The sequence below is a fragment of the Domibacillus indicus genome (assembly GCF_000970685.1).
Taxonomy (GTDB): domain Bacteria; phylum Bacillota; class Bacilli; order Bacillales; family Domibacillaceae; genus Domibacillus; species Domibacillus indicus.
This window is the reverse complement of sequence record NZ_LAJB01000024.1, coordinates 1-55,162: the sequence shown is the minus strand read 5'-3', so window position 1 is coordinate 55,162 and position 55,162 is coordinate 1. Positions and strand designations below refer to the sequence as shown.

Sequence of the window (55,162 nt, the reverse complement as noted above, 5' to 3'; positions counted from 1 at the left end):
TTTGAAATACGGGGTGTATTTCAAATAGAAGTAAAAATTAAAACGTTGACGTTTTTATTGATTTTGTTCAGTTTTCAATGTTCAATGTTCAATGTTCAATTTATTGCTCTTCAGTAACTTTTATATAATACCATTCGTTCTCTTTAAGTGTCAATACTTTTTTAAAAGACATTTTATCACTCGAATTGACTCGTAACGGCAAGACTTAATTTAACATGCATTAGAATAAAAGGTCAATACTTTTTCTTCTTTTTTTGTTTTTTTTTCATATAATCTTTCATACCACTTTAAAACGGGGGCTGAAGCTGTGATGCCTTGGTTATTTATTCGAATAAAACAATTAAAATGGGCCATGCTTTTTCTTTTCTCCGCCACCTTTTTCCTGATGACGATCCCTCCACCTTCAGAACAGCCGGCAGTTTCCTTTGTTGATGAGCCTGCAGCTGTTTACAAAGGGGACAAGCATGTAGCATTAACTGTAAATATGAAAGGCTCTGAGAAGAATACCGCCAGGCTGATAAACTTCTTCATTAAGCACAAGGTAAATGCTTCTTTTTTTGTAACGTCTGCCTGGCTGAAAAAACATCCTAAAACAGCAAAGCTTCTTGCAGACCGTGCTTTTGACATTGGTGTTCTGTTAACAGATATATCAGATGAGAAAGCGATTGAGAAGGAAATTGTTTCTGTTCAAAATATCCTGGCATCTCATCGTAAGGATAAAATACTTTATGTGCGAGCAGAGGAAGACACTGAAGAGGTGCCAAAAATCAGCGCTTCGCATGGTTACTTAACCGTTCAGTGGAGTGTTGATCTAGCAAAGAGCCCCCCTTCTGAATTTGTGCGGCACGTTGAAAAAGGCGATATTGTGCTGCTGAACCCTAAAGAAGATTTACGTATTACTGAAAAATGGCTGTCTCTTTTATTGAAGAAGGAGAAGGTAGTCAGTTTGTCCGAAATGACGGGCGGGGAAACAGAAATTGAATATGTTCCATAAAAAACCTCGAAAGCAGAAATTCACGCTGCTTTCGAGGTCTTTTGATTGTATTTGGGAAGCATAAGCAGCTGAAACGCATTGCATGGCAGGATTGTGAACAGCATTAAATACAGCCAGCTTTTTTCATTCGCCTGCAAAACAGGGAGCCATTCCAGAGTGGTGACAACAACCATAAAGAAAAGAGCCGCAATAAATACATTTTTGCTTTTTCCTTTTGCTTTTATGTATGCTGTGATTAACCCAAAGATAAGTAAAATTGCAGCTAATACCAGGTAAGAGCCAAGCGTTTCCCCTTTGCTGAATGCCTCAAAGCGAAAATAAACAAGGTCAAATAATACAACAACGATTAAAGCAATTTGGATAAAATTCCAATAAGAGCGGAATAAGCCAAGACCAAACTGGTGAATTGTTAAATACGCGAAAAAGCCCATCTGGCTGATAACACTAAATGTAAATCCGACCCCAATGAGCCAGGTTAAAACAGACAGTATTTCTTTCCACTCCCCTCCTGTAAATAACGGGGAAAATTCATTCCAGCGGATAATAAAACCTAATATACCGGTTACTGCTCCGCCGATCAGCAGTGTATGTGTGAAAAAGCGGATCCAATTTCGTATACCCACGTACAATCCTCCTGTATGTTCTTCTATTTCGATTGTACCAATATGCGCTTTCATGTGCCATGAACATTTTTTGTCCGTTCATGAAAACTTATATGCGCGCCAATGTCTCCAGCTTCACTTTCAAAAACCTGCCGCGCTTGTGCGGCCGTCAGCAGCGATAGCAAGACAGCACAAAAAAAGCTTCCGGGCGGCTTGCCCGGAAGTTTTTCATTTCAAGAAAGCTTCTTGTCCAGCTTTTCAGCGATATCTTGATAAATGACGCCCAGCCGATGGTCTTCAGCATAAACGGAAGGAGCAAAGTCTTCTTCATTCCATTCCGGCTGCTCAAGCGGCAGTCGGCCAAGTAAATCTGTACGCAGTTCATCAGCCAGCTTGTCACCGCCGCCGCGTCCAAAAATATATTCTTTTTCGCCTGTTGTTTTGCTTTCAAAGTACGCCATGTTTTCAATTACACCAACAATTTCGTGATCTGTCTGCAGGGCCATCGCTCCGGCACGGGCTGCAACAAAGGCCGCAGTCGGGTGCGGTGTTGATACAATAACTTCTTTACAATGAGGCAGGATTGTATGCACATCAAGCGCCACATCTCCTGTGCCTGGAGGCAGATCAAGAAGCAAATAGTCGAGATCTCCCCATTCTACTTCCTTGAAGAAGTTATTCAGCATTTTGCCAAGCATCGGCCCCCGCCAAATAACCGGTGCATTGTCATCAACAAAAAAGCCCATTGAAATGACTTTAACGCCGAAACGGTCGACAGGAAAAATCTTTTCACCGCGCACAACCGGCCGTGTTGTAATTCCCATCATATCCGGCACGCTGAATCCGTAAATATCTGCATCCACAAGACCGACCTTCTTGCCGAGACGCGCAAGCGCTACAGCAAGATTGACAGATACGGTTGATTTACCGACGCCGCCTTTTCCGCTGGCAATCGCCAAAAAGGTTGTTTCGCTGTTTGGCGACAAAAGGTCTTCATCTTTCCCTTGAGCATCTGCGCCGCGAAATTTCGCAATGGTTTCCTCAGGCAATTCTTTAAAGCGGATACCTACTGTTTCCACACCCGCTTCTTTCAGCGTATTAACAATGCGCATTTGAAGCTGGAGCTGTTCTGGCGTACCCGTTTGCGCAATAGCTACCTTTACGCTGACATGGTTTTTTTCTTCTTTTATTGATACTTCTTCAACGCCGCCTGTTTCCGCAAGTTTTTTATGTAAAAATGGGTCTTCAAGGGCATTCACGATTTCACGTACTTGCGCTTCTGTAATCATGCGAGCACCATCCTTTAGCTATATATTGTTCTCGCCCATTAGTATAGCATAATCTTTTAAAAAGGATGGGAAACGGTTACTGCTGTGTTAAATAGCGCAAAATCCCGCGGGAAATAGAAGCCGCCGTTTTTTCCTGATAATCAGGGCTTTCCAACAGGCGCCGCTCGGCTGGATTGGATAAAAATCCGATTTCTACAAGCGCCCCTGGAACATCCGCTTCTTTTAAAATATAGACGTGTCCAATTTCAGCAGGCTGGCGGTCTGTATTGCCGAGATTCCCTTTAAGTTCTTTTTGAATGGCTGACGCTATTTCCTTATTTTCTGTTATATGCGGAGAGTAAAAGGTCTGGGCACCCCGCCACTGTTCAGCTGGAATCGCGTTTAAATGAATGCTGATAAACAAATCCGCCTTTGATTCATTAATCAGCTTCTTTCTTTTCTTCAAATCTTCCGTTTTGCGGGTCCGGATGCTTTTCGTTTCTTCACGGGCCAGGTCGGTATCCTCTTCTCGCGTCATTAGGACAACTGCGCCTTGTCCGTTTAAAAATTCCCGGAGCTTTTCTGATACAGAAAGCGCAATATCTTTTTCAAGAGCCGGTTCACTTCCTGCGCCTCCATCCAGGCCGCCATGCCCCGGATCAATCATAACTGTTATGCCATTGAGCGGCGGGCGCCATGTATTAAAAACTGGCTTTACATCGTTATATACAACAGCAGCAGCTACTGCGATCAGAAAAACAAAAAAAAGTTTTTTCATCAGCTCTCCCCCCGTCCATTCCACTATATGAGGGAAATGCTTTCCGCATGAAAAAATCCTTCCTCCGAAAGGGAAAGGGTTGAGACTGTCAGCGTCGAGGCTTCTTTTCATGCTTTTTTACAAAGGAATAGACGTATGTTGTGTTTGTCTTATGGCTTCTTTCTGTTCTTTATCATTAAGATATATGCTTATCTTAAAAGAAAAAACGACTAATAAAAAAGCGATAATAATTCCACCGATTATGTATATAAATTTTTTAAACCATTTTTTCAAAAGAAGATCCCTTCCTCTGTTTCATAATAGCCTTTGAAACACTAAAAAGCACCTTATAATAAGCAGCGGGATTACGGCCAAAAAACTAAAACCCTTTGATGAGCTTTTGGTAATAAGCCAGCCCTGCCTCTCCAAAAAATAATTTTGGGATGCTGATTCCCCTTACTTTATTTGTATTCTTTTTAATACTTTCCATAAAAATTCCAACATGATTATCCAGTATTAATGCGGTCGAACACAGTTTTTCAGCATAAAAAAAAGACCCTTTCCACAGAAGTGAAAAGAGCCTTTGAAACGTAGATATATTAACGTTTTGAGAACTGAGGTGCGCGACGAGCGCCTTTAAGACCGTATTTTTTACGTTCTTTCGCACGTGCATCACGAGTTAGGTAGCCAGCACGTTTTAGTGTTGGACGGAATTCTGGATCAGCTTGCAGAAGAGCGCGGGCGATACCGTGGCGGATTGCTCCAGCCTGGCCAGTATAGCCGCCTCCGTTTACGTTTACGTGTACATCGTAGCTGTTTACTGTTTCAGTCGCAACAAGCGGCTGGTTGATCACAGTACGAAGAGCTTCAAATGGAATATAATCTTCGGCAGTACGGCCGTTGATGATGATTTTACCTTCGCCTGGTACAAGGCGTACGCGGGCTACTGAGCTTTTACGGCGTCCTGTGCCTAAGTATTGAACTTGTGACAATGTCATTTCCTCCTTTTAATTAATTAAATTATCCGCGAAGTTCGTAAACTTCTGGTTTTTGTGCTTCGTGTTTGTGTTCCGCTCCAGCGTAAACGTGAAGCTTTTTGAACATTTGACGTCCTAAAGAACCTTTTGGAAGCATGCCTTTGATTGCAAGCTCAAGCATTCTTTCAGGATTTTTGTCGCGCATTTGGCCAGCAGTCGTTGATTTCAAACCACCTGGATACATGCTGTGACGGTAGTAGATTTTCCCTTGAAGTTTGTTGCCTGTTAATTCGATTTTAGATGCATTAATGATAATGACGTTATCGCCAGTGTCAACATTCGGTGTGAAAGTTGGTTTATGTTTGCCGCGCAAAATAGATGCTACTTCGCTTGAAAGACGGCCCAATGTTTTGCCTTCAGCATCGATTACGAACCATTTACGATCGATTTCGCCTGCTTTAGCCATATAAGTCGTACGCATTATTTACCCTCCTGATTTGTTTATGTTTTACGGTTCCATGTATTTATATCACGAATAAGTTTCCGGGGCTTATCGTGGGGTCAAATAACATACCATATGCTATAATATACCGCTTAAGGTGCATTGTCAAGATAAAATGCAACACTTGGTGAAGTTGTTATGAAAAAGAATTTGAAACAAGCGTTTTCGGCGCACTTTTAAACAATAAAATATTGATTTAATAATGAACCTGCCAGAGGTACAATCCTTCCCCAGGAGCGGTCTGGGCGGCGCAGCCGCGGTCACGCGCCGCCAGGATTCGAACCATCTCATCCGGCTCCAGGCGCCCGTTTCCGACTTTCACAAGCGTTCCCACCATGATCCGAACCATGTTATATAAAAAGCCGCTGCCGGCAAACCGGATTTCCAGATCGGTTCCCTGCTCAAAAAATGAAATGTCTGTGACGGTGCGCACTTTATTTTCCTTATCGCTTTTCGTTGAACAAAAAGATGTAAAGTCGTGCTCACCAAGTAAATAAGCTGAGGCTTCTTTCATGCGCTTTACATCCAGCGGATACGGATAATGATACGCGTGTACGATACGGAAGGGGTCACGGTAAGGCGTCCGGTAAAGACGGTACCGGTACTCCTTGCCGGTTACCGAGTAGCGGGCATGAAACGTATCCGGCACCTCTTCTGTTCGTTTCACCGATATATCGCCTGGCAGCTCTCCGTTCAGTGCGCGGGCCCAACGTTCCGCCGGCATTAAGATAGGTGTATCAAAATGAATAACCTGCCCCATCGCGTGCACCCCGGCATCTGTCCGGCCGGAAGCATGCGTTTTAATCGGAACTTTTTTATGAATCTTCCATAACGCCTTCTCGAGCTCCTGCTGTACGGTCCGGCCTTTCGGCTGAGACTGGTACCCGGAGAAGCGCGATCCGTCGTACATAAGCTCACATTTAATTCGCTTCATATTAACCTCCATTTAACCTCCATCAGCTTCTCAGTGCGAACAAAGCGGCTGCCAGCCCGATTAAAAACAAAAGAGCCAGCGTATCACGCATATGCCATGCCAGCAGGCGGTATTTCGTCCGCCCTTCACCGCCTTTATAGCCGCGCGCTTCCATTGCCACTGCCAGCTCCTCCGCACGCTTGAAGGCACTCACGAACAGCGGAACCAAAAGAGGAATAACGGCTTTTACACGATTTGAAAGCGAACCGCTTGTAAAATCAGCTCCACGGGCCATTTGTGCTTTCATAATTTTATCCGTTTCATCCAGAAGAGTCGGGATAAAGCGAAGGGATATGGACATCATCAACGCAAGCTCATGAACAGGCACTTTGACTTTTTTCAATGGACCGAATAAAGACTCTATGCCATCGGTTACCGAAATCGGCGGCGTGGTCAGCGTTAAAAGAGATGTAACAAGGATTAGCAGAAAAAAACGCAGAGCGATAAAAATCCCTTTTATAACGCCGCCTTTATAAATGCTTAAAAAGCCGATTTGTGCGAGAATGTCTCCTTCTTTTGTAAAAAAGACATGAAGAAAAAAGGTAAATAAAATAATAATAATGACCGGCTTTAAACCTGCAATCAAAAATTGGATCTTCACGCGCGCCAACAAGATCACAATGAGTGTAAAAACGCCAAGCAGTGCATATGTGAAAAAGTTGTTTGCTAAAAAAACAATTAGCACAAAGCCGAAGATAAATAGCAGCTTTGCCCGTGGATCCATTCGATGGACAACTGAATCAGCCGGCAAGTAGCGTCCCAGAATCATTTTTTCCATCATCAGCTTTCACCGCGCAGCCGGCTGATTTCTCTGGCAAGCTCTTCAGGGGTTAAACAAAGATGGCCAAGCGGGCGGCCTAGCTTTTCTTCAAATAAGCGCTGAAAGCGAACAGTTTCCGGTACATCAAGCCCAATTGCCGTTAAGTCTGGACCATCGCTGAAAATTTCACAAGGAGTCCCTGTTTTATAAACACGGCCTTTATGCATCATAACAATTCGATCTGCATAGCGTGCTGCATCTTCCATACTGTGTGTAACAAGAACGCATGTCATGCCTTTTTCTTTCTGCAATGAAGCAAACATCTCCATCATATCATGCCGGCCGCGTGGATCGAGCCCTGCAGTCGGCTCATCTAATACAAGAACCTCGGGCTGCATCGCCAGCACTCCAGCGACCGCAACACGGCGCATCTGGCCGCCTGAGAGATCAAAAGGCGAGCGTTCCAGCACATGTTCCGGCAGTCCAACTAAAGCAAGTGCCTCGCGCGCACGCTCCTTCGCTTCTCCCTCTGATACACCAAAGTTTACCGGGCCAAAACAGATATCTTTTTCTACGGTTTCTTCAAAAAGCTGATGCTCTGGAAATTGAAAAACAATCCCGACACGGCGCCGGATTTCCTTTAAGTTCTTTTCCTTCCGGCCCGCCGCAATCGTTCGGCTGCCAATCTGAATTTCCCCTTTTAACGGCTTTAACAGAACATTTAAATGTTGAAGGACCGTCGATTTTCCAGAGCCTGTGTGTCCGATAATCGCTGTGTACCCGCCGGATGGAATATCAAAAGACACTTCTGTAATAGCCAGCCTTTCAAAAGGTGTTCCGGCTGCATAACGGTATTCTACTTCGCGAAGTTTAATGTCCATATCTCTCTCACCAGCTCTTCTTCGTTAAAATGACGCTGCGTCAGCAGCAGTCCTTCATCTGCCAGCAGCTGGCTCAGCTGGACCGAAAACGGCACCCCGAGACCAAGTTTGAGCAAGTCCTTGTCCATTTGAAAAATCTCCCTGGGTGTCCCTTCTGTATAAAGATTGCCTTCGTTTAATACGATTACTCTGTCCGCTTTTGCCGCTTCCTCAAGATCATGCGTGATAGAAATAACCGTGAGTCCTTCTTTTTCTTTTAATTCCCGAATGGTTTCCATCACTTCTTCACGCCCTGATGGATCGAGCATAGAAGTAGCTTCATCCAGCAAAATGATATCCGGCCGAAGGGCAATGACGCTGGCGATGGCTACCCGCTGCTTTTGGCCGCCAGAAAGATGGTGTGGCTCTTGATTCAGAAAAGCAGCCATGCCGACTTTTTCAAGTGCCGACAGCACGCGTTCTTTCATCTCTGCCTGTTCAACACCGGCGTTTTCCAACCCAAAAGCCACATCATCCTGTACAGTTGTACCGACAAATTGATTATCAGGGTTTTGAAAAACCATCCCGAGTTTCTCTCTTATCAGCCAAACATTCTCTTCTGAAAGGATTAAACCGCCAATCGTCACATTTCCTGTTTGAGGATAGTGCAGCCCGTTTAACATTTTTGCAAGCGTTGACTTTCCTGAACCGTTATGGCCGACAATGGCCAGCCACTCGCCTTTTTCTACATGTAATGAAATGTTCTGAAGGGCGAAGGAAGTTTGATTCGGGTATTGAAAGGATACTTTTTCAATTGCAATCACTGTTTCCACCAGCGGACCCTCCTCTTTTTCGGCAAATAAAAAAAGCCCGCACCCCAAACCGAAGAATCACTCTCTTCTTGCTGCTTTCTTGCAGCGTGGCAGGGGTGCATGAGCTAGACGGGACGCACATAAAGCGCCGGGGTACGCCCATCGTAACGCTCTAAGCTTGTTGTAACGAAAAGGGCGGGCATTTGATAATTAAGCCTTGGGATGTAACGCCTTGTTGAATAAGACGAGCAGCCGTCAAAGCCGAGTATTACCAAATTTCACACTTTTCTAAGTTATAAAAAAAGGGCAAAACAAAGCAACGTTCGTTTTGTTCTGCCCATTTCGCGGTCTTAAGGAGCTTATACTAGCTCAATAATCACCATTGGTGCGCCATCGCCGCGGCGTGGACCAACTTTCATAATACGAGTGTAGCCGCCTTGACGCTCATTATAGCGTGGTGCCACATCATCAAACAATTTTTGAAGTGCGTAAACTGGCTGTTCTTTTGTTTTGCCGTTTTTCTCTACTTCATTTGTAGAAGCGACTTCGTGACGAAGGAATGCAGCAGCCTGACGGCGGGCATGCAAATCACCACGTTTACCGAGTGTAATCATTTTTTCCACAACTGAGCGCAATTCTTTTGCACGTGCTTCAGTCGTTTCAATGCGTTCGCTGATGATAAGATCTGTTGTCAAATCGCGAAGCATCGCTTTGCGCTGAGCGCTTGTACGTCCTAGCTTTCTGTAAGCCATGAAGATACCCTCCTTTATTGATGTCGTTTAGTTATCAGTCTTCTTTTCGTAAGCCGAGGCCAAGCTCATCCAGTTTCGCTTTTACTTCTTCAAGTGATTTACGGCCAAGGTTGCGGACTTTCATCATATCGTCTTCGCTCTTGTTCGCAAGTTCTTGAACAGTATTAATACCAGCGCGCTTCAAGCAGTTATAAGAACGGACAGACAAGTCAAGTTCTTCGATCGTCATCTCAAGCACTTTTTCTTTCTGATCCTCTTCTTTTTCCACCATGATTTCCGCATGCTGTGCTTCATCTGTTAACCCTACGAAAATGTTAAGATGTTCAGTTAAAATCTTCGCACCTAGAGAAATCGCTTCTTTTGGTCCGATGCTGCCATCTGTCCAAACGTCCAGTGACAATTTATCAAAGTTTGAAAGCTGCCCGACACGCGTATTTTCCACCTGGAAGTTTACACGTGATACAGGTGTATAGATGGAGTCGATCGCAATGACGCCGATTGGATGATCTTCTTTTTTGTTGTGATCAGCCCGGTTGTACCCTCTGCCGCGTTGTGCCGTCAAACGCATACGGAAATTGGCATTTTCACCCAATGTCGCAATATGCAGATCCGGATTTAAAATTTCCACATCGCTGTCATGAGTAATGTCGGCAGCCGTTACAGTTCCAGGACCTTGAACATCGATTTCAAGCGTTTTTTCCTCATCAGAGTAAATTTTCAACGCAAGCTTCTTAATGTTCAAAATGATCGACGTAACATCTTCTACGACGCCTTCGATTGTTGAGAATTCGTGCAGTACACCATCAATTTGAATGGCTGTTACTGCGGCACCCGGAAGTGAAGATAATAAAATACGACGCAAGGAGTTTCCTAGTGTTGTACCATATCCGCGTTCAAGTGGTTCCACGACGAACTTTCCAAACGTAGCATCATCGCTGATCTCAACCGTTTCAATTTTTGGCTTTTCAATTTCGATCATTCCATATTCCCTCCTCGAATACGTCGAAATTCCGGTTACCCGAAATTCCCCATGTTTACCATTCCCGATTTTACAAAACAAGTGGTCAATTCCTGAACAAAACAGTCAATTTTCCATTATAACCGGAATAGTTCTCCTTTATGCAGGAAGATTAAACACGACGACGTTTTGGAGGACGGCAGCCATTGTGAGGTACTGGAGTTACGTCTTTGATTGCAGTAACTTCCAAACCAGCTGCTTGAAGCGCACGAATTGCTGCTTCACGGCCTGAACCAGGACCTTTTACTGTTACTTCAAGAGTTTTCATACCGTGCTCGATTGATGCTTTTGCAGCTGTTTCAGCAGCCATTTGAGCAGCAAACGGAGTAGATTTACGTGATCCTCTGAAACCAAGAGCACCTGCACTTGACCAAGATAGAGCGTTACCGTGAACGTCTGTAATAGTGACGATTGTGTTATTGAACGTTGAGCGAATGTGAGCAATACCAGATTCGATATTTTTTTTCACACGACGCTTGCGAGTTTGTTGTTTACGAGCCATGTTCTAATTCTGCCTCCTTTACCAATTATTTTTTCTTGTTTGCTACAGTTTTACGCGGGCCTTTACGAGTACGCGCGTTGTTTTTTGTGTTCTGTCCACGTACTGGAAGACCACGGCGATGACGGATACCACGGAATGAACCGATTTCCATCAAGCGTTTGATATTAAGAGATACTTCACGACGAAGGTCACCCTCTACTTTTAAGCGGTCAACGATATCACGGATTTTGTTTAGTTCATCTTCCGTTAAATCGCGTACACGAGTGTCTTGAGAAACACCTGCTTCTTCAAGAATTTGTTCAGCAGTTGGTCTGCCAATACCGAAAATATAAGTTAATGAGATAACTACACGCTTATCGCGTGGAATATCAACACCTGCTACACGTGCCATAAAATGTGCACCTCCCTTTAATATTAGCCTTGTTTTTGTTTATGCTTAGGGTTTTCACAAATAACCATAACTTTGCCGCGTCTGCGAATAACTTTGCATTTCTCACAGATTGGCTTAACTGATGGTCTTACTTTCATTTCTCCAACCTCCTTCATAGTCCGGAGCGCCATATATGTTATTTGTAACGGTACGTGATCCGTCCGCGTGTTAAATCATACGGTGAAAGTTCTACAGTTACTTTATCACCAGGCAAGATACGGATAAAATGCATACGGATTTTGCCTGAAACGTGCGCTAAAATAGTATGCCCATTTTCCAATTCTACCTTAAACATGGCGTTTGGCAAAGTTTCAGTGACTGTACCTTCAATTTCAATTACATCGTCTTTCGCCATTTGCTTCATCTCCCTTCACTTTTCATCCGTGTGGCGGATGCCTAGGCTTTCGTTAAAATCTCGAAGCCTGTTTCGGTTATCGCAATTGTATGTTCAAAATGAGCACACATTTTTCCATCCTGGGTAACGACAGTCCAATTATCCTCAAGTGTTTTTACGTAACGACGACCCGCATTAACCATCGGTTCGATCGCGAGCACCATACCGGGTTTTAGTACGGGCCCCTTCCCTGGCGGACCATAATGAGGAATTTGCGGAGCCTCATGGAGGTTCTGCCCGACACCGTGCCCTACATACTCACGAACGATTGAAAAGCCATTCGATTCTACGTACGTTTGAATCGCATGGGAGATGGTAGAAAGACGTTCACCCGGTTTCGCTTTATCAAGTCCAATGTAAAGCGATTCCTCTGTTACGTCGAGAAGCTTCTCCGTCTCAGGTGCAATCCGGCCGACTGCGTATGTCCAGGCCGAGTCGCCATGATACCCCTTATAATAAGCGCCGATATCAATGCTGATAATATCGCCTTCTTTTAATGTGCGGCTGCCGGGAATCCCATGCACGAGCTCTTCATTAACTGAAGTGCAGATGCTGCCTGGAAATCCATTATACCCTTTAAAAGAAGGTGCTGCATCCATGCTTCGAATGAAGCTTTCCGCTAAAGTATCCAGCTCCATCGTACTTATTCCGGGAGAAATATGGTTTTGCAGTTCCTGATGTGTAAGCGCAACAATACGCCCCGCTTCTTTCATAATCTCCAGTTCACGAGGGGTCTTACAAATGATCATTAGTTACGAAGACCTTTAAGGAGCTCGTCAATGTCTTCAAAAACAACATTGATGTCCTGCTGGCCATTAATATTTTTCAAATATCCTTTTTCGCTGTAAAAAGCAAGCAATGGTGCAGTTTGCTTTACATTTACATCGAGGCGGTTCTGAACCGTTTCCGCATTGTCATCTGCACGCTGATACAGTTCACCGCCGCAGCGATCACATGTATCTTCCTGAGATGGCGGGTTAAATACGAGATGATATGTCGCTCCGCAGCTTTTGCAAATACGGCGGCCTGTTAAGCGTCCCATCAAAATGTCCTGGTCGACCTCGACATTAATGACGTAATCAATTTTACGGCCAAGGCCGGCAAGAATGTTCTCGAGCGCTTCTGCCTGCGCTACCGTGCGAGGAAAGCCATCTAGTAAAAAGCCTTCTCCACAATCCGCTTTAGCAAGACGTTCGTTCACAATGCCGATCGTCACTTCATCCGGTACGAGGGCGCCTTTGTCCATAAATGATTTCGCTTTTAAGCCAAGCTCCGTTTCATCCTTCATTGCGGCACGGAACATGTCGCCTGTTGAAATGTGCGGAACACCATACTTTTCAACAATTTTCTCTGCCTGAGTACCTTTACCTGCACCAGGCAATCCCATTAACACGAGATTCATCGATATATCCCCCAGTCTGGCTTACTTCATAAAGCCCTTATAATGACGCTTTACAAGTTGTGCTTCAAGCTGCTTCATTGTTTCAAGTGCCACACCTACGACGATCAAAAGACTAGTACCGCCGATTTGCGCCGCTGGTGGTAGACCCGCGAATTGAATGAAGAAAACAGGCAGCACAGCAACGGCTGAAAGGAAAATTGCCCCGACAAAGGTCAAGCGGTAAAGCACGTTTGTCAAATAATCCTGTGTGTTCTTCCCAGGACGAATACCTGGAATATATCCACCCTGTTTTTTCAAGTTATCTGCAACTTGTTCAGGGTTTACTTGAATAAAAGCATAGAAATACGTAAACGCAACAATCAAAGCAACATAGATCGCCATGCCGATCGGTTTCGTATAGTCAAAGATGTTCTGAATGGTAGACGTCACATCGTTTGATCCAAAAAACGAACTAATCGTCTGAGGCGTGATCAAAAAGGAGATTGCAAAGATAACTGGTATTACACCTGCTGCATTTACTTTGAGTGGAAGATGAGTCGACTGGCCGCCAACCGGCGTCATGCCGCCGCCTGCCCCAACCCGTTTCGCATATTGAATCGGAATTTTCCGCAGTGCCTGCTGAAAGAAAATAACTCCAACAACAATTGCCAGTACCGCAAGCAAGATTAAAAGAAGGACAACAATCCGCAGGAAGAGCTGATCGCCCGCTCCTTCAATTTGTTGTGCATAAATTTGATTTACTGCCCCTGGAATAGCCGCCACGATTCCGGCGAAAATGATAATTGAAATTCCATTGCCGACGCCTTTTGCTGTGATTTGTTCCCCAAGCCACATCAAAAAAGCTGTACCTGCAGTCAACACTAATGCAATAAGCATATAGCCGCCAACACTGCTGTTTTCGACAAGCAATCCGCCATATAAACGGTTAAATCCATATGACATTCCAAAACCTTGAATGAGGCCGAGCACGATTGTAAAGTAACGGGTAAATTGTGTTAATTTTCTCCGGCCTACATCGCCCTGCTTCGACCATTCAGTAAATTTAGGCACAACATCCATCTGCAAAAGCTGTACGATAATGGATGCGGTAATGTAAGGCATAATTCCCATTGCAAGAATTGAGAAGTTTTGAAGCGCTCCTCCGCCGAACGTATTAAGGAATCCAATTAGTCCAGCCTGCTCCTGCATGCGGAGTACATCCGCATTAACATAAGGAACAGGAATGAATGTGCCGATTCGGAACACAATTAACATAAGGAGGGTGAATATAATTTTGTTTCTTATATCACCCACACGCATAAAATTGGAGATTGTGCGAAACATTAGATCACCTCAATCGTACCGCCAGCCGCTTCAATTGCTTCTTTCGCAGCAGCAGAGAATTTGTGAGCTTTAACTGTAAGCTTTTTCTCTACGTTGCCGTTCGCAAGAACTTTGATTCCTGCTTTTTCGCTTTTTACGATGCCGCTTTCGATAAGAAGTTCAGGAGTTACCTCTGTTCCTTCTTCGAAACGATTCAATGTATCGATGTTCACAACTGCGTATTCTTTACGGTTTACATTGGTAAATCCGCGTTTTGGAAGACGACGGAATAAAGGAGTCTGTCCACCCTCAAATCCAAGACGGACACCCCCGCCTGAACGTGCGTTTTGACCTTTATGACCTTTACCTGCCGTTTTACCGTTACCAGAACCTGTACCGCGTCCAACACGGTTGCGCTCTTTACGTGAACCAGCAGCTGGTTTCAATTCATGAAGATTCATGCTCTCTTGCACCTCCTTAGTCTATAAGATGAAATTATTTTTCTGTAACAGTCACAAGATGAGACACTTTGTTGATCATGCCGCGAATTGCCTGGTTATCATTTTGTTCAACCGTTTGATGCATTTTGCGAAGACCAAGTGCCTTAACAGTTTCGCGCTGATCCTTTGAACGTCCGATCAGGCTGCGAGTGAGGGTAATTTGTAATTTTTCAGCCATTATGATTCCCTCCTTATCCTAACAGTTCTTCTACAGACTTGCCGCGAAGTTTTGCTACTTCTTCAGCAGTTTTCAAATCTTTAAGTCCAGCAATTGTAGCACGAACCATGTTGATTGGCGTGTTTGAACCAAGTGATTTGGAGAGGATGTCACCAACACCAGCAAGTTCAAGTACCGCACGGACAGGTCCTCCAGCGATTACTCCAGTACCTTCAGAAGCAGGTTTTAATAATACTTCACCCGCACCAAATTGACCGATTACCTGGTGTGGCAATGTTGTGCCAACCATCGGTACGTGTACAAGATTTTTCTTCGCATCTTCAATTGCTTTACGGATTGCATCTGGAACTTCTTGTGCTTTACCAGTTCCAAAACCGACATTACCATTTTTATCGCCAACGACAACTAGTGCTGTGAAGCGGAAACGACGTCCACCTTTTACAACTTTCGCAACACGGTTGACCGTTACTACGCGTTCTTCAAGTTCGAGTTTGTTTGGATCAATGCGACGCATTAAATGTGTCCCTCCTTTTATTAGAATTGTAGGCCATTTTCACGTGCAGCGTCAGCCAAAGCTTTCACGCGGCCGTGGTAAAGGTAGCCCCCACGGTCGAATACAACAGCAGCGACACCTTTTTCAGTTGCGCGTTTAGCAAGCAATTCGCCGACTTTCGCAGCAGCTTCCTGGTTGCCTGTTGATTCAATACCGAAATCTTTTTCAATAGTTGAAGCACTTGCAAGTGTAACACCATTTGCATCATCAATCAATTGAGCGTAAAGATGCTTATTTGAACGGAATACGTTCAAGCGTGGACGCGCAGCTGTACCAGTGATTTTCGCACGTACACGGGCATGGCGTCTTTTACGCGTTTTATTTTTATCAGCTTTTGTGATCATCCCGAGGTCACTCCTTTCTGATGCCTATGCGGCATTATTTACCTGTTTTACCTTCTTTGCGGCGAACTTGCTCGCCTTCATAACGGATACCTTTGCCTTTATACGGCTCAGGAGGACGAACTTGGCGGATGTTAGCAGCAATTGCGCCAACGCGCTCCTTGTCGATCCCTTTAATGCTGATTTTTGTATTCGCAGGAACATCGATATCAATGCCGTTTTCAGCTTCGAATTCTACCGGGTGAGAGTAACCAACATTCAAAACAAGTTTTGTTCCTTGTTTTTGAGCACGGTAACCGACACCAACCAACTCAAGGTTACGTTCGAATCCTTTTGATACGCCTTCTACCATGTTGGCAAGAAGAGCACGAGTCGTTCCGTGGATTGTACGGTGTTCTTTAGTTTCTGAAGGACGAACAACAGTTACGTTGTTTCCGTCTACTTCGATTGTCAAGTCTTTGTTGAACTGACGAGTCAATTCTCCTTTAGGACCTTTGACAGTCACTTCATTGTTGTTGTTTGTAATCGTTACGCCTTCTGGAAGCTCGATTACTTTTTTACCTACGCGTGACATAGTCGCACCTCCATTCTTTAAAAGATTATTACCAAACGTACGCTAGTACTTCGCCGCCTACTTGTTTAGCACGGGCTTCTTTATCAGTAACTACACCAGTAGATGTAGAAAGGATTGCAATACCAAGGCCGTTAAGTACGCGTGGTACTTCATCAGCTTTCGCATAAACGCGAAGACCTGGTTTAGAAATACGCTTCAAGCCTGTGATTACACGCTCGTTGCCGCTGTATTTCAAGAAAATACGGATAACCCCTTGTTTGTCATCTTCGATAAACTCAACGTCACGCACGAAACCTTCACGTTTTAAGATTTCAGCGATTTCCCGTTTAATATTGGAAGCAGGTACTTCCAGTTTTTCGTGACGAACCATGTTCGCATTACGGATGCGAGTCAGCAAGTCAGCAATCGGATCTGTCATAACCATTTATAATTTACCTCCTTCCGGAATCAGTGTATTACCAGCTGGCTTTTTTAACGCCAGGAATTTGACCTTTATAAGCTAGTTCACGGAAACAAATACGGCAAAGTTTAAATTTGCGGTATACAGAGTGTGGACGCCCGCAGCGTTCGCAGCGTGTGTACTCTTGCACTTTAAACTTTTGTGTGCGTTTTTGTTTCGCAATCATTGATTTTTTAGCCACGTTTTCGCCTCCCTTATATAGCGATTACTTTTGGAACGGCATTCCAATTTGTGTTAACAATTCACGAGCTTCTTCGTCCGTGTTGGCAGTAGTAACAATAACGATGTCCATGCCGCGTACTTTTGATACTTTATCGTAATCAATCTCAGGGAAGATTAACTGTTCTTTTACACCAAGTGTGTAGTTGCCACGACCGTCGAACGCTTTTTTAGAAACGCCGCGGAAGTCACGTACACGTGGAAGTGAAACAGAAACAAGTTTATCAAGGAATTCGTACATGCGCTCGCCGCGAAGAGTAACTTTCGCACCGATTGGCATGCCTTCACGAAGACGGAATCCTGCGATTGAGTTTTTCGCGCGTGTTACCATTGGCTTCTGGCCAGTGATTTGAGTAAGTTCTTCCACAGCTGTATCCAACACTTTCGCGTTTTGAACTGCTTCACCAACACCCATGTTCACGACGATTTTTTCAATTTTAGGTACTTGCATAACTGAAGTATAGTTAAACTTGCTCATAAGAGCAGGAGTAATTTCTTTTTGGAATTTTTCTTTAAGGCGGTTCACTTAGAATACCTCCCTTCTTGAACTTTTTATTTATCTAAAGTTTCACCGGATTTTTTTGCTACGCGGACTTTTTTGCCGTCCACTACTTTGTAACCTACACGAGTAGGTTCATTTGTTTTCGGATCCAACAGCATAACGTTGGATACGTGAATAGCTGCCTCCTGGCTTAGGATGCCGCCCTGCGGATTTAGTTGTGAAGGTTTCGCGTGTTTTTTCACGATGTTGATTCCTTCAACAAGTACACGGTCTTTTTTAGGGAAAGCTGCAAGAACAACGCCTGTTTTGCCTTTATCTTTGCCTGTGATAACCATGACTTTATCGCCTTTTTTCACGTGCATGTTGCGCACCTCCTTGATGGGCCTTTTATTTATTCAGTTCAATTAGATTACTTCCGGAGCTAGGGAAACAATCTTCATGAAATTGCTGTCGCGAAGTTCGCGGGCAACCGGGCCGAAAATACGTGTGCCGCGCGGGCTCTTGTCGTCACGAATGATAACGCACGCGTTTTCGTCGAAGCGGATGTATGAACCGTCATTACGGCGAACGCCGCGTTTCGTACGAACGATAACCGCTTTTACCACTTCACCTTTTTTGACAACGCCACCTGGTGTTGCTTGTTTTACTGTACACACGATTACATCACCGACGTTAGCTGTTTTGCGGCCTGAACCACCGAGGACTTTAATCGTTAATACTTCACGCGCACCAGAGTTGTCAGCTACTTTTAAACGTGATTCTTGCTGGATCATTTAGGTTACCTCCTTTCGGACTTTAACATCTATCCGAACATTAATTAGATGATGACTGCTTTTTCCACCACTTCTACAAGGCGGAAACGTTTTGTTGCAGAAAGCGGGCGAGTTTCCATAATGCGTACTACATCGCCGATTTTTGCTTCGTTATTCTCATCATGAGCTTTAAATTTCTTTGAATACTTTACACGTTTCCCGTAAAGTTTGTGTGTTTTATATGTTTCAACAAGAACCGTTACTGTTTTGTCCATTTTGTCAGAAACAACACGGCCTGTGTAAACTTTGCGCTGATTGCGTTCGCTCATCGTGCAAACCTCCTTTCAATTATCGATTATCAATTTCCCGTTGACGAATCACGGTTTTCATGCGGGCAATTGCTTTACGTACTTCACGAATACGAGCTGTATTCTCAAGCTGTCCCGTCGCCAATTGAAAGCGAAGGTTGAAAAGTTCTTCTTTGAGCGACTTTACTTGTTGTTCAATTTCAGCAGTGGTAAGTTCACGGATTTCATTAGCTTTCATTTGATTCACCACCAATTTCTTCGCGTTTTACGATTTTGCATTTCACTGGCAGCTTGTGTGATGCCAAGCGAAGTGCTTCACGTGCTACTTCATCAGAAACGCCGGCAATTTCAAACATAATCTTGCCTGGTTTTACAACCGCTACCCAGCCTTCAGGAGCACCTTTACCGGAACCCATCCGTACTTCAAGAGGTTTTTTCGTATATGGTTTGTGAGGGAAAATTTTAATCCAAACTTTACCGCCACGTTTCATGTAACGAGTCATCGCAATACGGGCAGATTCGATTTGGCGGTTTGTGATCCAAGAAGCTTCTGTTGCTTGAAGACCGTATTCACCAAATGCTACCTCTGTTCCGCCTTTTGCTTGACCGCGCATTTTGCCGCGGTGTACACGACGATATTTAACGCGTTTTGGCAATAACATATTAGTTGCCTCCTCCCTGAGTTTTCTTCTTCGCAGGAAGAACCTCTCCACGGTAGATCCATACTTTTACGCCTAGTTTGCCGTAAGTTGTGTCTGCTTCAACATGTGCATAGTCGATGTCAGCACGAAGAGTATGAAGTGGAACTGTTCCTTCACTGTAATGTTCAGCACGGGCAATATCTGCACCGCCAAGACGACCTGAAACTTGTGTTTTAATTCCTTTTGCACCTGAACGGATTGTCCGTTGGATAGCCTGCTTTTGAGCACGGCGGAAAGATACACGGTTTTCAAGCTGGCGAGCAATGTTTTCCGCTACTAATTTTGCATCAAGGTCAGCACGTTTCACTTCAACAATGTTAATGTGAACACGTTTGCCTGTTAGTTCGTTTAGAGCTTTACGAAGCGCTTCTACTTCAGAACCACCTTTACCGATAACCATACCAGGTTTAGCAGTGTGCACTGTAATATTCACGCGGTTTGCAGCACGTTCGATTTCAACGCGGGATAGTGAAGCATCTTTAAGACGTTCTTCAATGTAGCTGCGCACTTTCAAATCTTCATGCAGAAGATCAGCGTAGTCTTTTTCAGCGTACCATTTAGAATCCCAGTCGCGAATGATCCCGACGCGCAATCCATGAGGATGTACTTTTTGACCCACGAATTATCCCTCCTTCTTTTCTGCCACAACGATTGTAATGTGGCTTGTGCGTTTGTTAATTGCGCTTGCACGTCCCATTGCACGAGGACGGAAACGTTTCAAAGTCGGTCCTTCATTTACATATGCCTGTGTAACAACAAGGTTGTTTACATCAAGATCATAGTTGTGTTCTGCATTAGCAATGGCAGAATTTAAAAGTTTTTCAATTACTGGAGATGAAGTTTTTGGCGTATGCTTTAAGATCGCCACTGCTTCTCCAACTTGCTTGCCTCGAATCAAGTCAATTACTAGACGTGCTTTACGAGGAGCAATGCGAACTGTTCTTAAGACAGCTTTAGCTTCCATTGTAATATCCTCCTCTCAATTAGCGTCTTGTTTTCTTATCGTCTGCAACGTGTCCTTTATACGTACGCGTTGGAGCGAATTCACCAAGTTTGTGTCCAACCATATCTTCAGTTACATACACAGGTACGTGTTTGCGACCATCGTATACTGCGATAGTGTGTCCGATGAATTGCGGGAAAATTGTAGAACGGCGAGACCAAGTTTTAATAACTTGCTTTTTCTCAGTTTCGTTCAATGCTTCAACTTTCTTGAATAAATGATCATCAACAAAAGGTCCTTTTTTCAAGCTGCGGCCCATTTGTGTACCTCCCTTCGTGATTGATCTACGGTTCGCGCTTGGAACCGTAGGACAATTACGTTATTTTTTACGACGACGAACAATAAACTTGTCGGATTTGTTAACTTTTTTACGTGTTTTGTAACCAAGAGCTGGTTTGCCCCATGGTGTAACAGGACCTTTACGACCGATTGGCGCACGTCCTTCACCACCACCGTGTGGGTGGTCGTTAGGGTTCATTACAGAACCGCGAACTGTAGGTTTTTTACCTAACCAGCGAGAACGGCCTGCTTTACCGATGTTTACAAGTTCATGCTGCTCGTTACCAACCTGGCCGATTGTTGCACGGCATGTTGCAAGGATCATGCGTACTTCGCCAGAGTTTAAGCGTACAAGAACATATTTACCTTCTTTACCAAGTACTTGAGCTGAAGTTCCGGCAGAACGAACCAATTGGCCGCCTTTACCTGGCTTCAATTCAATGTTGTGGATAACTGTACCCACAGGGATATTTACAAGCGGAAGAGCGTTTCCTACTTTAATATCCGCTTCTGGACCAGCCATAATTTCAGTTCCAACTTGGATGTTTTTTGGAGCTAAGATGTAGCGCTTTTCTCCATCAGCATAGTGCACGAGTGCGATGTTAGCCGAACGGTTTGGATCGTATTCGATTGTAGCAACGCGGCCTGGAATGCCATCTTTATCGCGCTTAAAATCGATGATACGGTATTGGCGTTTATGACCGCCGCCTTTATGACGAACAGTGATTTTACCCTGGTTGTTACGGCCGCCTTTCTTTTTCAAAGGCTCAAGCAATGATTTCTCTGGCGTGCTTGTTGTAATTTCAGCAAAGTCAAGAGTAGTCATGTTACGACGACCATTCGTGGTCGGTTTATACTTTTTAATCGCCATTTCGTGTCCCTCCTCTTCTATTTTATGTGTTTATTAAGCTTCGAAAAGTTCGATTTCTTTGCTATCTTGCGTCAAGGTTACGATTGCTTTGCGGCGTTTGTTTGTGTAGCCGGCATGGCGTCCCATACGCTTGAATTTACCTTTGTAGTTCATGACGTTTACGTTTTTTACTTTAACGCCGAAGATTTCTTCAACAGCTGTCTTCACCTGCGTTTTGTTTGCGCGTACGTCGACTTCAAAAGTGTATTTTTTATCAGCCATTACAGCCATAGATTGTTCAGTAATAACGGGGCGCTTAATCACATCGCGTGCATCCATTATGCAAGCACCTCCTCTACTTTTTCAACCGCTGCTTTTGTCATAATAAGCTTATCATGTCCAAGCAGGTCAAGGATGTTGATGCCAGATGCCTCAACCACTGTTACTCCAGGGATGTTGCGTGCTGACAATGCAACGAATTCATTTACTGTATCTGTTACGATCAATGCTTTTGAGTCAACAGACAGGTTTTTAAGTACTGATGCAAATTCTTTTGTTTTTGGTGCTTCGAACGATAAAGCATCCAACACAAGAATGTTTTGTTCTTGTACTTTTGATGATAAAGCTGATTTCAATGCAAGACGGCGGACTTTCTTCGGCAGCTTGTAGCTGTAGCTGCGTGGAGCTGGACCGAATACTGTACCACCACCGCGCCATTGAGGCGAACGAATGGAACCTTGACGTGCACGTCCAGTTCCTTTTTGGCGCCATGGTTTACGGCCGCCACCGCGTACTTCAGAACGCGTTTTTACTTTATGGTTGCCCTGACGCAAAGATGCGCGCTGCATAACCACTGCTTCAAATACAACATGTTCATTTGGTTCGATTCCGAATACAGCATCGTTTAGTTCGATATCGCCGACTTCAGAACCTGTTTGGTTTAACACTTTCACTTTAGCCATTCCTGTTTCCTCCTTTCCTATAAAAGTTGATTACTTTGCTTTAACCGCAGTTTTAACTTGGATCAAGGCTTTTTTGGATCCTGGAACGTTACCTTTAATAAGAAGAACGTTGCGCTCAGCGTCCACTTTAACGACTTGAAGATTTTGTACTGTTACTTGCTCTCCACCCATACGGCCAGGGAGAAGTTTGTTTTTAAATACGCGGTTTGGCGCTACAGGTCCCATTGAACCTGGACGACGATGGTAGCGGGAACCGTGGGACATTGGTCCGCGGCTTTGGCCGTGACGCTTGATAGCACCCTGGAACCCTTTCCCTTTAGAAATTCCTGTTACGTCGACGATGTCGCCTTCTGCAAAAATATCAACTTTGACTTCTTGACCAATTTCAAGATCGCTGTCGATGTTACGGAACTCACGAATGAAGCGCTTAGGTGCGATGCCTTCGCCAGCTTTTTTCACGTGTCCAAGTGCAGGTTTGTTTGCAAGCTTTTCACGCTTATCTTCAAAACCTAACTGAACGCTTGAGTAGCCGTCGTTTTCGACTGTTTTCTTTTGAAGTACAACGTTTGGCGCTGCTTCAATTACGGTTACCGGGATAAGGTCGCCGTTTTCAGCAAACACTTGAGTCATACCGATTTTTCTTCCTAAGATTCCTTTGGTCATGAGTCACACCTCCTGATTAATTGTTAATTTATTTATTTATTAAAGTTTAATTTCAATGTCAACGCCTGACGGCAAGTCTAAACGCATCAATGAATCAACTGTTTTCGGTGTTGGGTTCACGATGTCGATTAAACGTTTATGTGTACGCATTTCAAACTGCTCACGAGAATCTTTGTACTTATGAACCGCACGAAGAATTGTGTAAACAGATTTTTCAGTTGGAAGCGGGATCGGACCGGATACATTTGCACCAGAACGTTTAGCTGTCTCAACGATTTTCTCAGCTGATTGATCAAGAATACGATGATCATATGCTTTCAAACGAATACGAATTTTTTGTTTTGCCATTATTTTCCCTCCTTTATCGCCTATTTAGCTAATAGACATACTCCGCGAAAATTTTTCCCTGACATCACCGCCATGGCAAAGCGGCCGGGTGTGTCAGCAACCTTCCGCATCAACGCTGTCAAAAACCAACATTGATTATTATACATGCTTTCTCTATCGAGTGCAACACTTAATAGAAACTTTTTTACAAACAAAAAACAGCCCGGCCGAAACCGGGCTGTTTTCGGTAAAAAGATTATTATTTTTGGATTGATGCTACAACGCCAGCGCCTACTGTACGGCCGCCTTCACGGATTGAGAATTTAGTACCTTCTTCAATCGCGATTGGAGCGATCAATTCTACAGACATTTCTACGTTGTCACCAGGCATAACCATTTCTACGCCTTCAGGAAGGTTGCAGATACCAGTTACGTCAGTTGTACGGAAGTAGAACTGAGGGCGGTAGTTTGTGAAGAATGGAGTGTGACGTCCACCCTCTTCTTTTGAAAGAACGTAAACTTCCGCTTTGAAAGTTGTGTGTGGTGTGATTGAACCTGGTTTAGCCAATACTTGACCACGTTGGATTTCTTCACGAGCTACACCGCGAAGAAGTGCACCGATGTTGTCGCCAGCTTCAGCATAATCAAGAAGCTTACGGAACATTTCAACACCTGTTACAGTTGTTGATTTTGGCTCTTCAGCAAGACCGATGATTTCTACAACGTCACCGACTTTGATTTGTCCACGCTCAACGCGTCCAGTTGCTACTGTACCACGGCCAGTGATTGAGAAAACATCCTCAACAGGCATCATGAAATCTTTTTCAGTGTCACGTGTTGGAGTTGGGATGTACTCATCAACTGCGTTCATAAGCTCATGGATTTTTTCTTCCCATGCAGCATCGCCTTCAAGGGCTTTAAGAGCAGAACCTTTGATAACAGGAATGTCATCGCCAGGGAACTCATATTCAGAAAGAAGATCGCGAACTTCCATTTCAACTAGTTCAAGAAGCTCTTCGTCGTCTACCATATCGCATTTGTTCATGAATACAACCAGGTAAGGTACACCTACTTGACGAGAAAGAAGGATGTGCTCACGAGTTTGTGGCATCGGGCCGTCAGCAGCAGATACTACCAGGATACCGCCGTCCATTTGAGCTGCACCAGTGATCATGTTTTTAACATAGTCAGCGTGTCCTGGGCAGTCAACGTGTGCATAGTGACGGCTTTCAGTTTCGTACTCAACGTGTGCAGTTGAGATTGTGATACCGCGCTCGCGCTCTTCTGGAGCACCATCGATTTGATCGTACGCACGTGCTTCTGCGCCGCCTGATTTTGCAAGAACAGTTGTGATTGCAGCTGTTAGAGTTGTTTTACCATGGTCAACGTGGCCAATTGTACCAATGTTAACGTGTGGTTTTGAACGGTCGAATTTTGCTTTTGCCATTAGGAAGTTCCTCCTCAAATTATAGAAATTAGTAGTAGTTTATATTGGTCTTCTTGCGAAAAATATCTATTTCCCGCAAGAAGAGAAAGCTTACAATAGTATTTATACTTGATTAGAGAGTATAAATCAATTATTCGCCTTTATTTTTTTTGATGATTGTTTCCATTACACTCTTAGGAACTTCTTCGTAATGATCGAAGTGCATTGAGTAGTTACCGCGTCCTTGCGTGTTAGAACGAAGTGACGTTGCGTAACCGAACATCTCAGAAAGTGGAACGAACGCTTTAACAACTTGAGCGTTACCGCGCGCTTCCATACCTTCTACGCGTCCACGGCGTGATGTAACATCACCCATGATATCGCCAAGATACTCGTCTGGAATAACAACTTCAACTTTCATAAGCGGCTCAAGAAGTACCGGGTTACATTTAGAAACAGCATTTTTCAACGCCATTGATGCAGCGATTTTAAATGCCATCTCAGATGAATCGACGTCATGGTAAGAACCATCGAAAAGACGGGCTTTTACATCGATTAACGGGTAGCCGGCAAGAACACCGTTTTGCATAGCGTCTTCAAGACCTGCTTGAACAGCTGGAATGTATTCACGTGGTACAGAACCACCAACGATACCGTTTTCGAATTCGAAGCCTTTTCCTTCTTCGTTAGGAGAAAACTCGATCCAAACGTGACCGAATTGTCCGCGTCCACCTGATTGACGGGCAAATTTCCCCTCAACCTGTGCACTTGCGCGGAACGTTTCGCGGTATGCTACCTGTGGTGCACCAACGTTTGCTTCTACCTTGAACTCGCGACGCATACGGTCAACAAGGATATCCAGGTGAAGTTCACCCATACCCGAGATAACAACCTCACCAGTTTCCTGGTCAGTACGCGCATGGAATGTCGGATCTTCTTCTTGAAGTTTTTGAAGTGCTGTCGTCATCTTATCTTGGTCAGCTTTTGTTTTCGGCTCAACTGACAAGTGGATAACCGGCTCAGGGAACTCCATAGACTCAAGAATTACAAGGTTTTTCTCATCGCAAAGTGTATCGCCAGTTGTTGTATCTTTCAATCCAACTGCAGCGGCAATGTCACCCGCGTATACTTCCGAAATCTCTTCGCGGGAGTTAGCATGCATTTGCAGGATACGACCTACACGCTCGCGCTTCCCTTTAGTTGAGTTTTGAACGTATGAACCAGATGACAGAACACCTGAGTATACGCGGAAGAATGTTAGTTTACCGACATATGGATCCGTCATAACTTTAAATGCAAGAGCCGAGAACGGCGCTTCATCACTAGATTCACGTTCCACTTCTTCATCGCTGTCCGGAAGTATACCTTTGATTGCCGGTACATCAACTGGTGCTGGAAGATAGTCGATAACAGCATCCAGCATAAGCTGAACACCTTTGTTTTTAAATGCAGATCCAACCATTACCGGGAAGAATTCTACGTTGATAACACCTTTGCGGATCGCAGCTTTGATTTCATCATTCGTCAACTCTTCGCCGCCAAGATATTTCTCCATCAATTCTTCATCAAGTTCAGCTACCGCTTCAATTAGCTTTTCACGGTATTCGTCAGCTTGATCCTGGTAGTCTGCCGGAATGTCAACAACCTCAATTTCAGTACCAAGGTCATTGCCATACATTGTTGCTTTCATTTCAATTAAGTCAATGATGCCTGAAAACTCATCTTCAGCACCGATCGGCAATTGAATTGGATGTGCGTTCGCCATTAGACGGTCATGGATTGTGCTGACAGAGTAAAGGAAGTCCGCACCCAATTTGTCCATTTTGTTAACGAATACAACACGTGGAACACCGTAAGTTGTCGCTTGACGCCATACTGTTTCCGTTTGCGGCTCTACACCTGATTGTGCATCAAGAACAGTTACCGCACCATCAAGTACACGAAGTGAACGTTCAACTTCTACTGTGAAGTCTACGTGTCCTGGTGTATCGATGATGTTAACACGGTGGCCTTTCCATTGAGCTGTTGTCGCAGCAGACGTGATTGTAATCCCGCGCTCCTGCTCCTGCTCCATCCAGTCCATCTGTGATGCCCCTTCGTGCGTTTCACCAATTTTATGGATGCGGCCTGTGTAATAAAGGATACGCTCAGTCGTTGTTGTTTTACCAGCATCGATGTGAGCCATGATTCCGATGTTACGAGTGTTTTTTAAGGAGAACTCTCTTGCCATCTACTATCTTTCTCCTTCCTGAATTAGGGTAGGTTTAAGTTTTGATTTAGAAATTACCAGCGGTAGTGAGCGAATGCTTTGTTCGCTTCTGCCATTTTGTGTGTATCTTCGCGTTTTTTCACAGAAGCGCCTGTGTTGTTTGCTGCATCAAGAATTTCTGCTGCAAGGCGTTCTTCCATTGTTTTTTCACCGCGAAGACGCGCGTAGTTTACCAACCAGCGAAGACCAAGCGTTGTGCGGCGCTCTGGACGCACCTCAACTGGCACCTGGTAGTTTGCACCGCCGACACGGCGTGCTTTTACCTCAAGTACAGGCATGATGTTTTTCATCGCCTGATCAAATACTTCCATTGGATCATTTCCCGTGCGTTCACGGATTGTATCAAAAGCTGCGTAAAGGATGGCCTGGGATTTTCCGCGCTTCCCGTCAACCATCATTTTGTTAATAAGACGTGTAACTAATTTTGAGTTGTAAAGCGGATCAGGCAATACGTCTCTTTTTGCTACAGGACCTTTACGTGGCATATGTTTTCCTCCTTTCGGAAATTCAAGTTATGTGTTTTTTTATTATGCTTTTGGTGCTTTAGGGCGTTTTGTACCGTATTTAGAACGGCCTTGACGGCGAGATTCAACACCGGCAGTATCAAGCGCACCACGAACGATGTGGTAACGTACACCCGGTAAGTCTTTAACACGTCCGCCGCGGATCAAAACGACACTGTGCTCTTGAAGGTTATGGCCAATACCAGGGATATAAGCTGTTACTTCAATACCGTTGCTCAAGCGTACACGCGCATATTTACGAAGCGCTGAGTTCGGTTTTTTCGGCGTCATTGTACCAACACGTGTGCAAACACCGCGTTTTTGCGGAGAAAGTACATCTGTTTGGGATTTCTTGAAGCTGTTGAATCCTTTATTAAGCGCCGGAGACTTCGATTTAGTGATCTTTGATTTACGAGGCTTACGTACTAACTGATTAATAGTAGGCATGTAAAGATCCTCCCTTCCTTTTTTTCTAAGCCCACACTTCCAGGTGGCTCATTTTTGGGCAAAAACAAAGTTCTTGCAGTAAACCTGCAAAAACGTTCTTTGCGAATAGTAACAAATAAATGATTTTTGGTCCTATCTCCATACATAAAGATATGTCGTACAGGAACACCTTGATCATAGTATCATTTTCATTTTCCAGTGTCAACTATTCTTTTCAAAAAAATTTACCGGCGCTTGTTTTGTCCCAAGCGCCGATAAAAATTATTCTACTGTAACAGATTCTTCTTCTCTTAAATTCGCTTCAGACTGACGATAACGCTGCATACCGGTACCTGCTGGAACAAGTTTTCCGATAATGACGTTCTCTTTCAAGCCAAGCAATTCGTCGCGTTTTCCTTTGATTGCCGCATCTGTGAGGACACGAGTCGTTTCCTGGAATGACGCAGCTGAAAGGAAGGAATCCGTTTCGAGCGATGCTTTGGTAATACCAAGAAGTACCGGGCGTCCGGTTGCCGGTATACCGCCTTCAAGAAGGGCTTTTTCGTTTGCATCACGGAACTGATGAATTTCAAGCAGGCTTCCCGGAAGAACATCGGTATCTCCCGCTTCAAGCACACGTACTTTACGAAGCATCTGGCGAACCATTACCTCGACGTGCTTATCACCAATTTCTACCCCCTGCATACGGTATACTTTTTGAACTTCACGCAATAAGTATTCCTGTACAGAGGTAACATCTTTGATTTTCAAATATTCTTTCGGATCAATTGAACCTTCCGTTAGAACCTGGCCGCGTTCAATTTGATCATTTACTGCCACCTTCAAGCGGGCTGTATAAGGAGCTGTGTACGTGCGTGTTTCCACTTCTCCCTGGATCGTGATTTCCTGCTGGCGGTCGCGGCCTTCGGTAATAGATGTAATGGTTCCATTAATTTCCGAAATAATCGCCTGGCCTTTCGGATTACGCGCTTCGAAAATCTCCTGGATACGCGGAAGACCCTGTGTGATATCATCTCCAGCTACACCGCCGGTATGGAACGTACGCATTGTAAGCTGTGTACCTGGCTCCCCAATTGACTGGGCTGCAATGATACCAACCGCTTCACCGACTTCCACTTCCTGGCCGGTTGCCAGGTTGCGTCCATAACATTTTTTACATACGCCGTGACGCGTATTACATGTAAAGGCAGAACGGATCCATACTTTTTCTACGCCTGCTTCCACAACTACTTTTGCCAGGTCTTCATCGATCTGTTCGTTTTCACGAACAAGCACTTCATCCGTTTCTGGATGCTTAATCGTTTTGCGTGAATAACGGCCCACCAGACGTTCTTCAAGCGCTTCGATAATTTCTGTACCATCTTTGATCGAGCTGATTTCCAGGCCGCGGTCTGTTCCGCAGTCATCTTCACGTACAATAACATCCTGCGCTACGTCAACGAGACGGCGTGTCAAGTAACCGGAATCGGCTGTTTTCAGGGCCGTATCGGCAAGACCTTTACGCGCACCGTGTGTAGAGATAAAGTATTCGAGTACTGTCAGACCTTCACGGAACGAAGATTTGATCGGGAGCTCGATAATCCGGCCGGCCGGGTTGGCCATCAATCCGCGCATACCAGCAAGCTGCGTAAAGTTCGAGGCGTTACCACGGGCTCCGGAATCACTCATCATGAAGATCGGGTTACGCTTATCAAGAGATTCCATCAATTTGCCCTGGATAACATCTTTTGCCGCACTCCATACAGAGATAACACGATCATAGCGCTCTTCCTCCGTAATTAAACCACGGCGGAACTGCTTCATAACATTATCCACTTTGGCCTGTGCTTCTTTTAGAATTTCCTCTTTTTCACCTAAAACAACGATATCCGCTACCCCTACAGTGATACCCGCTTTTGTCGAGTGTCTGAAGCCGAGGTCTTTCATACGGTCAAGCATTTTAGACGTTTCGGTAATTTTGAAGCGTTTAAACACCTCTGCGATGATGTTACCAAGTATTTTCTTTTTGAACGGAGAAACAATTTCCTGTTTAGCGATATGCTCAGGAACATTTACACCCGCATCCACAAAGTACTTCTCCGGTGTTTTCTCTTCAAGATTACTGCTTGTTGGCTCGTTAATGTACGGGAACGTGTCAGGCAAAATTTCGTTAAAGATCAATTTACCTACCGTCGTAACAAGAAGCTTTTTGTTTTGCTCTTCGGTAAAGGTCTGGTTTTCCAGTGAAGAAGCGGCCACTGCTACACGTGTATGCAAGTGAACGTATCCATTTTGATAGGCCAAAATCGCTTCGTTTGTATCCTTGAAAATAGAACCTTCCCCTACTGCTCCTTCACGTTCAAGCGTAAGGTAATAGTTACCGAGAACCATATCCTGTGAAGGTGTAACAACTGGTTTTCCGTCTTTTGGATTCAGAATGTTTTGCGCAGCAAGCATCAGCATACGGGCTTCTGCCTGCGCTTCAGCTGAGAGCGGTACGTGAACGGCCATCTGGTCGCCATCAAAGTCGGCATTGTATGCAGTACATACAAGCGGATGCAGGCGAATAGCGCGCCCTTCTACAAGCGTCGGCTCGAATGCCTGGATTCCAAGACGGTGAAGAGTTGGGGCACGGTTCAACAGAACTGGATGCTCACGGATAACTTCTTCGAGTACATCCCATACATCAGATTGAACACGCTCGATTTTGCGCTTTGCACTTTTAATATTGTGTGCAAGTCCACGCTCAACTAATTCTTTCATAACAAACGGCTTGAAAAGCTCAAGTGCCATTTCTTTTGGAAGGCCGCATTGATACATTTTCAAGTTCGGACCAACAACGATTACGGAACGGCCAGAATAGTCAACCCGTTTACCCAAAAGGTTTTGACGGAAACGGCCCTGTTTCCCTTTTAGCATATGAGAAAGAGATTTTAATGGGCGGTTACCTGGTCCTGTTACCGGGCGCCCGCGGCGTCCGTTATCAATAAGCGCATCTACTGCTTCTTGAAGCATGCGTTTTTCGTTTTGAACGATAATGCTTGGTGCCCCAAGATCTAATAAGCGTTTAAGACGGTTGTTCCGGTTGATAACACGCCGGTACAAATCATTCAGGTCAGACGTTGCGAAGCGGCCACCGTCAAGCTGTACCATTGGGCGAAGCTCTGGCGGGATAACCGGCAGTACATCTAAAATCATCCAGTCCGGGCGGTTGCCTGAATGACGGAATGCTTCAATGACTTCAAGGCGTTTAATTGCACGTGTACGGCGCTGCCCTTGTGCTGATTTCAATTCTTCTTTTAACTGTTCTGTTTCTTTATCAAGGTCAATGTCCTGAAGAAGCTTTTTGATTGCTTCTGCACCCATAGATGCCTGAAACTTGTTGCCATATTTATCACGGTATGTGCGGAATTCTTTTTCAGAAAGAAGCTGTTTCTTTTCAAGGGCTGTGTCACCTGATTCGGTAACCACGTATGAAGCGAAATAAATAACCTCTTCCAAAGCACGCGGAGACATGTCTAAGACAAGGCCCATCCGGCTTGGGATTCCTTTAAAATACCAAATATGCGAAACAGGCGCAGCCAGTTCAATGTGCCCCATACGCTCACGGCGCACTTTCGCCTTTGTTACTTCAACGCCACAGCGGTCACAAACTACTCCTTTATAACGGACACGTTTGTATTTGCCGCAATGGCACTCCCAGTCTTTCGTAGGACCAAAGATTCGTTCGCAGAACAAGCCGTCTTTTTCAGGCTTCAATGTACGGTAATTAATTGTTTCCGGTTTTTTCACTTCTCCGTAAGACCATGAACGAATCTTATCAGGTGAAGCAAGACCAATTTTCATATACTCAAAATTATTGACATCCAGCAAGGGGCCTACCTCCCTTTTCTTTTTACCGATTTCCTTGAAAGCGCCCAAAAAGCGCCAGGAGCGCTTTTTGGACGAAATGCTATTTAATGGTTTAGTCCGTTGATACGATTGATTCAATTCCAGCGGCTTCAGGAGCGATATTTAACGTATCGGCCTGCTGCACATCATCTTCATCTTCAAGGTCGCGCATTTCAATTTCCTGATCGTCGCCTGACATAATTTTCACATCCAGGCCTAGACTTTGAAGTTCTTTAATCAATACTTTAAATGATTCAGGAACACCTGGTTCTGGAACATTTTCACCTTTGACAATCGCTTCATATGTTTTTACACGTCCAACGATATCATCGGATTTAACCGTTAAGATTTCTTGCAGTGTATAAGCGGCACCATATGCCTCGAGTGCCCACACTTCCATCTCGCCAAAACGCTGTCCGCCGAATTGGGCTTTACCGCCAAGAGGCTGCTGCGTAACAAGTGAGTATGGTCCTGTAGAACGCGCATGGAGCTTATCGTCAACCATATGCGCAAGCTTGATCATATACATGATCCCAACAGATACACGGTTATCAAACGGCTCACCGCTGCGGCCATCGTACAAGACGGTTTTCGCATCACGGCTCATGCCGGCTTCTTCGATTGTCTCCCACACATCATCCTCAGTTGCACCGTCAAATACTGGAGATGCAACATGGATACCCAGGTAGCGTGCAGCCATACCTAGGTGAAGCTCAAGGACCTGGCCAATGTTCATACGGGATGGTACGCCAAGCGGGTTAAGCATGATATCAACTGGAGTTCCATCCGGCAGGAATGGCATATCCTCTTCAGGAAGGATACGGGAAATTACCCCTTTGTTACCGTGACGGCCGGCCATTTTATCCCCTTCAGAAATCTTCCGTTTCTGAACGATATACACGCGCACAAGCTGATTTACACCCGGCGGCAGCTCATCTCCGTCTTCACGGTTAAAGACTTTTACATCAAGAACAATACCGCCTCCGCCGTGAGGAACACGAAGCGATGTATCACGTACTTCACGTGCTTTTTCACCAAAGATAGCATGAAGCAGTCTTTCTTCTGCTGTCAATTCTGTTACACCTTTAGGCGTTACTTTACCAACCAGCAAATCATTATCTTTTACTTCTGCACCAACACGGATAATTCCGCGGTCATCAAGGTTGCGCAATGCATCTTCGCCAACATTCGGAATATCGCGTGTAATTTCCTCAGGTCCAAGCTTTGTATCACGTGATTCCGACTCGTATTCTTCAATGTGAATAGAGGTATATACATCGTCTTTCACAAGACGCTCACTCATGATAATCGCATCTTCATAGTTATAGCCGTCCCATGTCATGAACGCAACGAGAACATTACGGCCAAGAGCCAGTTCACCGAGCTCCATTGACGGGCCATCTGCTAAAATCTCGCCTTTTTTCACACGGTCGCCGACAGTAACGATCGGACGCTGGTTATAGCACGTTCCCTGGTTGGAACGGATAAATTTTTGCAGCTTGTATTTATCAAGATCGCCTTTTACTTCCTGGCCGTCTACTTCTTGAACACGGCGGACAAGAATTTGACGCGCTTCCACGCGTTCAACGATCCCTTCATATTTACAAATAACAGCAGCGCCGGAGTCTTTTGCAGATACATATTCCATGCCTGTTCCGACAATCGGTGCTTCCGGCTGCATCAACGGCACAGCTTGACGCTGCATGTTTGCTCCCATAAGAGCACGGTTGGAGTCATCGTTTTCCAGGAATGGAATACACGCTGTCGCAGCCGATACAACCTGCTTCGGCGAAACGTCCATGTAGTCCACGCGCTCACGTTTTACTACGGTATTTTCACCACGGAAACGGGCAACAACCTCTTCTTCTGCAAATGAGCCATCTTCATTCAATGGTACATTCGCCTGGGCAACAACATAGTTGTCTTCTTCATCGGCTGTCAAATAGTCAATATGCTCCGTTACACAGCCCGTATCTGGATCAACACGGCGGTACGGCGTTTCAATAAACCCAAAACGGTTTACTTTCGCAAACGAAGATAAAGAGTTGATCAATCCGATGTTCGGTCCCTCCGGCGTTTCAATCGGGCACATCCGTCCATAGTGGGAGTAATGAACGTCACGTACTTCAAAGCCCGCGCGCTCACGAGTCAAACCACCCGGACCCAATGCAGATAAACGGCGTTTATGCGTTAGTTCACCAAGCGGGTTTGTTTGGTCCATGAACTGTGAAAGCTGAGAGCTGCCAAAGAACTCTTTAATAGACGCAATGACCGGACGAATATTAATCAATTGCTGCGGTGTGATCGTCTGGGTATCTTGAATGGACATACGCTCACGAACAACCCGTTCCATACGGGAAAGCCCGATACGGAATTGGTTCTGCAGCAATTCACCTACTGAACGAAGACGGCGGTTGCCAAGGTGATCAATATCGTCTGTATCGCCCACTCCGTAAAGAAGGTTGAAGAAATAACCAATCGACGCAATGATATCGGCTGGTGTGATATTCTTTACGTTCATTTCCGGGAAGCCGTTGCCAATAATATTGATAACCTGCTCTTCTTCACTGTTTGGTGCATATACTTTAATTGTCTGAACGGTCATTTCATCTTCAATCACGCCGCCGCTCTGGCGATATGATTTAAATGAAGCGCCATTTTCAAGAAACGGAGTAACTTTATCAAGCATGCGGCGGTCAAGAACTGTCCCTGCTTCCGCAATAATTTCACCAGTCTCCGGATCTGCAATTGGCTCAGCAAGACGCTGGCCAAACAAACGGTTTTTCGTGTGAAGCTTTTTATTCATTTTATAGCGTCCTACGCTGGCAAGGTCGTACCGCTTCGGATCAAAAAAGCGGGAAACCAATAGGCTTTTCGCATTTTCAACAGTTGGCGGTTCACCTGGACGAAGGCGCTCGTAAATTTCAATCAGCGCTTTTTCTGTGGTTTCAGTGTTGTCTTTTTCAAGCGTGTTCCGCAAATATTCATTATCACCAAGCAAGTCGATGATTTCTTGATCAGTGCCAAACCCAAGCGCACGCAGTAAAACCGTAATCGGTAATTTGCGTGTCCGATCGATACGGACATACACAATATCTTTGGCATCTGTTTCGTATTCAAGCCACGCACCACGGTTTGGAATAACAGTCGCAGTGAAACCGCGCTTTCCGTTTTTATCCAATTTACCGTTGTAATACACACTTGGAGAACGAACGAGCTGAGAAACGATAACGCGTTCTGCACCATTAATAATGAATGTTCCTGTTTCGGTCATAAGCGGGAAATCGCCCATGAAAACTTCTTGATCTTTCACTTCGCCCGTTTCTTTATTTAATAGACGGACCTTCACGCGGAGCGGTGCAGAGTACGTGACATCACGCTCTTTCGACTCATCCACGGGATACTTGGGCTCTGCCAGGCTGTAATCGATAAACTCCAGTGCCAGATTACCTGTGAAATCTTCAATCGGAGAAATGTCCTGGAACATTTCGCGCAGACCCTCATCAAGAAACCATTGATAGGAGGCTGTTTGAATTTCAATTAAATTCGGTAAATCTAATACTTCACTAATGCGCGCATAGCTTCTACGCTGGCGGTGTCGTCCGTACTGAACTAGTTGACCTGTCAACTGATTCACCCCTCAAATCAAGCGTTATTATTGCCTATAAATTATTCATTAGGCGGAGTATTTTCATACTCAACAAGACAAAAAGAAAAAGGTTTTTTCAAAGAAAACCTCATTTTTATCACAATTGGCCCTATTTTGTTGTCATTGTTCCCATTTTAGCAAAAAAATATTCTCATTGACAAACGGGCACAAATATTATATTGGCATTTTACAATAATAGCATACGGTTTTTTTAGGGTCAATTATTTTTTCGCACGCAAAATAAAATACCCTTTTGCCTTTGCTGCGACTTCACATGAACCGGCCAGCCGCTCTATTTCCTTTATAGCAGATGGAGCTCCCTGTTTCTTTTGAATAACGACCCATAATTCGCCGCCTTTTAAAAGCTTTGCAAAGCCCGTTTGCAATATATCAAAAACAACCTGCTTGCCCGCACGGATAGGCGGATTTGTCAATACGGCCGCAAAACCTTTCTCTGATACACTCTGCAGACGGTCACTTTCATAAATGCGCACGTTATCAACACCGTTTCTTTTCGCGTTTTCACGTGCCAGCGCGAGTGCCCGGTCATTAATATCAATCATATGGATCATTCGTTCCGGCTGTTCAAAGGCAATGGAAATGCCAATCGGACCATAACCGCAGCCCGCATCCAGTACAGGCCCCTCGATTTCAGGCCATTCAAACGTTTCAATCAGCAGCCTCGATCCAAAATCCACTTCTGATTTTGAAAAAACCCCTGCGTCTGTTTCAAACTTAAATGATTTTCCACGCAGGAAAAACTCAAATTGCTGAGGACGGGTTTCACTGTTCGGATTTCTGGAAAAATAATGGTCTGACACAATCATTTCCCCTTTCAACAACAAAAGCCCGCTGCAGAACCAGCGGACTTTTGTGTCATTGTATCAAAAAATTACTTCACTTCTACAGAAGCGCCAACTTCTTCAAGTTTCGCTTTAAGCTCTTCAGCTTCTTCTTTCGCGATACCTTCTTTAAGCGCTTTTGGTGTGTTATCAACTAGCTCTTTCGCTTCTTTCAAGCCAAGGCCTGTGATTTCGCGAACAACTTTGATAACTTTGATTTTTTGGTCGCCTGCTCCAGCAAGGATAAGGTCGAATTCTGTTTTTTCTGCTGCTGCGTCGCCGCCTGCAGCACCCGCTACTGCAACTGGTGCAGCTGCTGTTACGCCGAATTCTTCTTCGATTGCTTTTACAAGGTCGTTCAATTCAAGAACGGACATTTCTTTGATTGCTTCAATGATTTGCTCTTTAGACATTTTGTATTTCCTCCTTAGTGTGTTTTAAAAATGTTTTTTTATTCATTAAACCGCTATACGATTTGCCTGGCAATTATGCGCCTTGCTCTTCTTTTTGATCGGCCACTGCTTTCGCTGCAAGAGCGAAGTTGCGGATTGGCGCTTGAAGAACGCTGAGTACCATAGAAAGAAGTCCTTCGCGTGATGGAAGTTCTGCAAGTGCTTTAACTTCCTCAACCGATACGAAGTTTCCTTCAAGAACACCAGCTTTAATTTCAAGTGCGTCGTTTTTCTTCGCGAATTCGTTCAAGATCTTCGCTGGAGCCACAACATCCTCAGCACCGAACGCTATTGCGTTTGGACCTGTAAGGAACTCTCCAAGTCCTTCGATACCTGCCTGCTCAGCTGCACGGCGAGTCATCGTATTTTTGTATACTTTGAACTCAACGCCTGCTTCACGAAGCTGCTTACGAAGTTCCGTTACTTGTGCCACGGAAAGACCGCGGTAGTCAACGATAACTGTCGATGGGCTGTTTTTTAGTTTGTCGGCGATTTCACCAACAACTGCTTGTTTTTTCTCGATAACGCTGCTCATCTGCTACACCTCCTGTAAGATTTATCTGAACGAAAAACGTTCAATTATTTTATACCGTTTAGGAAACGTAAAAGCCTCCATGTCCCGGAAGACATGGAGGCACGAAAAGCGGACGAAAAGCCGCGCAATCTATTTCGCAAGTCCTCGGCAGGATAATTAAGCGTAAGCCCCTGCTGTCTACGGTACAAATGTATATATTTTATTAAGTTGCTGTTTACTGTTGTAAACTCAACAGATTCTACTTTAACAGAAAATCTTTATGCTGTCAACTTAATTTTTTACTGCTGAGAAAGATGCTGCATCTACTTTCACACCAGGACCCATTGTTGATGTAACAGAGATGTTTTTCATGTAAACGCCTTTTGCTGCAGAAGGCTTTACTTTCATCATTGTATCAAAAATCGCTGTAAAGTTTTCAACAAGCTTCTCACTGTCGAAAGATACTTTCCCAACCGGTACGTGAATGTTACCTGCTTTATCAACACGGTATTCTACTTTACCAGCTTTGATTTCTTGGATTGCTTTTGTTACATCAAATGTTACTGTGCCTGTTTTCGGATTTGGCATCAAGCCTTTTGGTCCAAGAACGCGGCCTAATTTACCAACTTCGCCCATCATGTCAGGTGTCGCTACGATTACATCGAATTCGAACCAGCCTTGTTGGATTTTGTTGATGAAGTCGCTGTCGCCTACATAGTCTGCACCTGCAGCTTCAGCTTCTTTCGCTTTTTCGCCTTTCGCGAACACAAGAACACGTTGAGTTTTACCTGTTCCGTTTGGAAGAACAAGCGCTCCACGAATTTGCTGATCCGCTTTTTTCGGGTCAACGCCAAGACGGAAAGCCGCCTCTACTGTTGCATCAAATTTTACTGTGCTTGTTTTCTTTACAAGCTCAATTGCTTCTTCTACTGAATATTGTTTCGTGCGGTCAACGAGTTTCGCTGCCTCCTGAAACTTTTTACCTTGTTTCGCCATTATATGTTTCCTCCTTATGTGGTTATAGCGGAATTTACCTCCCACGAATAAAGGCTGCGGATGAAGTATCGCTACTTCACTCGCAACCTCCAAAAACAGACAACTGATTAGTCTTCGATCACAATACCCATGCTGCGGGCAGTACCTTCAACCATACGCATAGCCGCTTCAACGTCAGCTGCGTTTAGGTCAGGCATTTTTGTTTCAGCAATTTCACGCACTTTATCACGCTTAACCGTTGCAACTTTGTTGCGGTTCGGCTCTCCAGATCCTGATTCGATACCAGCTGCTTTTTTCAAAAGAACAGCTGCAGGCGGAGTTTTTGTGATGAATGTAAATGAACGGTCTTCAAAAACCGAAATCTCAACCGGAATGATCAATCCTGCTTGATCTGCTGTACGCGCATTGAATTCCTTACAGAATCCCATGATGTTAACACCAGCTTGACCAAGTGCCGGACCAACCGGCGGCGCAGGGTTTGCTTTACCTGCAGGAATTTGCAGTTTTACGACTTTAATTACTTTTTTAGCCACGAGACACACCTCCTTAAGTCCGTGATGTGGTACATGGGGCTTTGCCCCTCCCACTCTGTCTATCTTTATTTAAATAAAGATGATTATAAAATAAGTCTTAGGCAGTACGTACATACTGACCTAAGAAATATTACCACTTTCTACACAAGATTTCAACCCGTTTTTCAGGATAATTTATTGACCTGGTCAAAATCAAGTTCTACCGGTGTTTCACGGCCAAACATATTGACAAGTACTTTCAGTTTCCCTTTGTCCTGGTCAATCTCTTCTACTGTGCCTTCAAAGTCTGCAAACGGACCTTCTTTAACCGTAACCGTTTCACCGATTTCATAGTCTGCTTCATGACGGCGGTCTTCCATGCCCATCTGCTTTAAAATGGATGTTACTTCGTCCGGAAGAAGCGGAGTTGGCTTAGAGCCGTGGCCGGCAGAGCCAACAAAGCCTGTAACGCCCGGAGTATTCCGCACTACATACCACGAATCGTCGGTCATAACAATTTCGACAAGCACATAACCCGGGAAGACTTTTCGTTTTGTAACTTTTTCTTTTCCATTTTTCACATCGCGTTCTTCTTCTTCCGGCACAATCACCCGAAAGATTTTGTCCTGCATCCCCATTGACTCAACGCGTTTTTCCAAATTTGCTTTTACTTTATTTTCATAACCTGAATACGTGTGAACAACATACCAATTTTTTTCCATAGAAAGGGACTTGTGTCCTTCCCTCCTTTTCATTTTAAACAAGAAAAGCGCACAATGCATAGCTTTTGACGGCCACCTGTGATGAGCCCTGCGCCAGAGGCACCTTTGTCTCTGCTTCCCCCGGCTTGCATGGACTCCCGCTTTAAAACACGATCCGCGGTGAACTCCCGGGCTGGCAGTCCCTAAAGCCGGACAGCTTTCTGAACCAATTTCAAGCCAAATGAAAAAACCCGTTAAACGGGCTTTTCAGGTCCGCATGATGCGGGTCACGAAGGCGCTGCCGGGCAATGCGGCATTCCTGGCCTCTATTCATATTATCCATTATAGCACGGAAAAAACACTGTGTATTCAAGTAATTTTCCAAGTAGCTGATTACAGTTCTAAAACCCAGCGTACGAGCGTCGAAATACCGAGATCCACAACCGAGAAAAAAAGAGCAAGAAAAATTACTGTCGAAACAACCGTAATTGTATACGTTGTAAGCTCTTTCCGTTTCGGCCAGCTGACCTTACCCATTTCAGAACGCACGTTACGAAAAAATTGCGTAATGCGTGACATTTGCTGAAACCTCCAAAAGAAATGCTCCGGTGTCATTTCGTCTGTTTGTGCACAGTATGCTGATTGCAGACACCGCAAAATTTTTTTATTTCAAGGCGCTCGCCGCTGGCTGTATTGACCGTCGTCGAGTAATTGCGTGATCCGCATACAGAGCACGCAAGCGGCACTTTTTTTGCCATATTTATCACCTTACCATTTCAATTCTTAAAACTTACCATTGAAAGCGGTATTTCGTCAAGTTTCATTGGATGGTAATCTCTTTAAACTCCCAATACCGTTCCAGCTTCCGCTTAACTCGCTGCAAGGCATTGTCAATTGATTTCACATGGCGGTTCAACTCTTCTGAAATTTCCTGGTACGAACGGCCATCGAGATAAAGAGCAAGCACCTGCCGTTCTAAATCACTTAAAAGCTCGTTTACTTTTCCTTCAATACTGGAAAATTGCTCGCGGTTAATAATTAATTCCTGCGGATCGCTCGCTTTTGTTCCTGTCAGTACATCCATAAGCGTCCGATCTGATTCTTCATCATAAATTGGCTTATCGAGAGAGACATAGGAATTAAGCGGGATATGTTTCTGGCGGGTTGCAGTTTTAATGGCAGTAATAATCTGCCTCGTAATACACAGCTCGGCAAAAGCCCGGAATGTGCTAAGCTTGTCCCCTTTATAGTCGCGTACAGCTTTATAAAGGCCAATCATCCCTTCCTGAACGATATCTTCTTTGTCGGCCCCAATTAAAAAATAAGAACGAGCTTTAGCTCTGACAAAATTTCTATATTTTTGAATGACAAAATCGAGGGCTTCGCTGTTTCCGCTGTGGACAAGCTCCACTAGTTGTTCATCACTAAATATCTCCATCTCTGCACTTATCGAACGGTTCACGCCTACACATCCCCCTCCGCCTGTCAATCTTCGCTAGGATTAGTATACAGTACCATTTTTTTCTTCGTCAATCTTTCATTTTTTTCCTCTTCGCCATTTTTCAAATGTTTCTGCTGTTTCTTTGTCGAGTGGAATTCTTGCATGAGGCCTGATGTCACTAATTTCGCCGAGGTTTTTTTGGATCGATTTCTGCGTTATAGACAATTCTGTTAAAAGTTCGCGTGCTGAAATGCGGAGAGCTCCCTGGCCAAACACTGCCCATTGCTCTGTATAGTCAGAAGTGGCCACGGTCACCTGGTCGCGTACGTTATTTAATTCAATCGCCATCTTTTCAATCCGTTCATCTGCCGTTTCATTTTCTCGTGTAAAAATGACTTCTACCCTGGCATCGCGGTATTTTTTTTCGGTGCCTTTTACAAAATGCGCATCAAATACGATAATAACCCGGCAGCCGTGTACGCCCTGATATTCAGCCATAAGCGTGACAAGCCGGTCACGTGCCCCGGCAAAATCCGTCTCTTTCAAACGGCGAAGCTCGGGCCACGCTCCGATCATGTTATAACCATCAACAAGGAGAATATCCATTTTAGTTCCCCAGCGGATGGCGTTTCCGGTATACCTCATACATAAGCAGCGAGGCCGCAACAGAAGCATTTAAAGACGTTACATGGCCAGCCATTGGCAGTTGAATAAGAAAGTCACATTTTTCTTTTACAAGGCGGCTGATTCCGCGTCCTTCACTTCCGATTACCAGACAGACGGGCATTGTCCCATCAAAGCGGCGGTAGTCTTCTGCGCCAGTTGCATCCGTTCCGGCAATCCAAACGCCCCGCTCTTTTAATTCTTCTATCGTGCGGGCTAAATTGGTTACCCGTGCTACCGGAATGTATTCGATCGCCCCTGTTGAGGCTTTAGCGGCTGTTGCTGTCAGGCTGACTGACCGGCGCTTCGGAATAATAACGCCATGTGCTCCGACAGCATCGGCTGTCCGTATGATCGAGCCAAGATTATGCGGGTCTTCAAGTTCATCCAGCAAAAGAAAAAATGGCGGCTCTCCACTTTCCTCCGCTTTTGAAAACAAGTCTTCTATTTCTGCATACTGATAAGCCGCAATCGAAGCTGCCACTCCTTGATGATTTTCAGGCACCATTTGCTCAATTTTTCGTTTGGGAACTGTCTGTACTGGAACACCAAGTTCCTTCGCTTTCGCTAAAATTTGCTGAATTGAGCCTTTTTGCGCGCCTTCCTGCACCCATAATTTATTGATATCACGGCCAGCACGCAAAGCTTCCAGAACCGGGTTTCTTCCTCCGATCCATTCCTGTTCCTGTGTCATCCGCTTACCCCTCCATTCTCTAAGATGTCATAGATGATTGCTTCCATTCGATCAAGCTGTCCCGTTAAAAACAAAAAACCGATAACTGCTTCAAATGCGGTGCTGTGGTTATAAGTTTGAACATCCGTGTTTTTGGGAACATGGCCCGATTTTGCATTGCGTCCTCGTTTGGCTACGGTTAGCTCTTCTTCAGTTAAAAAATGGATTTCGCGCAGCCGGTGAAGCTGGGCAGCCTGTGCTTTTGCGGAAACAAACTTTGTAGAAGCACGATGAAGGTCATTCGGCTTTACACGGCCGGATTGAAGCAGGAATTTACGGATATACACTTCATAAACGGCGTCTCCCATATAAGCAAGCGCCAGCCCGCCCAGCTGTTTTGCATCTTTTAAGGGCTCTGCCAGCTGCTTCATCATCCGCGTCTCCACCGAACTCCCTGTGCCGTATCTTCAAGCACAATGTTTAACTCTTTCAACTGATCCCGAATACTGTCAGCACGGGCGAAATCTTTGTTTTCGCGTGCTTCGTTCCGCTCTTCAATTAATGCCTCAATTTCTTCATCAAGCAATTCTTCCTGCTTCACTTCCAGGCCAAGCACAAAAAACATATCTTCAAACTTCGACAAAAACTTATCAATTACAGCGGCTGAGGTATGAGCTTCAAGCAAATATACATTGGCATCTTTCGATAAATCAAACAATACAGAAATAGCATTCGCTGTATTAAAGTCATCATCCATTTCCTTTAAAAAGCGGGCATGGTGTTCAGCTATTTTTTCAAGCCACTGGTTGTCGTGCCCTGTTAAATTAGTGCTTGATTCTTTTCTGTGCTTTAAATTCTCATACGACGTTTTTAGACGGTCAAGCGATGCGGCTGCGCTGTCCAGCAGCTCCTTGCTGTAGTTAACCGGGTGGCGGTAGTGAACAGACAGCATAAAGAAACGCAGAACCTGTGGGTCAATCTCTTTAATGATGTCATGGACAAGCACAAAATTACCGAGTGATTTTGACATTTTTTCATTGTCGATATTAATGTACCCATTATGCAGCCAGTAGCGGGCAAAAGGCTTGCCGGTTAACGCTTCAGATTGGGCAATCTCATTTTCATGGTGCGGGAAGGTTAAATCCTGGCCGCCCGCATGAATATCGATTGAATCACCAAGGTATTTCCGCGCCATCGCGGAGCACTCAATATGCCATCCCGGCCGGCCTTCTCCCCACGGGCTGTTCCACGAAATTTCGCCTTCTTTTGCCGCTTTCCACAAAACAAAATCCAGTGCATCATCTTTCTTTTCGCCGGCACCAATGCGGGCACCGACTTTTAATTCATCAATAGACTGATGGGACAGCTTTCCGTAGCCGTTGAATTTCCGCGTCCGGTAATACACATCACCGCCCGACTCATAAGCAAATCCTTTATCGACAAGGCCTGAAATAAATTCTATAATGAGCTCAATATTTTCTGTTACACGCGGGTGCACATCCGCCTTCTGGCAGCCGAGTGCATGAGTGTCCTCAAAATAGGCATTAATAAATCGTTCAGCAATCGCCGGAACTTCTTCTCCGAGTTCATTTGCAGCCCGAATTAATTTGTCATCAACATCAGTAAAATTCGAGACATATGTAACATCGTATCCGCGATACTGAAGATGTCTGCGCACTGTATCGAATACGATTGCCGGCCGTGCGTTACCGATGTGGATATAATTGTAAACGGTTGGTCCGCATACATACATCTTTACTTTTCCCTTTTCGATTGGGACAAATTCTTCCTTCTTGCGCGTCAGTGTATTGTATAATTTAACGGACATTCGTACGGTCCCCTTTCTTCATTTCCTCTTTTAACTGAGCGATTTCTGCTTCCAGGCTTTTCAATCGGTCGGCTACAGGGTCAGGCATATTACTGTGGTTTAAATCTTTCACAGCCGGCTGTACCTTTTTGCCATTTTGTATCACAATACGGCCGGGAATACCAACGACTGTTGAATTTGGCGGCACATCCTTTAAGACGACTGATCCGGCACCAATACGGGCGCATTCTCCGACTGTAATGGAGCCAAGCACTTTTGCCCCTGTTGCAATCAAGGCCCCATCCAGAATAGTTGGGTGCCGCTTTCCTTTTTCCTTGCCAGTTCCTCCAAGTGTTACACCCTGATAAAGTGTTACATTGTCACCAATTTCACATGTTTCCCCGATCACAACCCCCATGCCATGGTCAATAAAAAGGCCTCGTCCGATCCGGGCACCAGGATGGATTTCAATGCCTGTAAAAAACCGGCTGATTTGTGAAATAACCCGGGCAATAAAATAAAACTTCCGTTTATAAAAGCCATGTGCAAGCCGGTGCGACCAAATAGCATGCAGCCCTGAATACGTTAAAATAACTTCCAGGTAGCTTCTCGCCGCCGGATCTTGTTCAAAGATTGTGTCAATATCTTGTTTTAATACACGCAGCATTGCCTTGCCACTCCTCTCAAACCTTTTTCAGACATACAAAAAAACGCCTCTGCAAGACAGAGACGTTTTATAGACGCGGTTCCACTCTGTTTGAAAAACGGCAATGCCGTCTTCCCAACTTTAACTGATAACGGGATGTACCCGCTGCCGCTTACTTTTATTCAGCCGCAGACTCAGAGGGGCACTTCTGCGGACAGAGGGGCCTGAACCGCTCCCAGCCCATGGCGGTTCTCTCTGAAAGGCATCTGCCGCTTACTTTTCCTCTTCAACGTTTTTAGTATATATACTCTATTATATACACGAAAGCCTTTTAATCAAGAATGGCCTTTAGTCTTTTGATCACTTTTTCCCGTCCAAGCAATTCAATTGCTTTCGGCAGGTCCGGGCCATGCGTTTGGCCGGTAACCGCAGCCCGAATTGGCATAAACAGCTTTTTCCCCTTGTGGCCTGTTTCTTTTTGCACTTCTTTCATCGCTTTTTTCACACCATCTGCCTGGAACGGTTCAAGAGCTGCCGCTTTTTCAGCAAAGACATTGAGTACTTCAGGCACCTGCTCTTCTGACAGAACTTCTTTGGCTTCTTCTTCATAAGAAACCTCGTCCTTGAAAAATAGAGCTGATAATTCGACAATTTCTGCCCCATAGCTCATTTTTTCCTGGTACAGGGCAATTAAATTCGTTACCCACTCTTCTTGATCCGGAGAAAGTGTTTCTTCGATCAGCCCCGCTTTTACAAGATGCGGGCGGGCAAGCTCCGCTACACGCTCGACAGACTCCTCTTTCATGTACTGATTATTCATCCAAAGAAGCTTCTGCTTATCAAAAAACGCAGGTGATTTTGACAGGCGGTCCGCGTCAAACTGTTCAATAAACTGCTGCTTTGTATAAATTTCTTCTTCTTCTTTTGGCGACCAGCCAAGAAGGGTAATGAAATTCAGCAATGCTTCCGGAAGGTATCCGAGCTCTTTGTATTGTTCGATAAATTGAATAATGGACTCATCACGCTTGCTCAGCTTTTTACGGTTTTCATTCACAATTAACGTCATGTGGCCAAAGACTGGAGGCTCGAAACCAAGTGCTTTGTAAATTAAAAGCTGTTTCGGCGTATTTGAGATATGGTCATCACCACGGAGAACGTGAGTCATTTTCATTAAATGATCATCTACTGCAACCGCAAAATTATAGGTTGGTGTTCCATCCTGCTTTACAATGACAAAATCGCCGCCAATGCCATCAGAATCAAACGAGACTTCTCCTTTTACCATGTCATTAAACGCAAGTGTTTCGCCTGTTGGGACAAGAAAGCGAAGGCTTGGCCGGCGTCCCTCTGCTTCCAGGGCTGCCTGATCGTCAGCCGTCAAATGGCGGCACTTCCCTGAATAGCCGGCTATTTCATTTCGTTCTTGCTGCGCTTCACGCTCCGCTTCGAGCTCTTCTGCTGTGCAATAACATTTGTATGCTTTTCCTTCGCTTAAAAGCTGATCGTAATACTTTTTATACAAATGATTACGCTCTGACTGTCGATACGGGCCGTATTCGCCGCCCACATCCGGCCCTTCATCCCAATCTACCCCGAGCCATTTCAGATAGTTAAGCTGGCTTTGTTCTCCGCCCTCGATATTCCGCTTCTGATCTGTATCCTCAATGCGGATAACGAATGTGCCGCCAAGATTGCGGGCGTATAAATAATTAAAAAGCGCCGTCCGCGCATTTCCGATATGCAGGTGGCCGGTTGGGCTTGGCGCGTAGCGAACGCGTACGTTATTTGTCATAATTTCTTCCTCCATGCTGTTTACCTTTGTTTTTCCACTAATAAAACGGCAGCCTGTGATGCAATGCCTTCGCCTCGTCCCGGGAATCCGAGCTTTTCAGTAGTCGTAGCTTTTACGTTGACCTGGTCAACGCTCGCTTCAAGCAGCTGGGCGATGCGTTCCCGCATAGCGCCGATATAAGGTGCCATTTTCGGCTGCTGCGCAATAATTGTACAATCAATATTGCCAAGTTCATAGCCTTTATTCTTTACAAGCTGCCAAACCTGCTCTAGAAGCCTGGCTGAATCTGCATCTTTAAAGGCTTCATCTGTATCTGGGAAATGCCGGCCAATATCTCCTTCCCCAATTGCTCCCAGGCAGGCATCCGCTACAGTATGAAGCAGCACATCTGCATCCGAATGACCAAGCAGTCCTTTTTCGTGCGGGATAGTAATTCCGCCAATAATAAGCGGTCTTCCTTCTGCCAACTGATGTACATCAAATCCCTGTCCAATTCGAAACATCGTTCCTACACCTAACTTTCATTTCTTTTTGCGATAATCGCCCGGGCAAAGTACAAATCTTCCGGCGTCGTTAATTTAATGTTATCATAATCACTTTCCACAACTTGAACGGGATAACCAATTCGTTCAACCAGCGATGCTTCATCTGTTCCTAAAAACTGCTCCTGCTCCGCTTTTTGCTGCGCCGCAAGAAGAACTTCCTTCTGAAAAGCCTGCGGTGTCTGAACCGACCAGAGGCTTTCACGGTCTACCGTCTCAGACACGAGGCTGTTTTTCGCTTTTTTGATGGTATCCTTTACTGGAACGGCCGCTATCGCTGCCCCCGTTTTTTGAGCACTTTCAACAAGCATAGCAATGGTTTCCTTTGTCACAAAGGGTCTTGCCCCATCATGCACGAGGACGATGTCTGATTCCGGCGGGAGCATTTTTAAGCCACTGTAAACACTGTGCTGGCGCTCCTTTCCTCCATCAGCGAACGAGGATACCTTTGTAATTTGATGGGCAGTTAAAAGCTGCTTAAATTCCGTCCGTTCATCTGGATGAACGGACAGGATAATTCCCTTGCAGAAGGCATCCGTTTCAAACACAGCGAGCGTATGAATAATAAGCGGCCGCCCCTTAAGCTCAAGCAGCACTTTGTTCATTCCTGCCTTCATGCGCTTTCCTTTTCCAGCAGCCGGAATCACGACATAATAGTCCATTCGTTTAAACCTATCCTTTCTTAATCATCCATGCTTCGGTTTCGCAAAAATCATCCGGCCGGCAGATGTTTGCAAAACACTTGTTACGATAACGTCAATTTGTTTGCCGATAAAGTCGCGGCCGTCTTCTACTACGATCATTGTTCCATCATCGAGATAAGCTATGCCCTGCCGCTGTTCTTTCCCGTCTTTAATAACCAATACATGCATTTCTTCTCCTGGAATAACAACAGGTTTTACCGCATTCGCGAGATCGTTTATGTTGAGTACCTGCACTTTTTGAAATTCACATACTTTATTTAAGTTAAAGTCATTGGTTACAACAATACCGCCAATCTCTTTTGCCAGCTTGACAAGCTTGGAATCTACTTCATGAATATCTTCGTAGTCTTTTTCTGTCATTTCCACATTAATGGGAACCTCTTTTTGCAGCCGATTTAAAATATCGAGACCACGGCGCCCTTTTGTTCTCTTTAGTGTATCAGAAGAATCGGCGATATGCTGTAATTCTTCCAGAACAAATTGCGGAATAAGGATGGTGCCATCTAAAAAGCCTGTTTCACAAATATCCGCAATCCGGCCATCGATAATAACACTTGTATCCAGTATTTTAAGCGACCCGGCCGGAGGTGCAATTGATAATTCGTCCGCCTGCACTTCTTTCCGTTTTGACGCTTTGCTGAATGAAAACAAAGACGCCAGCTCATCGCGCCGTTTAAAACCGAATTGAAAACCGAGATACCCAAGACCGATTGTCAAAAGAATAGGAACGACTGTATTGACGATCGGCAGCTGGAGCTGTGAGAGCGGTATGCCGACTAGTATAGCAAGAAGAAGACCCACTACTAACCCAAGCCCGCCTGTAACGATATCTGTCAGCGGCGCACTTACGATGCGGTCTTCAATCCACTTAATAAATTCCACAATGTAATCTACTGCCCAAAAGGTCAGCAGGTAAAAGAGAAGTGCTCCTAAAAGCGCTGTTACATATGGGTTATTAATAAATGGATGATCAAAATGAAGATAAAGGAATAAGTCCGGAAGAAGAAATACGCCAAGCGTACCGCCTAAAATAATGAACCCACCCTGTACAAGACGCTTTAACATGTTGATTTCACCTCCTTATTCTTTTCATTATAAACACGTTTCGAGTCTCGCGCTAATAATACGAGACTCGAATGTATTTTGTTTCATTTTCTTATTTTCCAAACACTGCCTTTAACGCTTCATTCACTGTTGAAACACCAACAATTTCTACGCCTTCGGGAGCCGTCCAGCCGCCGATATTATTAGAAGGAATAATGATGCGTGTAAACCCGAGCTTGGCAGCTTCATTTACTCGCTGTTCAATGCGTGATACACGCCTTACTTCACCTGTCAGTCCAACCTCGCCAATTAAACAATCAGATGTCCCCGTCGGCTCATCACGAAAGCTGGAAGCAATACTGACCGCTATTGCCAGGTCAATCGCAGGCTCATCAAGCTTCACACCGCCGGCTACCTTTAAATAGGCATCCTGGTTTTGCAGAAGAAGGCCTACCCGCTTTTCCAGAACAGCCATAATCAGTGTTACCCGGTTGTGGTCAATGCCCGTTGCCATCCGCCGCGGATTTCCGAAAACAGTCGGTGAGATAAGCGCCTGTATTTCTACCAGCACCGGCCGTGTTCCTTCCATCGATGCTACTACGGTCGAGCCCGATGTTCCTTTTGTTCGCTCTTCCAGGAAAATTTCAGAGGGGTTCGCCACTTCCTCTAATCCGGCCTCCTTCATTTCGAAAATACCCATTTCATTGGTGGAGCCGAACCGGTTTTTTACCGCCCGCAAAATACGGTACGTGTGGTGGCGTTCTCCTTCAAAATAAAGAACAGTGTCCACCATATGCTCAAGAAGACGGGGGCCGGCAATAGCCCCTTCTTTTGTAACATGGCCAACAATAAAAATTGCGATATTATTCATTTTTGCAATTCGCATCAGCTCGGCCGTACACTCGCGCACCTGAGAAACACTTCCCGGGGCAGAAGTTACTTCAGGATGGTGGACAGTTTGGATCGAATCAATGATAACAAACTCTGGCTTCATATTTTCAATCGCCGAGTGTATCAGCTGTAGATTTGTCTCTGAATATATATATAAACTTTTATCATTGACACCCATTCTCGATGCCCGCATTTTTGTTTGCTTGACTGACTCTTCCCCTGATATATACAATACATTGCTTCCTTTTAAGGAAAGCTGGGAAGACACCTGCAAAAGCAAGGTAGACTTGCCGATTCCAGGGTCTCCTCCGATTAAAACAAGTGAACCGGGCACTACACCGCCGCCCAATACCCGATTTAATTCTCTCAAATCCGTTTCCACTCTCGGCTCCTGTGATGTTTCCACATCAGTGATCCGCGAAGGCTTAGACATCACAGTGTCTGAATGAATAAACGTTCTCTTTGGCTTTCCTGTGATTTCTGTTTCTTCTACCATCTGATTCCACTGCCCGCAGCCCGGACATTTCCCCATCCACTTTGGCGATTCATACCCGCAAGAGCTGCAGACGAATTTTGTTTTTGTTTTAGCCAAATTCCTGCTCCTTCCCATAAAAAACAGCGGGTCCATGATAGACCCGCTGAATCATTTGTCTAACGTTACGAAGCCGATCCAGCTGCCGTGCGAACGATAAACTCACCTTTTTCATCCACATCGACTACAACCTGCTGCCCGGTTAGTACGTTACCTTTAAGCAGTTCTTCTGATAAGCGGTCTTCTACCTGCTTTTGAAGCGCCCGGCGCAGTGGACGCGCTCCGTATTCCGGATCGTATCCTTCGTCCGCAATTTTCTCTTTCGCTTTATCAGTCAGTTCGACATTAATGTCCTGCTCTTTCAAGCGTGTCGTAAGCTGATCTGCCATAAGCGTAACGATTTCTTTTAGATGTTTCTTTTCAAGAGCATGGAACACAATAATTTCATCGATACGGTTTAAGAACTCCGGACGGAATGCACGCTTTAATTCCTCCATCACCTTTCCTTTCATATCTTTATGATCCTGTGCTCCATCTTGAATATTAAAGCCAACATATTTATTTTTTTGCAGTGCCTGTGCACCAACATTTGATGTCATAATCAGAACCGTATTGCGGAAATCTACTGTACGTCCTTTAGAATCAGTTAAACGGCCGTCTTCGAGTACCTGGAGCAGAATATTAAACACATCAGGATGCGCTTTTTCAATTTCATCAAGCAGCACAACTGAATACGGCTTACGGCGGATTTTTTCCGTTAACTGGCCGCCTTCTTCATAACCTACATAACCCGGAGGTGAGCCGACCAAACGAGATGTAGAATGCTTTTCCATGTATTCAGACATATCAATGCGGATCATTGCATCCTCATCACCAAACATTGATTCAGCCAGCGCTTTGGCAAGCTCTGTTTTCCCCACACCTGTTGGGCCCAGGAAAATAAATGAACCAATCGGCCGTTTTGGATCTTTTAAGCCGGCACGTGCACGACGGACTGCTTTTGAAATCGATGTAACAGCTTCTTCCTGGCCAATTAAGCGGGAATGCAAAATTTCTTCCAGGTTGAGCAGGCGGTCTGTTTCCGTTTGAGCCAGCTTCGATACTGGGATTCCCGTCCAGCTGGAGACAACCATTGCAATGTCTTCCATAGTGACTTCACTGTTTTCCGTTCCCTGCTTTTCTTTCCAGCTGTTTTTCGTTTGCTCAAGCTCTTCACGAAGCTTTTGCTCTGCATCACGCAAGGAAGCCGCTTTTTCAAACTCCTGGCTTTGAACAGCTGAATCCTTTTCATGTTTTAGCGCTTCAAGCTTCACTTCAAGCTCTTTTAAATTTGGCGGCGTTGTGAAAGAACGCAGGCGAACTTTTGAGCCGGCTTCATCGATTAAGTCGATCGCTTTATCTGGCAGGAACCGGTCAGAGATGTAACGGTCAGACATTTTAACAGCTGCTTCGATCGCCTCATCCAGAATGGCCACCCGATGGTGAGCTTCGTAACGATCGCGGAGCCCTTTCAAGATTTGAATAGATTCATCAAGCGTTGGTTCATCCACTTGAATCGGCTGGAACCGGCGCTCGAGCGCAGCGTCTTTCTCGATATATTTCCGGTACTCATCAAGCGTGGTAGCTCCAATACATTGCAGCTCACCGCGGGCAAGCGATGGTTTTAAAATATTTGAAGCATCAATAGCTCCTTCTGCCCCGCCGGCACCAATGAGGGTATGCAGCTCGTCAATAAACAAAATAATATTGCCTGCCTGGCGAATTTCATCCATTACTTTTTTCAAACGGTCCTCAAACTCACCACGGTATTTTGTTCCGGCTACAACCGTACCCATATCCAGTGTCATAACGCGTTTATTACGAAGCGTCTCCGGTACTTCGTTATTGATAATTTGCTGGGCAAGGCCTTCTGCAATAGCTGTTTTTCCGACGCCCGGCTCTCCAATTAACACAGGATTATTTTTAGTACGCCGGCTTAATACTTCAATTACCCGCTGGATTTCCTTGCTGCGGCCTATAACCGGATCAAGGCTTCCTTCACGAGCAATTACCGTTAAATCACGGGCAAGACCGTCAAGTGTTGGCGTGCTGACGTTTGAGGCCTGGCCTCCCTGGCCTCCACCCGATTCGCTGCTTCCGAGCAGCTGAAGCACTTGCTGGCGTGCTTTGTTCAAGCTGACCCCCAGATTGCCAAGCACTCGGGCCGCTACTCCTTCTCCTTCACGAATGAGGCCGAGTAAGATATGCTCCGTCCCTACATAAGAATGGCCCAGTTTCCGGGCTTCATCCATTGAAAGCTCAATTACTTTTTTCGCACGCGGTGTGTAGTGAACTGTTTTAGAAGCACCGTCGCCTTTTCCAATTAACTCTTCTACTTCTTCCTGGATTTTTTCTGCGCTAAGACCTAAACCATAAAGCGCTTTAGCGGCGATTCCTTCTCCCTCTCGAACAAGGCCAAGCAAGATATGCTCCGTTCCAATGTTGTTATGGCCAAGACGAATTGCTTCTTCCTGCGCCAGAGCTAAAACTTTTTGAGCTCTTTCTGTAAAACGTCCAAACATCATATCCATTTCCCCCTTATCTCAATTCGTTTCATCAAGTTCAAGTCTTTCACGAATTAATGCCGCCCGGCGAATATCCCGATCTTCTGCCCGAAGTGGTCCTCCAGCATACTGCTGAAGAAAGCCCGGCTGTGTTAAAACCATTAACTCATTTAAGATACTTTTGGATATATGAGTAATATACCCTAAATCAATCCCTAATCTAACATCCGACAAACATTGAAATGCTTCGCTTGTTTCAATTACTCGGCTGTTTGATAACGTTCCAAAGGACCGGAAAATACGGTCTTCGAGCTGGATAGGAGATGTCTGCTTCAATGCATCGCGCGCCGATTGCTCACGTGCCATTAATTCATGAACGACACTGTCAAGGTCGTTAATAATATCTTCCTCTGACTTGCCAAGCGTCAGCTGATTTGAAATTTGAAAGATGTTGCCTAATGCTTCGCTGCCTTCTCCATAAATCCCTCTCACGACCAGGCCCAATTGATTAATAGCCGGAATAATCCGATTCATCTGGCGCGTTAATACAAGGCCCGGTAAATGAATCATAACGGAGGCACGCAGCCCGGTTCCTACATTTGTTGGGCAGGCGGTTAAGTAGCCTATCTTTTCATCAAACGCGTATTGTACTTTTTCTTCAATTACATCATCAATTTGATTGGCTTTGTCCAGTGTCTCCTTTAGTTGGAGACCGGAGGCAAGACACTGAATGCGCAGGTGATCTTCCTCATTCACCATAACACTCACGTCTTCCTTGTCTGAAATAAGCGCTGCTCCATACAAAGAGGTTTCCGACAGAAAAGGGCTGATTAAATGCTTTTCTACAAGTACTCTTTTTTGAAGCGGTGATAAGTCTTCCATTTTTAAAAGCTCAAGAGCTAATTGATCAGAAACAGCTTCGTGTACCTGGGTGACCACGTCTTTCGCTTTTTCTAAAGAAAGAATGGTGGAAAACAATACATTTTCCAGGTTACGAGCCAGCCTTATTCGAGTACTAAGCACAACATCCGAATCGGGCCCGGTGCCGCTCATCCATGCACTTGTTTGTTGGTTTATAAATCGCTCAAGAGACATTACTGAACGCCTCCTTCATTCAGTAGTTTCTTTTCCAGGGCACGTATCTGGTCGCGAATATTTGCTGCCTGCTCGAACTGCTCGCTTGTTACCATTTCCTGAAGCTTTTCACGTAATTGCTGCAGCTCTTTTTGCAAATGAAGCTGGCCGCCCATACGTGCAGGAATTTTTCCATGATGAATAGTATTGCCACCATGAAGCCGTTTTAAAAGAGGTGTTAATTTTGACTCAAAGGTTTCATAGCAGTGAGCACAGCCAAATTTGCTGCTTTGTAAAAATTGCTTAAACGTCATATGGCAGTTCTCGCAGTGCACTTCTTGTTCATGAAATGAAGGATTTGCAGAAAACTGGGGGTCCGGGTTAAATAACCCACCCAATAAGTTGTTTAAAGAAAAAGCTGGGTGTCCACTGAATAAGTGCTCCCCTTTTTCATTTGCACAATGTTCACATAAGTAAACTTCTGTCATTTTGCCATTCACTGTTTTTGTAAAGTGAAGGACTGCCGGCCGCTCATGGCACTCTTGACATATCAACCTGTCCACCTGCCTTACACATATTTAAGTGAGAGTAAAAAAGACTTCATTATTCTGGCTCTTAATTCATCCCGCTGGGGCAATTCGGTGTTAATGACAGAGCGTTCCATTGCCCCTAACATTAATTTCGCTTCGCGGGCAGAAATAACCTTTTCTTCAAGAAGGCGATAAACAAAATTTTCTGCACTTGCCTGTGAAAGTCTCATTCCTACAAGCGAATGCAGCTGATCAAGCAGATCACTTTGCTCATGAATAGTCACTTTAATAATTCGAATATAACCGCCGCCGCCTCTTTTGCTTTCAACAAGGTACCCACGTTCAGCGGTAAAGCGAGTATTTATGACATAGTTAATTTGGGAAGGAACGCATTGAAATTTATCAGCAATTTCGCTTCGTTTGATTTCAACAATTTCGCTTCCACTATGCTCGAGTACTTGTTTCAAATACTGTTCAATAATATCAGAAACGTTTCTCATCGATCTCCCCACCTTGACCTTGACTATATTTGACGATAATTATAAAGGAAATAATGTGTCTATGGCAATTATTTTGCCCTTTAAAAACAAAAAAAGACAACTTGATTTCTCAAGTTGTCTTT

At 44.8% G+C, this 55,162-nt stretch carries 69 protein-coding genes and 2 other annotated features; of the genes, 1 reads left to right on the top strand and 68 read right to left on the bottom strand.

Annotated features, from left to right (window positions below; all coding sequences use genetic code 11):
- Nucleotides 1-310: 310 nt before the first annotated feature.
- Nucleotides 311-994: a polysaccharide deacetylase family protein gene (locus tag VP98_RS16995; protein WP_231584207.1), complete on the top strand. Its 684-nt coding sequence runs from the start codon at nt 311-313 to the stop codon at nt 992-994.
- Between the two features lie 20 nt (nt 995-1,014).
- Here the strand turns inward: VP98_RS16995 and VP98_RS16990 are convergent, their stop codons facing one another.
- The 68 genes from VP98_RS16990 to VP98_RS16655 all read right to left on the bottom strand — a co-directional run bounded on the left by VP98_RS16990 (nt 1,015) and on the right by VP98_RS16655 (nt 55,040).
- A complete protein-coding gene (locus tag VP98_RS16990; RefSeq protein WP_046176576.1) occupies nt 1,015-1,617 on the bottom strand; it encodes a KinB-signaling pathway activation protein in 603 nt (200 codons plus the stop codon).
- 212 nt (nt 1,618-1,829) lie between these two features.
- Nucleotides 1,830-2,885: an Mrp/NBP35 family ATP-binding protein gene (locus tag VP98_RS16985; protein ID WP_046176575.1), complete on the bottom strand. Its 1,056-nt coding sequence runs from the start codon at nt 2,883-2,885 to the stop codon at nt 1,830-1,832.
- A 76-nt stretch (nt 2,886-2,961) separates the two neighbouring features.
- Nucleotides 2,962-3,642 carry an N-acetylmuramoyl-L-alanine amidase CwlD gene (cwlD, locus tag VP98_RS16980; protein ID WP_046176574.1) on the bottom strand — a complete coding sequence of 227 codons (681 nt, stop codon included), beginning with the start codon at nt 3,640-3,642 and terminating at the stop codon, nt 2,962-2,964.
- Between the two features lie 578 nt (nt 3,643-4,220).
- Complete coding sequence (rpsI, locus tag VP98_RS16975) at nt 4,221-4,613, bottom strand: 30S ribosomal protein S9 (RefSeq protein ID WP_045851882.1); 393 nt, start codon at nt 4,611-4,613, stop codon at nt 4,221-4,223.
- 28 nt (nt 4,614-4,641) lie between these two features.
- The gene (gene rplM / locus VP98_RS16970; protein ID WP_046176573.1) at nt 4,642-5,079 is read right to left on the bottom strand and encodes a 50S ribosomal protein L13; all 438 of its coding nucleotides are present in this window, start codon (nt 5,077-5,079) and stop codon (nt 4,642-4,644) included.
- A gap of 217 nt (nt 5,080-5,296) precedes the next feature.
- Nucleotides 5,297-6,034: a tRNA pseudouridine(38-40) synthase TruA gene (truA, locus tag VP98_RS16965; RefSeq protein WP_046176582.1), complete on the bottom strand. Its 738-nt coding sequence runs from the start codon at nt 6,032-6,034 to the stop codon at nt 5,297-5,299.
- A gap of 22 nt (nt 6,035-6,056) precedes the next feature.
- A complete protein-coding gene (locus VP98_RS16960; RefSeq protein ID WP_046176572.1) occupies nt 6,057-6,854 on the bottom strand; it encodes an energy-coupling factor transporter transmembrane component T family protein in 798 nt (265 codons plus the stop codon).
- Nucleotides 6,854-7,714 carry an energy-coupling factor ABC transporter ATP-binding protein gene (locus VP98_RS16955; protein ID WP_046176571.1) on the bottom strand — a complete coding sequence of 287 codons (861 nt, stop codon included), beginning with the start codon at nt 7,712-7,714 and terminating at the stop codon, nt 6,854-6,856. The genes VP98_RS16960 and VP98_RS16955 overlap by 1 nt, the downstream gene beginning before the upstream one ends.
- A complete protein-coding gene (locus tag VP98_RS16950; RefSeq protein WP_046176581.1) occupies nt 7,690-8,529 on the bottom strand; it encodes an energy-coupling factor ABC transporter ATP-binding protein in 840 nt (279 codons plus the stop codon). Before VP98_RS16950 ends, VP98_RS16955 begins: the two co-directional genes overlap by 25 nt.
- Nucleotides 8,530-8,864: 335 nt before the next feature.
- Nucleotides 8,865-9,257 (bottom strand): 50S ribosomal protein L17, encoded by a 393-nt coding sequence (gene rplQ / locus VP98_RS16945; protein WP_046176570.1) that lies wholly within the window; start codon nt 9,255-9,257, stop codon nt 8,865-8,867.
- A 34-nt stretch (nt 9,258-9,291) separates the two neighbouring features.
- The gene (locus tag VP98_RS16940) at nt 9,292-10,236 is read right to left on the bottom strand and encodes a DNA-directed RNA polymerase subunit alpha (RefSeq protein ID WP_045851875.1); all 945 of its coding nucleotides are present in this window, start codon (nt 10,234-10,236) and stop codon (nt 9,292-9,294) included.
- 151 nt (nt 10,237-10,387) lie between these two features.
- Entirely contained in the window at nt 10,388-10,777 is a 390-nt protein-coding gene (gene rpsK / locus VP98_RS16935) for a 30S ribosomal protein S11 (RefSeq protein WP_045851874.1), read from the bottom strand.
- A 25-nt stretch (nt 10,778-10,802) separates the two neighbouring features.
- Nucleotides 10,803-11,168, bottom strand: a complete 366-nt coding sequence (rpsM, locus tag VP98_RS16930; protein ID WP_046176569.1) for a 30S ribosomal protein S13 — start codon at nt 11,166-11,168, stop codon at nt 10,803-10,805.
- Between the two features lie 23 nt (nt 11,169-11,191).
- Nucleotides 11,192-11,305: a 50S ribosomal protein L36 gene (gene rpmJ / locus VP98_RS16925; protein ID WP_000868344.1), complete on the bottom strand. Its 114-nt coding sequence runs from the start codon at nt 11,303-11,305 to the stop codon at nt 11,192-11,194.
- 38 nt (nt 11,306-11,343) lie between these two features.
- Nucleotides 11,344-11,562 carry a translation initiation factor IF-1 gene (infA, locus tag VP98_RS16920; protein ID WP_018395177.1) on the bottom strand — a complete coding sequence of 73 codons (219 nt, stop codon included), beginning with the start codon at nt 11,560-11,562 and terminating at the stop codon, nt 11,344-11,346.
- A gap of 41 nt (nt 11,563-11,603) precedes the next feature.
- Nucleotides 11,604-12,350 (bottom strand): type I methionyl aminopeptidase, encoded by a 747-nt coding sequence (gene map, locus VP98_RS16915; protein ID WP_046176568.1) that lies wholly within the window; start codon nt 12,348-12,350, stop codon nt 11,604-11,606.
- A complete protein-coding gene (locus VP98_RS16910; protein ID WP_046176567.1) occupies nt 12,350-13,003 on the bottom strand; it encodes an adenylate kinase in 654 nt (217 codons plus the stop codon). Before VP98_RS16910 ends, map begins: the two co-directional genes overlap by 1 nt.
- Nucleotides 13,004-13,024: 21 nt before the next feature.
- Entirely contained in the window at nt 13,025-14,326 is a 1,302-nt protein-coding gene (gene secY, locus VP98_RS16905; RefSeq protein ID WP_046176566.1) for a preprotein translocase subunit SecY, read from the bottom strand.
- Nucleotides 14,326-14,766, bottom strand: coding sequence for a 50S ribosomal protein L15 (rplO, locus tag VP98_RS16900; protein WP_046176565.1), 441 nt, complete (start codon nt 14,764-14,766; stop codon nt 14,326-14,328). The genes secY and rplO overlap by 1 nt, the downstream gene beginning before the upstream one ends.
- A 34-nt stretch (nt 14,767-14,800) precedes the next feature.
- Nucleotides 14,801-14,983 (bottom strand): 50S ribosomal protein L30, encoded by a 183-nt coding sequence (gene rpmD / locus VP98_RS16895; protein ID WP_046176564.1) that lies wholly within the window; start codon nt 14,981-14,983, stop codon nt 14,801-14,803.
- A 13-nt stretch (nt 14,984-14,996) separates the two neighbouring features.
- The gene (gene rpsE / locus VP98_RS16890; protein ID WP_046176563.1) at nt 14,997-15,497 is read right to left on the bottom strand and encodes a 30S ribosomal protein S5; all 501 of its coding nucleotides are present in this window, start codon (nt 15,495-15,497) and stop codon (nt 14,997-14,999) included.
- A 20-nt stretch (nt 15,498-15,517) separates the two neighbouring features.
- Nucleotides 15,518-15,880: a 50S ribosomal protein L18 gene (rplR, locus tag VP98_RS16885; RefSeq protein ID WP_046176562.1), complete on the bottom strand. Its 363-nt coding sequence runs from the start codon at nt 15,878-15,880 to the stop codon at nt 15,518-15,520.
- A gap of 34 nt (nt 15,881-15,914) precedes the next feature.
- The gene (gene rplF / locus VP98_RS16880; protein ID WP_046176561.1) at nt 15,915-16,451 is read right to left on the bottom strand and encodes a 50S ribosomal protein L6; all 537 of its coding nucleotides are present in this window, start codon (nt 16,449-16,451) and stop codon (nt 15,915-15,917) included.
- A gap of 28 nt (nt 16,452-16,479) precedes the next feature.
- Nucleotides 16,480-16,875 (bottom strand): 30S ribosomal protein S8, encoded by a 396-nt coding sequence (gene rpsH, locus VP98_RS16875; protein ID WP_046176560.1) that lies wholly within the window; start codon nt 16,873-16,875, stop codon nt 16,480-16,482.
- Nucleotides 16,876-16,906: 31 nt separating this feature from the next.
- A complete protein-coding gene (gene rpsN, locus VP98_RS16870) occupies nt 16,907-17,092 on the bottom strand; it encodes a 30S ribosomal protein S14 (protein ID WP_046176559.1) in 186 nt (61 codons plus the stop codon).
- Between the two features lie 24 nt (nt 17,093-17,116).
- The gene (rplE, locus tag VP98_RS16865; protein ID WP_046176558.1) at nt 17,117-17,656 is read right to left on the bottom strand and encodes a 50S ribosomal protein L5; all 540 of its coding nucleotides are present in this window, start codon (nt 17,654-17,656) and stop codon (nt 17,117-17,119) included.
- 26 nt (nt 17,657-17,682) lie between these two features.
- Entirely contained in the window at nt 17,683-17,994 is a 312-nt protein-coding gene (gene rplX, locus VP98_RS16860; protein ID WP_046176557.1) for a 50S ribosomal protein L24, read from the bottom strand.
- Between the two features lie 42 nt (nt 17,995-18,036).
- On the bottom strand, nt 18,037-18,405 hold the full coding sequence (rplN, locus tag VP98_RS16855) for a 50S ribosomal protein L14 (RefSeq protein ID WP_018395165.1): 369 nt from the start codon (nt 18,403-18,405) through the stop codon (nt 18,037-18,039).
- A 44-nt stretch (nt 18,406-18,449) separates the two neighbouring features.
- A complete protein-coding gene (gene rpsQ, locus VP98_RS16850) occupies nt 18,450-18,713 on the bottom strand; it encodes a 30S ribosomal protein S17 (RefSeq protein ID WP_046176556.1) in 264 nt (87 codons plus the stop codon).
- Nucleotides 18,714-18,732: 19 nt separating this feature from the next.
- Nucleotides 18,733-18,930, bottom strand: a complete 198-nt coding sequence (rpmC, locus tag VP98_RS16845) for a 50S ribosomal protein L29 (RefSeq protein ID WP_045851860.1) — start codon at nt 18,928-18,930, stop codon at nt 18,733-18,735.
- Entirely contained in the window at nt 18,920-19,354 is a 435-nt protein-coding gene (gene rplP / locus VP98_RS16840; protein ID WP_046176555.1) for a 50S ribosomal protein L16, read from the bottom strand. Before rplP ends, rpmC begins: the two co-directional genes overlap by 11 nt.
- A 1-nt stretch (nt 19,355) precedes the next feature.
- On the bottom strand, nt 19,356-20,012 hold the full coding sequence (gene rpsC / locus VP98_RS16835) for a 30S ribosomal protein S3 (RefSeq protein ID WP_046176554.1): 657 nt from the start codon (nt 20,010-20,012) through the stop codon (nt 19,356-19,358).
- 3 nt (nt 20,013-20,015) lie between these two features.
- Nucleotides 20,016-20,357, bottom strand: a complete 342-nt coding sequence (gene rplV / locus VP98_RS16830; RefSeq protein ID WP_046176553.1) for a 50S ribosomal protein L22 — start codon at nt 20,355-20,357, stop codon at nt 20,016-20,018.
- Between the two features lie 19 nt (nt 20,358-20,376).
- The gene (rpsS, locus tag VP98_RS16825) at nt 20,377-20,655 is read right to left on the bottom strand and encodes a 30S ribosomal protein S19 (protein WP_046176552.1); all 279 of its coding nucleotides are present in this window, start codon (nt 20,653-20,655) and stop codon (nt 20,377-20,379) included.
- Between the two features lie 60 nt (nt 20,656-20,715).
- Nucleotides 20,716-21,546: a 50S ribosomal protein L2 gene (rplB, locus tag VP98_RS16820; RefSeq protein ID WP_046176551.1), complete on the bottom strand. Its 831-nt coding sequence runs from the start codon at nt 21,544-21,546 to the stop codon at nt 20,716-20,718.
- Between the two features lie 33 nt (nt 21,547-21,579).
- Nucleotides 21,580-21,864: a 50S ribosomal protein L23 gene (gene rplW, locus VP98_RS16815; RefSeq protein WP_046176550.1), complete on the bottom strand. Its 285-nt coding sequence runs from the start codon at nt 21,862-21,864 to the stop codon at nt 21,580-21,582.
- Nucleotides 21,864-22,487: a 50S ribosomal protein L4 gene (rplD, locus tag VP98_RS16810; protein ID WP_046176549.1), complete on the bottom strand. Its 624-nt coding sequence runs from the start codon at nt 22,485-22,487 to the stop codon at nt 21,864-21,866. The genes rplW and rplD overlap by 1 nt, the downstream gene beginning before the upstream one ends.
- A gap of 30 nt (nt 22,488-22,517) precedes the next feature.
- Entirely contained in the window at nt 22,518-23,150 is a 633-nt protein-coding gene (gene rplC / locus VP98_RS16805; RefSeq protein ID WP_046176548.1) for a 50S ribosomal protein L3, read from the bottom strand.
- Nucleotides 23,151-23,189: 39 nt separating this feature from the next.
- Complete coding sequence (rpsJ, locus tag VP98_RS16800; protein ID WP_046176547.1) at nt 23,190-23,498, bottom strand: 30S ribosomal protein S10; 309 nt, start codon at nt 23,496-23,498, stop codon at nt 23,190-23,192.
- Between the two features lie 238 nt (nt 23,499-23,736).
- Nucleotides 23,737-24,924, bottom strand: coding sequence for an elongation factor Tu (tuf, locus tag VP98_RS16795; RefSeq protein ID WP_046176546.1), 1,188 nt, complete (start codon nt 24,922-24,924; stop codon nt 23,737-23,739).
- Between the two features lie 130 nt (nt 24,925-25,054).
- On the bottom strand, nt 25,055-27,133 hold the full coding sequence (fusA, locus tag VP98_RS16790) for an elongation factor G (RefSeq protein WP_046176545.1): 2,079 nt from the start codon (nt 27,131-27,133) through the stop codon (nt 25,055-25,057).
- A gap of 53 nt (nt 27,134-27,186) precedes the next feature.
- The gene (gene rpsG, locus VP98_RS16785) at nt 27,187-27,657 is read right to left on the bottom strand and encodes a 30S ribosomal protein S7 (RefSeq protein WP_046176544.1); all 471 of its coding nucleotides are present in this window, start codon (nt 27,655-27,657) and stop codon (nt 27,187-27,189) included.
- A gap of 42 nt (nt 27,658-27,699) precedes the next feature.
- Entirely contained in the window at nt 27,700-28,122 is a 423-nt protein-coding gene (rpsL, locus tag VP98_RS16780; protein ID WP_046176543.1) for a 30S ribosomal protein S12, read from the bottom strand.
- Nucleotides 28,123-28,383: 261 nt separating this feature from the next.
- Nucleotides 28,384-31,974 (bottom strand): DNA-directed RNA polymerase subunit beta', encoded by a 3,591-nt coding sequence (gene rpoC / locus VP98_RS16775; protein ID WP_046176542.1) that lies wholly within the window; start codon nt 31,972-31,974, stop codon nt 28,384-28,386.
- Between the two features lie 91 nt (nt 31,975-32,065).
- Nucleotides 32,066-35,620, bottom strand: a complete 3,555-nt coding sequence (gene rpoB / locus VP98_RS16770) for a DNA-directed RNA polymerase subunit beta (RefSeq protein WP_046176541.1) — start codon at nt 35,618-35,620, stop codon at nt 32,066-32,068.
- A 242-nt stretch (nt 35,621-35,862) separates the two neighbouring features.
- Nucleotides 35,863-36,462 carry a class I SAM-dependent methyltransferase gene (locus VP98_RS16765; protein WP_046176580.1) on the bottom strand — a complete coding sequence of 200 codons (600 nt, stop codon included), beginning with the start codon at nt 36,460-36,462 and terminating at the stop codon, nt 35,863-35,865.
- A gap of 71 nt (nt 36,463-36,533) precedes the next feature.
- Nucleotides 36,534-36,896: a 50S ribosomal protein L7/L12 gene (rplL, locus tag VP98_RS16760; protein WP_046176540.1), complete on the bottom strand. Its 363-nt coding sequence runs from the start codon at nt 36,894-36,896 to the stop codon at nt 36,534-36,536.
- Between the two features lie 73 nt (nt 36,897-36,969).
- Entirely contained in the window at nt 36,970-37,470 is a 501-nt protein-coding gene (gene rplJ, locus VP98_RS16755) for a 50S ribosomal protein L10 (protein ID WP_046176539.1), read from the bottom strand.
- Between the two features lie 58 nt (nt 37,471-37,528).
- Nucleotides 37,529-37,671, bottom strand: a sequence feature (ribosomal protein L10 leader region).
- A 69-nt stretch (nt 37,672-37,740) separates the two neighbouring features.
- Nucleotides 37,741-38,445 carry a 50S ribosomal protein L1 gene (gene rplA / locus VP98_RS16750; RefSeq protein ID WP_046176538.1) on the bottom strand — a complete coding sequence of 235 codons (705 nt, stop codon included), beginning with the start codon at nt 38,443-38,445 and terminating at the stop codon, nt 37,741-37,743.
- A gap of 107 nt (nt 38,446-38,552) precedes the next feature.
- Nucleotides 38,553-38,978, bottom strand: coding sequence for a 50S ribosomal protein L11 (gene rplK / locus VP98_RS16745; protein WP_045851841.1), 426 nt, complete (start codon nt 38,976-38,978; stop codon nt 38,553-38,555).
- 164 nt (nt 38,979-39,142) lie between these two features.
- The gene (gene nusG, locus VP98_RS16740) at nt 39,143-39,679 is read right to left on the bottom strand and encodes a transcription termination/antitermination protein NusG (RefSeq protein ID WP_046176537.1); all 537 of its coding nucleotides are present in this window, start codon (nt 39,677-39,679) and stop codon (nt 39,143-39,145) included.
- Nucleotides 39,680-40,051: 372 nt separating this feature from the next.
- Nucleotides 40,052-40,237: a preprotein translocase subunit SecE gene (gene secE / locus VP98_RS16735; protein WP_046176536.1), complete on the bottom strand. Its 186-nt coding sequence runs from the start codon at nt 40,235-40,237 to the stop codon at nt 40,052-40,054.
- A gap of 32 nt (nt 40,238-40,269) precedes the next feature.
- Nucleotides 40,270-40,416 (bottom strand): 50S ribosomal protein L33, encoded by a 147-nt coding sequence (gene rpmG / locus VP98_RS16730; RefSeq protein ID WP_046176535.1) that lies wholly within the window; start codon nt 40,414-40,416, stop codon nt 40,270-40,272.
- Between the two features lie 62 nt (nt 40,417-40,478).
- Complete coding sequence (sigH, locus tag VP98_RS16725; RefSeq protein ID WP_046176579.1) at nt 40,479-41,096, bottom strand: RNA polymerase sporulation sigma factor SigH; 618 nt, start codon at nt 41,094-41,096, stop codon at nt 40,479-40,481.
- A 99-nt stretch (nt 41,097-41,195) separates the two neighbouring features.
- Complete coding sequence (locus tag VP98_RS16720) at nt 41,196-41,705, bottom strand: NYN domain-containing protein (protein ID WP_046176534.1); 510 nt, start codon at nt 41,703-41,705, stop codon at nt 41,196-41,198.
- 1 nt (nt 41,706) lies between these two features.
- On the bottom strand, nt 41,707-42,456 hold the full coding sequence (rlmB, locus tag VP98_RS16715) for a 23S rRNA (guanosine(2251)-2'-O)-methyltransferase RlmB (protein ID WP_046176533.1): 750 nt from the start codon (nt 42,454-42,456) through the stop codon (nt 41,707-41,709).
- On the bottom strand, nt 42,453-42,866 hold the full coding sequence (locus VP98_RS16710) for a Mini-ribonuclease 3 (RefSeq protein ID WP_269431512.1): 414 nt from the start codon (nt 42,864-42,866) through the stop codon (nt 42,453-42,455). The genes rlmB and VP98_RS16710 overlap by 4 nt, the downstream gene beginning before the upstream one ends.
- Entirely contained in the window at nt 42,866-44,263 is a 1,398-nt protein-coding gene (cysS, locus tag VP98_RS16705) for a cysteine--tRNA ligase (RefSeq protein WP_046176531.1), read from the bottom strand. The genes VP98_RS16710 and cysS overlap by 1 nt, the downstream gene beginning before the upstream one ends.
- Entirely contained in the window at nt 44,253-44,909 is a 657-nt protein-coding gene (gene cysE, locus VP98_RS16700; RefSeq protein WP_046176530.1) for a serine O-acetyltransferase, read from the bottom strand. Before cysE ends, cysS begins: the two co-directional genes overlap by 11 nt.
- 55 nt (nt 44,910-44,964) lie before the next feature.
- Nucleotides 44,965-45,187, bottom strand: a binding site (T-box leader).
- A 32-nt stretch (nt 45,188-45,219) separates the two neighbouring features.
- Entirely contained in the window at nt 45,220-46,680 is a 1,461-nt protein-coding gene (gltX, locus tag VP98_RS16695; protein WP_046176529.1) for a glutamate--tRNA ligase, read from the bottom strand.
- 20 nt (nt 46,681-46,700) lie between these two features.
- Nucleotides 46,701-47,183: a 2-C-methyl-D-erythritol 2,4-cyclodiphosphate synthase gene (gene ispF, locus VP98_RS16690; protein WP_046176528.1), complete on the bottom strand. Its 483-nt coding sequence runs from the start codon at nt 47,181-47,183 to the stop codon at nt 46,701-46,703.
- Between the two features lie 11 nt (nt 47,184-47,194).
- On the bottom strand, nt 47,195-47,884 hold the full coding sequence (gene ispD, locus VP98_RS16685; protein ID WP_046176527.1) for a 2-C-methyl-D-erythritol 4-phosphate cytidylyltransferase: 690 nt from the start codon (nt 47,882-47,884) through the stop codon (nt 47,195-47,197).
- 24 nt (nt 47,885-47,908) lie between these two features.
- Nucleotides 47,909-48,991 (bottom strand): PIN/TRAM domain-containing protein, encoded by a 1,083-nt coding sequence (locus VP98_RS16680; RefSeq protein ID WP_046176526.1) that lies wholly within the window; start codon nt 48,989-48,991, stop codon nt 47,909-47,911.
- A 91-nt stretch (nt 48,992-49,082) separates the two neighbouring features.
- The gene (gene radA / locus VP98_RS16675) at nt 49,083-50,453 is read right to left on the bottom strand and encodes a DNA repair protein RadA (protein WP_046176578.1); all 1,371 of its coding nucleotides are present in this window, start codon (nt 50,451-50,453) and stop codon (nt 49,083-49,085) included.
- A gap of 65 nt (nt 50,454-50,518) precedes the next feature.
- Nucleotides 50,519-52,957, bottom strand: coding sequence for an ATP-dependent protease ATP-binding subunit ClpC (clpC, locus tag VP98_RS16670; RefSeq protein WP_046176525.1), 2,439 nt, complete (start codon nt 52,955-52,957; stop codon nt 50,519-50,521).
- An 18-nt stretch (nt 52,958-52,975) separates the two neighbouring features.
- Nucleotides 52,976-54,031 (bottom strand): protein arginine kinase, encoded by a 1,056-nt coding sequence (locus tag VP98_RS16665; protein ID WP_046176524.1) that lies wholly within the window; start codon nt 54,029-54,031, stop codon nt 52,976-52,978.
- On the bottom strand, nt 54,031-54,573 hold the full coding sequence (locus VP98_RS16660; protein ID WP_407919232.1) for a UvrB/UvrC motif-containing protein: 543 nt from the start codon (nt 54,571-54,573) through the stop codon (nt 54,031-54,033). Before VP98_RS16660 ends, VP98_RS16665 begins: the two co-directional genes overlap by 1 nt.
- 5 nt (nt 54,574-54,578) lie before the next feature.
- Complete coding sequence (locus tag VP98_RS16655) at nt 54,579-55,040, bottom strand: CtsR family transcriptional regulator (RefSeq protein ID WP_046176522.1); 462 nt, start codon at nt 55,038-55,040, stop codon at nt 54,579-54,581.
- Nucleotides 55,041-55,162 lie beyond the last annotated feature (122 nt).

Bases quoted from the DNA above. Each gene is read 5' to 3' on its own strand.
- VP98_RS16995 (WP_231584207.1), top strand. From the start codon at position 311: ATGCCTTGGTTATTTATTCGAATAAAACAATTAAAATGGGCCATGCTT.
- VP98_RS16985 (WP_046176575.1), bottom strand. From the start codon at position 2,885: ATGATTACAGAAGCGCAAGTACGTGAAATCGTGAATGCCCTTGAAGAC.
- cwlD (WP_046176574.1), bottom strand. From the start codon at position 3,642: ATGAAAAAACTTTTTTTTGTTTTTCTGATCGCAGTAGCTGCTGCTGTT.
- rplM (WP_046176573.1), bottom strand. From the start codon at position 5,079: ATGCGTACGACTTATATGGCTAAAGCAGGCGAAATCGATCGTAAATGG.
- truA (WP_046176582.1), bottom strand. From the start codon at position 6,034: ATGAAGCGAATTAAATGTGAGCTTATGTACGACGGATCGCGCTTCTCC.
- VP98_RS16960 (WP_046176572.1), bottom strand. From the start codon at position 6,854: ATGATGGAAAAAATGATTCTGGGACGCTACTTGCCGGCTGATTCAGTT.
- VP98_RS16955 (WP_046176571.1), bottom strand. From the start codon at position 7,714: ATGGACATTAAACTTCGCGAAGTAGAATACCGTTATGCAGCCGGAACA.
- rplQ (WP_046176570.1), bottom strand. From the start codon at position 9,257: ATGGCTTACAGAAAGCTAGGACGTACAAGCGCTCAGCGCAAAGCGATG.
- VP98_RS16940 (WP_045851875.1), bottom strand. From the start codon at position 10,236: ATGATCGAAATTGAAAAGCCAAAAATTGAAACGGTTGAGATCAGCGAT.
- rpsK (WP_045851874.1), bottom strand. From the start codon at position 10,777: ATGGCTCGTAAACAACAAACTCGCAAGCGTCGTGTGAAAAAAAATATC.
- rpsM (WP_046176569.1), bottom strand. From the start codon at position 11,168: ATGGCACGTGTAGCAGGTGTTGATATTCCACGCGATAAGCGTGTAGTT.
- rpmJ (WP_000868344.1), bottom strand. From the start codon at position 11,305: ATGAAAGTAAGACCATCAGTTAAGCCAATCTGTGAGAAATGCAAAGTT.
- infA (WP_018395177.1), bottom strand. From the start codon at position 11,562: ATGGCGAAAGACGATGTAATTGAAATTGAAGGTACAGTCACTGAAACT.
- map (WP_046176568.1), bottom strand. From the start codon at position 12,350: ATGATCATTTGTAAGACCCCTCGTGAACTGGAGATTATGAAAGAAGCG.
- VP98_RS16910 (WP_046176567.1), bottom strand. From the start codon at position 13,003: ATGAATCTCGTGTTAATGGGATTGCCTGGTGCAGGTAAAGGTACTCAG.
- secY (WP_046176566.1), bottom strand. From the start codon at position 14,326: ATGTTTCGCACAATCTCCAATTTTATGCGTGTGGGTGATATAAGAAAC.
- rplO (WP_046176565.1), bottom strand. From the start codon at position 14,766: ATGAATCTTCATGAATTGAAACCAGCTGCTGGTTCACGTAAAGAGCGC.
- rpmD (WP_046176564.1), bottom strand. From the start codon at position 14,983: ATGGCTGAAAAATTACAAATTACCCTCACTCGCAGCCTGATCGGACGT.
- rpsE (WP_046176563.1), bottom strand. From the start codon at position 15,497: ATGCGTCGCATTGATCCAAACAAACTCGAACTTGAAGAACGCGTAGTA.
- rplR (WP_046176562.1), bottom strand. From the start codon at position 15,880: ATGATCACAAAAGCTGATAAAAATAAAACGCGTAAAAGACGCCATGCC.
- rplF (WP_046176561.1), bottom strand. From the start codon at position 16,451: ATGTCACGCGTAGGTAAAAAAGTAATCGAGCTTCCAGAAGGCGTAACG.
- rpsH (WP_046176560.1), bottom strand. From the start codon at position 16,875: ATGGTTATGACAGATCCGATTGCTGACTTGCTGACTCGCATCCGTAAT.
- rplX (WP_046176557.1), bottom strand. From the start codon at position 17,994: ATGCACGTGAAAAAAGGCGATAAAGTCATGGTTATCACAGGCAAAGAT.
- rplN (WP_018395165.1), bottom strand. From the start codon at position 18,405: ATGATCCAGCAAGAATCACGTTTAAAAGTAGCTGACAACTCTGGTGCG.
- rpsQ (WP_046176556.1), bottom strand. From the start codon at position 18,713: ATGAGCGAACGCAATCAGCGCAAAGTTTACACAGGCCGTGTTGTTTCT.
- rpmC (WP_045851860.1), bottom strand. From the start codon at position 18,930: ATGAAAGCTAATGAAATCCGTGAACTTACCACTGCTGAAATTGAACAA.
- rplP (WP_046176555.1), bottom strand. From the start codon at position 19,354: ATGTTATTGCCAAAACGCGTTAAATATCGTCGTGTACACCGCGGCAAA.
- rplV (WP_046176553.1), bottom strand. From the start codon at position 20,357: ATGGAAGCTAAAGCTGTCTTAAGAACAGTTCGCATTGCTCCTCGTAAA.
- rpsS (WP_046176552.1), bottom strand. From the start codon at position 20,655: ATGGGCCGCAGCTTGAAAAAAGGACCTTTTGTTGATGATCATTTATTC.
- rplB (WP_046176551.1), bottom strand. From the start codon at position 21,546: ATGGCGATTAAAAAGTATAAACCGACCACGAATGGTCGTCGTAACATG.
- rplW (WP_046176550.1), bottom strand. From the start codon at position 21,864: ATGGATGCACGCGATGTGATTAAGCGCCCCGTTATTACTGAACAATCT.
- rplD (WP_046176549.1), bottom strand. From the start codon at position 22,487: ATGGCTAAAGTGAAAGTGTTAAACCAAACAGGTTCTGAAGTCGGCGAT.
- rplC (WP_046176548.1), bottom strand. From the start codon at position 23,150: ATGACCAAAGGAATCTTAGGAAGAAAAATCGGTATGACTCAAGTGTTT.
- rpsJ (WP_046176547.1), bottom strand. From the start codon at position 23,498: ATGGCAAAACAAAAAATTCGTATTCGTTTGAAAGCATATGATCATCGT.
- tuf (WP_046176546.1), bottom strand. From the start codon at position 24,924: ATGGCAAAAGCAAAATTCGACCGTTCAAAACCACACGTTAACATTGGT.
- fusA (WP_046176545.1), bottom strand. From the start codon at position 27,133: ATGGCAAGAGAGTTCTCCTTAAAAAACACTCGTAACATCGGAATCATG.
- rpsG (WP_046176544.1), bottom strand. From the start codon at position 27,657: ATGCCACGTAAAGGTCCTGTAGCAAAAAGAGACGTATTGCCTGATCCG.
- rpsL (WP_046176543.1), bottom strand. From the start codon at position 28,122: ATGCCTACTATTAATCAGTTAGTACGTAAGCCTCGTAAATCAAAGATC.
- rplL (WP_046176540.1), bottom strand. From the start codon at position 36,896: ATGTCTAAAGAGCAAATCATTGAAGCAATCAAAGAAATGTCCGTTCTT.
- rplJ (WP_046176539.1), bottom strand. From the start codon at position 37,470: ATGAGCAGCGTTATCGAGAAAAAACAAGCAGTTGTTGGTGAAATCGCC.
- rplA (WP_046176538.1), bottom strand. From the start codon at position 38,445: ATGGCGAAACAAGGTAAAAAGTTTCAGGAGGCAGCGAAACTCGTTGAC.
- nusG (WP_046176537.1), bottom strand. From the start codon at position 39,679: ATGGAAAAAAATTGGTATGTTGTTCACACGTATTCAGGTTATGAAAAT.
- secE (WP_046176536.1), bottom strand. From the start codon at position 40,237: ATGTCACGCATTACGCAATTTTTTCGTAACGTGCGTTCTGAAATGGGT.
- rpmG (WP_046176535.1), bottom strand. From the start codon at position 40,416: ATGGCAAAAAAAGTGCCGCTTGCGTGCTCTGTATGCGGATCACGCAAT.
- sigH (WP_046176579.1), bottom strand. From the start codon at position 41,096: ATGGAGATATTTAGTGATGAACAACTAGTGGAGCTTGTCCACAGCGGA.
- VP98_RS16720 (WP_046176534.1), bottom strand. From the start codon at position 41,705: ATGGATATTCTCCTTGTTGATGGTTATAACATGATCGGAGCGTGGCCC.
- rlmB (WP_046176533.1), bottom strand. From the start codon at position 42,456: ATGACACAGGAACAGGAATGGATCGGAGGAAGAAACCCGGTTCTGGAA.
- VP98_RS16710 (WP_269431512.1), bottom strand. From the start codon at position 42,866: ATGAAGCAGCTGGCAGAGCCCTTAAAAGATGCAAAACAGCTGGGCGGG.
- cysS (WP_046176531.1), bottom strand. From the start codon at position 44,263: ATGTCCGTTAAATTATACAATACACTGACGCGCAAGAAGGAAGAATTT.
- cysE (WP_046176530.1), bottom strand. From the start codon at position 44,909: ATGCTGCGTGTATTAAAACAAGATATTGACACAATCTTTGAACAAGAT.
- gltX (WP_046176529.1), bottom strand. From the start codon at position 46,680: ATGACAAATAACGTACGCGTTCGCTACGCGCCAAGCCCAACCGGCCAC.
- ispF (WP_046176528.1), bottom strand. From the start codon at position 47,183: ATGTTTCGAATTGGACAGGGATTTGATGTACATCAGTTGGCAGAAGGA.
- ispD (WP_046176527.1), bottom strand. From the start codon at position 47,884: ATGGACTATTATGTCGTGATTCCGGCTGCTGGAAAAGGAAAGCGCATG.
- VP98_RS16680 (WP_046176526.1), bottom strand. From the start codon at position 48,991: ATGTTAAAGCGTCTTGTACAGGGTGGGTTCATTATTTTAGGCGGTACG.
- clpC (WP_046176525.1), bottom strand. From the start codon at position 52,957: ATGATGTTTGGACGTTTTACAGAAAGAGCTCAAAAAGTTTTAGCTCTG.
- VP98_RS16665 (WP_046176524.1), bottom strand. From the start codon at position 54,031: ATGTCTCTTGAGCGATTTATAAACCAACAAACAAGTGCATGGATGAGC.
- VP98_RS16655 (WP_046176522.1), bottom strand. From the start codon at position 55,040: ATGAGAAACGTTTCTGATATTATTGAACAGTATTTGAAACAAGTACTC.